This window comes from Bradyrhizobium sp. USDA 4354 (assembly GCF_054060315.1).
In genome coordinates this window covers 1,357,561-1,413,467 of record NZ_JBSSDC010000001.1, presented here as the reverse complement: position 1 = coordinate 1,413,467, position 55,907 = coordinate 1,357,561, and the positions used below count along the sequence as shown (strand labels likewise).

At 64.4% G+C, this 55,907-nt stretch carries 50 protein-coding genes, 1 tRNA gene and 2 pseudogenes (1 of these 53 running past the window's edge); 25 read left to right on the top strand and 28 right to left on the bottom strand.

Translation table 11 applies throughout. From position 1 onward, the window contains the following. Positions 1 to 176 precede the first annotated feature (176 nt). The 4 genes from ACVIIV_RS06640 (at position 177) to ACVIIV_RS06625 (ending at position 3,522) form a co-directional block, all read left to right on the top strand. Positions 177 to 494, top strand: a complete 318-nt coding sequence (locus ACVIIV_RS06640) for a hypothetical protein (RefSeq protein WP_456743486.1) — start codon at positions 177 to 179, stop codon at positions 492 to 494. A 164-nt stretch (positions 495 to 658) separates the two neighbouring features. Next, entirely contained in the window at positions 659 to 1,315 is a 657-nt protein-coding gene (gene msrA, locus ACVIIV_RS06635) for a peptide-methionine (S)-S-oxide reductase MsrA (RefSeq protein ID WP_456743485.1), read from the top strand. A gap of 268 nt (positions 1,316 to 1,583) precedes the next feature. After that, on the top strand, positions 1,584 to 2,681 hold the full coding sequence (locus ACVIIV_RS06630) for an ISAs1 family transposase (RefSeq protein WP_456742655.1): 1,098 nt from the start codon (positions 1,584 to 1,586) through the stop codon (positions 2,679 to 2,681). 97 nt (positions 2,682 to 2,778) lie between these two features. Continuing rightward, complete coding sequence (locus ACVIIV_RS06625; RefSeq protein WP_456743484.1) at positions 2,779 to 3,522, top strand: polysaccharide biosynthesis/export family protein; 744 nt, start codon at positions 2,779 to 2,781, stop codon at positions 3,520 to 3,522. A 150-nt stretch (positions 3,523 to 3,672) separates the two neighbouring features. On the opposite strand, the gene ACVIIV_RS06620 is transcribed toward ACVIIV_RS06625, so the two are convergent. From ACVIIV_RS06620 to ACVIIV_RS06605, 4 genes are all read right to left on the bottom strand, one after another. After that, positions 3,673 to 4,155 carry a hypothetical protein gene (locus tag ACVIIV_RS06620; RefSeq protein WP_456743483.1) on the bottom strand — a complete coding sequence of 161 codons (483 nt, stop codon included), beginning with the start codon at positions 4,153 to 4,155 and terminating at the stop codon, positions 3,673 to 3,675. A 233-nt stretch (positions 4,156 to 4,388) separates the two neighbouring features. Next, on the bottom strand, positions 4,389 to 5,060 hold the full coding sequence (locus tag ACVIIV_RS06615) for a dienelactone hydrolase family protein (protein ID WP_456743482.1): 672 nt from the start codon (positions 5,058 to 5,060) through the stop codon (positions 4,389 to 4,391). Positions 5,061 to 5,446: 386 nt separating this feature from the next. Then, positions 5,447 to 5,782: a hypothetical protein gene (locus tag ACVIIV_RS06610; RefSeq protein WP_456743481.1), complete on the bottom strand. Its 336-nt coding sequence runs from the start codon at positions 5,780 to 5,782 to the stop codon at positions 5,447 to 5,449. Positions 5,783 to 5,806: 24 nt separating this feature from the next. Next, positions 5,807 to 6,571, bottom strand: a complete 765-nt coding sequence (locus tag ACVIIV_RS06605) for an alpha/beta fold hydrolase (protein ID WP_456743480.1) — start codon at positions 6,569 to 6,571, stop codon at positions 5,807 to 5,809. A gap of 289 nt (positions 6,572 to 6,860) precedes the next feature. Between ACVIIV_RS06605 and ACVIIV_RS06600 the strand changes: the two genes are divergently transcribed. The 4 genes from ACVIIV_RS06600 (at position 6,861) to ACVIIV_RS06585 (ending at position 12,692) form a co-directional block, all read left to right on the top strand. After that, positions 6,861 to 7,943: an ISAs1 family transposase gene (locus ACVIIV_RS06600; RefSeq protein ID WP_456743479.1), complete on the top strand. Its 1,083-nt coding sequence runs from the start codon at positions 6,861 to 6,863 to the stop codon at positions 7,941 to 7,943. A gap of 453 nt (positions 7,944 to 8,396) precedes the next feature. Beyond that, complete coding sequence (locus ACVIIV_RS06595; protein WP_456743478.1) at positions 8,397 to 8,888, top strand: (2Fe-2S)-binding protein; 492 nt, start codon at positions 8,397 to 8,399, stop codon at positions 8,886 to 8,888. Then, positions 8,885 to 11,179, top strand: coding sequence for a molybdopterin cofactor-binding domain-containing protein (locus ACVIIV_RS06590; RefSeq protein ID WP_456743477.1), 2,295 nt, complete (start codon positions 8,885 to 8,887; stop codon positions 11,177 to 11,179). The genes ACVIIV_RS06595 and ACVIIV_RS06590 overlap by 4 nt, the downstream gene beginning before the upstream one ends. A 418-nt stretch (positions 11,180 to 11,597) precedes the next feature. Then, positions 11,598 to 12,692 carry an HD-GYP domain-containing protein gene (locus tag ACVIIV_RS06585; protein WP_456743476.1) on the top strand — a complete coding sequence of 365 codons (1,095 nt, stop codon included), beginning with the start codon at positions 11,598 to 11,600 and terminating at the stop codon, positions 12,690 to 12,692. A gap of 125 nt (positions 12,693 to 12,817) precedes the next feature. Here ACVIIV_RS06585 and ACVIIV_RS06580 read toward each other — a convergent pair. Continuing rightward, a pseudogene (locus tag ACVIIV_RS06580) lies at positions 12,818 to 14,400 on the bottom strand (AMP-binding protein). A gap of 216 nt (positions 14,401 to 14,616) precedes the next feature. Further along, positions 14,617 to 15,027: a VOC family protein gene (locus ACVIIV_RS06575; protein WP_456743475.1), complete on the bottom strand. Its 411-nt coding sequence runs from the start codon at positions 15,025 to 15,027 to the stop codon at positions 14,617 to 14,619. A gap of 124 nt (positions 15,028 to 15,151) precedes the next feature. On the opposite strand from ACVIIV_RS06575, the gene ACVIIV_RS06570 reads away from it, so the two are divergent. The 5 genes and pseudogenes from ACVIIV_RS06570 to ACVIIV_RS06550 all read left to right on the top strand — a co-directional run bounded on the left by ACVIIV_RS06570 (position 15,152) and on the right by ACVIIV_RS06550 (position 18,203). Beyond that, positions 15,152 to 16,126: a Bug family tripartite tricarboxylate transporter substrate binding protein gene (locus ACVIIV_RS06570; RefSeq protein ID WP_456743474.1), complete on the top strand. Its 975-nt coding sequence runs from the start codon at positions 15,152 to 15,154 to the stop codon at positions 16,124 to 16,126. A 148-nt stretch (positions 16,127 to 16,274) separates the two neighbouring features. Then, a complete protein-coding gene (locus ACVIIV_RS06565) occupies positions 16,275 to 16,553 on the top strand; it encodes a DUF3551 domain-containing protein (protein ID WP_456743473.1) in 279 nt (92 codons plus the stop codon). Between the two features lie 99 nt (positions 16,554 to 16,652). Next, positions 16,653 to 17,105, top strand: a complete 453-nt coding sequence (locus ACVIIV_RS06560; protein ID WP_456743472.1) for an ArsR/SmtB family transcription factor — start codon at positions 16,653 to 16,655, stop codon at positions 17,103 to 17,105. 8 nt (positions 17,106 to 17,113) lie between these two features. Then, positions 17,114 to 17,449: pseudogene (locus ACVIIV_RS06555) on the top strand (SRPBCC family protein); the annotation flags it as partial. A gap of 16 nt (positions 17,450 to 17,465) precedes the next feature. Further along, positions 17,466 to 18,203, top strand: coding sequence for a DUF899 domain-containing protein (locus ACVIIV_RS06550; protein WP_456743471.1), 738 nt, complete (start codon positions 17,466 to 17,468; stop codon positions 18,201 to 18,203). Positions 18,204 to 18,379: 176 nt separating this feature from the next. On the opposite strand, the gene ACVIIV_RS06545 is transcribed toward ACVIIV_RS06550, so the two are convergent. Next, positions 18,380 to 19,624, bottom strand: coding sequence for a S1C family serine protease (locus ACVIIV_RS06545; protein WP_456743470.1), 1,245 nt, complete (start codon positions 19,622 to 19,624; stop codon positions 18,380 to 18,382). Positions 19,625 to 19,828: 204 nt separating this feature from the next. On the opposite strand from ACVIIV_RS06545, the gene ACVIIV_RS06540 reads away from it, so the two are divergent. From ACVIIV_RS06540 to ACVIIV_RS06525, 4 genes are all read left to right on the top strand, one after another. Beyond that, on the top strand, positions 19,829 to 20,446 hold the full coding sequence (locus ACVIIV_RS06540; RefSeq protein ID WP_456743469.1) for a hypothetical protein: 618 nt from the start codon (positions 19,829 to 19,831) through the stop codon (positions 20,444 to 20,446). Continuing rightward, on the top strand, positions 20,433 to 20,807 hold the full coding sequence (locus tag ACVIIV_RS06535; protein WP_456743468.1) for a transcriptional regulator: 375 nt from the start codon (positions 20,433 to 20,435) through the stop codon (positions 20,805 to 20,807). The genes ACVIIV_RS06540 and ACVIIV_RS06535 overlap by 14 nt, the downstream gene beginning before the upstream one ends. Before the next feature lie 30 nt (positions 20,808 to 20,837). Further along, positions 20,838 to 21,578, top strand: a complete 741-nt coding sequence (locus ACVIIV_RS06530) for a di-trans,poly-cis-decaprenylcistransferase (protein WP_456743467.1) — start codon at positions 20,838 to 20,840, stop codon at positions 21,576 to 21,578. A gap of 98 nt (positions 21,579 to 21,676) precedes the next feature. Beyond that, positions 21,677 to 22,162, top strand: a complete 486-nt coding sequence (locus ACVIIV_RS06525; protein WP_456743466.1) for a Crp/Fnr family transcriptional regulator — start codon at positions 21,677 to 21,679, stop codon at positions 22,160 to 22,162. On the opposite strand, the gene ACVIIV_RS06520 is transcribed toward ACVIIV_RS06525, so the two are convergent. After that, positions 22,101 to 22,928 carry a metallophosphoesterase family protein gene (locus ACVIIV_RS06520; protein WP_456743465.1) on the bottom strand — a complete coding sequence of 276 codons (828 nt, stop codon included), beginning with the start codon at positions 22,926 to 22,928 and terminating at the stop codon, positions 22,101 to 22,103. The two genes, ACVIIV_RS06525 and ACVIIV_RS06520, sit on opposite strands and share 62 nt — an antisense overlap. 158 nt (positions 22,929 to 23,086) lie before the next feature. Between ACVIIV_RS06520 and ACVIIV_RS06515 the strand changes: the two genes are divergently transcribed. Both ACVIIV_RS06515 and ACVIIV_RS06510 read left to right on the top strand, forming a co-directional pair. Further along, complete coding sequence (locus ACVIIV_RS06515; RefSeq protein WP_456743464.1) at positions 23,087 to 23,770, top strand: DNA-3-methyladenine glycosylase I; 684 nt, start codon at positions 23,087 to 23,089, stop codon at positions 23,768 to 23,770. A gap of 212 nt (positions 23,771 to 23,982) precedes the next feature. After that, a complete protein-coding gene (locus ACVIIV_RS06510; RefSeq protein ID WP_027572492.1) occupies positions 23,983 to 24,276 on the top strand; it encodes a hypothetical protein in 294 nt (97 codons plus the stop codon). 116 nt (positions 24,277 to 24,392) lie between these two features. Here ACVIIV_RS06510 and ACVIIV_RS06505 read toward each other — a convergent pair whose 3' ends face one another. After that, the gene (locus ACVIIV_RS06505) at positions 24,393 to 25,805 is read right to left on the bottom strand and encodes a sensor histidine kinase (protein WP_456743463.1); all 1,413 of its coding nucleotides are present in this window, start codon (positions 25,803 to 25,805) and stop codon (positions 24,393 to 24,395) included. Positions 25,806 to 25,909: 104 nt separating this feature from the next. Beyond that, on the bottom strand, positions 25,910 to 27,010 hold the full coding sequence (gene dinB, locus ACVIIV_RS06500) for a DNA polymerase IV (protein ID WP_456743462.1): 1,101 nt from the start codon (positions 27,008 to 27,010) through the stop codon (positions 25,910 to 25,912). 215 nt (positions 27,011 to 27,225) lie between these two features. Between dinB and ACVIIV_RS06495 the strand changes: the two genes are divergently transcribed. Next, on the top strand, positions 27,226 to 27,435 hold the full coding sequence (locus ACVIIV_RS06495; protein ID WP_456743461.1) for a hypothetical protein: 210 nt from the start codon (positions 27,226 to 27,228) through the stop codon (positions 27,433 to 27,435). 74 nt (positions 27,436 to 27,509) lie between these two features. Here ACVIIV_RS06495 and ACVIIV_RS06490 read toward each other — a convergent pair whose 3' ends face one another. From ACVIIV_RS06490 to ACVIIV_RS06430, 13 genes are all read right to left on the bottom strand, one after another. Next, on the bottom strand, positions 27,510 to 28,292 hold the full coding sequence (locus ACVIIV_RS06490; RefSeq protein ID WP_456743460.1) for an alpha/beta fold hydrolase: 783 nt from the start codon (positions 28,290 to 28,292) through the stop codon (positions 27,510 to 27,512). A 225-nt stretch (positions 28,293 to 28,517) separates the two neighbouring features. Further along, positions 28,518 to 28,594: transfer RNA gene (locus ACVIIV_RS06485), tRNA-Arg, on the bottom strand. Positions 28,595 to 28,893: 299 nt separating this feature from the next. Then, positions 28,894 to 29,064: a diguanylate cyclase domain-containing protein gene (locus ACVIIV_RS06480; RefSeq protein ID WP_456743459.1), complete on the bottom strand. Its 171-nt coding sequence runs from the start codon at positions 29,062 to 29,064 to the stop codon at positions 28,894 to 28,896. Then, a complete protein-coding gene (locus tag ACVIIV_RS06475; protein ID WP_456743458.1) occupies positions 29,064 to 32,174 on the bottom strand; it encodes an EAL domain-containing protein in 3,111 nt (1,036 codons plus the stop codon). The genes ACVIIV_RS06480 and ACVIIV_RS06475 overlap by 1 nt, the downstream gene beginning before the upstream one ends. A 174-nt stretch (positions 32,175 to 32,348) precedes the next feature. Further along, the gene (locus tag ACVIIV_RS06470) at positions 32,349 to 33,434 is read right to left on the bottom strand and encodes a branched-chain amino acid ABC transporter permease (RefSeq protein WP_456743457.1); all 1,086 of its coding nucleotides are present in this window, start codon (positions 33,432 to 33,434) and stop codon (positions 32,349 to 32,351) included. Beyond that, positions 33,431 to 34,441, bottom strand: coding sequence for a branched-chain amino acid ABC transporter permease (locus ACVIIV_RS06465; protein WP_456743456.1), 1,011 nt, complete (start codon positions 34,439 to 34,441; stop codon positions 33,431 to 33,433). Before ACVIIV_RS06465 ends, ACVIIV_RS06470 begins: the two co-directional genes overlap by 4 nt. After that, positions 34,438 to 35,160: an ABC transporter ATP-binding protein gene (locus tag ACVIIV_RS06460; protein WP_456743455.1), complete on the bottom strand. Its 723-nt coding sequence runs from the start codon at positions 35,158 to 35,160 to the stop codon at positions 34,438 to 34,440. The genes ACVIIV_RS06465 and ACVIIV_RS06460 overlap by 4 nt, the downstream gene beginning before the upstream one ends. Beyond that, positions 35,157 to 35,921: an ABC transporter ATP-binding protein gene (locus ACVIIV_RS06455; RefSeq protein ID WP_456743454.1), complete on the bottom strand. Its 765-nt coding sequence runs from the start codon at positions 35,919 to 35,921 to the stop codon at positions 35,157 to 35,159. Before ACVIIV_RS06455 ends, ACVIIV_RS06460 begins: the two co-directional genes overlap by 4 nt. A gap of 171 nt (positions 35,922 to 36,092) precedes the next feature. Beyond that, entirely contained in the window at positions 36,093 to 37,277 is a 1,185-nt protein-coding gene (locus ACVIIV_RS06450) for a substrate-binding domain-containing protein (RefSeq protein ID WP_456743453.1), read from the bottom strand. 107 nt (positions 37,278 to 37,384) lie between these two features. After that, positions 37,385 to 39,409, bottom strand: a complete 2,025-nt coding sequence (locus ACVIIV_RS06445; protein ID WP_456743452.1) for an acyl CoA:acetate/3-ketoacid CoA transferase — start codon at positions 39,407 to 39,409, stop codon at positions 37,385 to 37,387. A gap of 244 nt (positions 39,410 to 39,653) precedes the next feature. Continuing rightward, on the bottom strand, positions 39,654 to 41,096 hold the full coding sequence (locus ACVIIV_RS06440) for a sigma-54 interaction domain-containing protein (protein WP_456743451.1): 1,443 nt from the start codon (positions 41,094 to 41,096) through the stop codon (positions 39,654 to 39,656). Positions 41,097 to 41,357: 261 nt separating this feature from the next. Continuing rightward, a complete protein-coding gene (locus tag ACVIIV_RS06435; protein ID WP_456748675.1) occupies positions 41,358 to 43,091 on the bottom strand; it encodes a putative bifunctional diguanylate cyclase/phosphodiesterase in 1,734 nt (577 codons plus the stop codon). 316 nt (positions 43,092 to 43,407) lie between these two features. After that, positions 43,408 to 44,373 (bottom strand): sensor histidine kinase, encoded by a 966-nt coding sequence (locus ACVIIV_RS06430; RefSeq protein ID WP_456743450.1) that lies wholly within the window; start codon positions 44,371 to 44,373, stop codon positions 43,408 to 43,410. A 179-nt stretch (positions 44,374 to 44,552) separates the two neighbouring features. Here ACVIIV_RS06430 and ACVIIV_RS06425 point away from each other — a divergent pair, with 179 nt between their 5' ends. After that, positions 44,553 to 45,392, top strand: a complete 840-nt coding sequence (locus tag ACVIIV_RS06425) for an SDR family NAD(P)-dependent oxidoreductase (RefSeq protein WP_456743449.1) — start codon at positions 44,553 to 44,555, stop codon at positions 45,390 to 45,392. A gap of 272 nt (positions 45,393 to 45,664) precedes the next feature. On the opposite strand, the gene ACVIIV_RS06420 is transcribed toward ACVIIV_RS06425, so the two are convergent. Both ACVIIV_RS06420 and ACVIIV_RS06415 read right to left on the bottom strand, forming a co-directional pair. Then, positions 45,665 to 47,041, bottom strand: a complete 1,377-nt coding sequence (locus ACVIIV_RS06420; RefSeq protein WP_456743448.1) for a cytochrome P450 — start codon at positions 47,039 to 47,041, stop codon at positions 45,665 to 45,667. A 283-nt stretch (positions 47,042 to 47,324) separates the two neighbouring features. Beyond that, on the bottom strand, positions 47,325 to 48,560 hold the full coding sequence (locus ACVIIV_RS06415; protein ID WP_456743447.1) for an LLM class flavin-dependent oxidoreductase: 1,236 nt from the start codon (positions 48,558 to 48,560) through the stop codon (positions 47,325 to 47,327). A gap of 616 nt (positions 48,561 to 49,176) precedes the next feature. Here ACVIIV_RS06415 and ACVIIV_RS06410 point away from each other — a divergent pair. Both ACVIIV_RS06410 and ACVIIV_RS06405 read left to right on the top strand, forming a co-directional pair. Then, a complete protein-coding gene (locus ACVIIV_RS06410; protein ID WP_456743446.1) occupies positions 49,177 to 50,343 on the top strand; it encodes an extracellular catalytic domain type 1 short-chain-length polyhydroxyalkanoate depolymerase in 1,167 nt (388 codons plus the stop codon). Between the two features lie 333 nt (positions 50,344 to 50,676). After that, positions 50,677 to 51,627 carry an IS110 family transposase gene (locus ACVIIV_RS06405; RefSeq protein WP_456742750.1) on the top strand — a complete coding sequence of 317 codons (951 nt, stop codon included), beginning with the start codon at positions 50,677 to 50,679 and terminating at the stop codon, positions 51,625 to 51,627. 195 nt (positions 51,628 to 51,822) lie between these two features. Here ACVIIV_RS06405 and ACVIIV_RS06400 read toward each other — a convergent pair whose 3' ends face one another. Continuing rightward, the gene (locus ACVIIV_RS06400; RefSeq protein ID WP_456743445.1) at positions 51,823 to 52,125 is read right to left on the bottom strand and encodes a hypothetical protein; all 303 of its coding nucleotides are present in this window, start codon (positions 52,123 to 52,125) and stop codon (positions 51,823 to 51,825) included. 140 nt (positions 52,126 to 52,265) lie between these two features. On the opposite strand from ACVIIV_RS06400, the gene ACVIIV_RS06395 reads away from it, so the two are divergent. Continuing rightward, a complete protein-coding gene (locus tag ACVIIV_RS06395; protein WP_456743444.1) occupies positions 52,266 to 52,640 on the top strand; it encodes a winged helix-turn-helix transcriptional regulator in 375 nt (124 codons plus the stop codon). 2 nt (positions 52,641 to 52,642) lie between these two features. On the opposite strand, the gene ACVIIV_RS06390 is transcribed toward ACVIIV_RS06395, so the two are convergent. After that, positions 52,643 to 53,311, bottom strand: a complete 669-nt coding sequence (locus tag ACVIIV_RS06390; protein ID WP_456743443.1) for an MBL fold metallo-hydrolase — start codon at positions 53,309 to 53,311, stop codon at positions 52,643 to 52,645. Between the two features lie 170 nt (positions 53,312 to 53,481). On the opposite strand from ACVIIV_RS06390, the gene ACVIIV_RS06385 reads away from it, so the two are divergent. After that, the gene (locus ACVIIV_RS06385) at positions 53,482 to 55,080 is read left to right on the top strand and encodes an alpha-amylase family glycosyl hydrolase (protein WP_456743442.1); all 1,599 of its coding nucleotides are present in this window, start codon (positions 53,482 to 53,484) and stop codon (positions 55,078 to 55,080) included. Between the two features lie 174 nt (positions 55,081 to 55,254). Here the strand turns inward: ACVIIV_RS06385 and ACVIIV_RS06380 are convergent, their stop codons facing one another. Then, positions 55,255 to 55,907, bottom strand: partial view of an alpha-amylase family protein gene (locus tag ACVIIV_RS06380; RefSeq protein ID WP_456743441.1) — the final stretch only. Its footprint extends 1,048 nt past the window's final position; only the last 653 of its 1,701 coding nucleotides appear in the window; the start codon falls outside the window, past its right edge — the gene reads right to left on this strand; the stop codon is at positions 55,255 to 55,257.

Sequence of the window (55,907 nt, the reverse complement as noted above, 5' to 3'; positions counted from 1 at the left end):
GCCCTTATAGAGAGGCTCTTTAGCACCGTCAACGCTTTCGGAGCTGGAAATCCGGCCCTTGGCGTCCTGGATGGTCGCCGTAACGCCCTGAAGAGGTTGAATTTCTGCCGTCGCCCGGCTATTGGCTGGCAACGTTCCAAGAGGCCGTCCGACCGGATGGCCATCGTAGGTGAGGCATGATCCGCGGCTTTTTCCGACTGATTGGGCTGTTGCTGCTCGCCGGCGGGTTCATCTTCATGGTCTATGACGGGGCCCGCTGGGTGGCCGACCAGACCCTCAAATTCACCCGGTTCGGCCAGTTCTGGAACGATATCAATCAGGCCAGCCAGTCGGCCTTCCGCAGCTGGGTCGAGGACAAGGCGCCCTGGCTCTGGACCTCGGTGATCCGCCTGGTGCTGGAGCAGCCGGTCTTCGCCGTCCTCGGCATTCTCGGCATCCTGCTGATGATCCTGTTCCGCCCGCGCAAGCCCCTGATCGGCTATTCCCGGGATTGATCTTCAATTCCCGCCGGGACTGAGCCTGGGGCTGGCAGCCGCGTAACACGGCTGCCTCTGGCCGCGTAGATGCCTATAGTCCCACCTCATCGCGAGCACGCCGCCAGAGCTGCCTGGTTTCCCACCTGGCTCAGGCGACCGACAGCTCGCTTCGGAGATCCGTCATGCTGTTCATGCGCAAGACCACCGCATTGCCGAGCGCAACTGAGGCGCTGCCCGGCCGTGCGCAGGCCATTCCGACCGCGACCACCCATTTCGTCAACGGCGCGAAGCTGAAGCCGCCTTATCCGGCCGGCCTCGAGCAGGCGGTGTTCGGGCTCGGCTGCTTCTGGGGCGCCGAGCGCAAGTTCTGGGAGCTCGGCGACGGCGTCCACGCGACCGCCGTCGGCTACGCCGGCGGTCACACGCCGAACCCGACCTATGAGGAAGTCTGCTCGGGCCGCACCGCCCACACCGAAGTCGTGCTGGTCGTGTTCGATCCGAACAAGGTCTCTTACGAGAAGCTCCTGAAGACGTTCTGGGAGAGCCACAACCCGACGCAGGGCATGCGCCAGGGCAACGACGTCGGCACGCAATATCGAAGCGCGATCTACAGCTTTTCCGATGCGCAGAAGAAGGCGGCCGAGGAGTCGAAGGCGCTCTATCAGAAGGCGCTTTCCGCAAAAGGCCTCGGTGCCATCACCACCGAGATCGCGCCCGCCGGCGAATTCTATTTCGCCGAGGACTACCATCAGCAATATCTGGCGAAGAATCCCACCGGCTATTGCGGCTTAGGGGGCACCGGCGTGTCCTGCCCGATCGGGGTTGGTGTCGGCGCGTGAGTCAGCCGCGAACGAGGTGTCGCTTACCCTCCCCTGGAGGGGGAGGGTCGGCTCACATTGAGCGAAGCGAAATGTGAGACGGGGTGGGGCGATCTCTCCACTCGGGCAGTGCTCCTCGCGGAGCGACTGTCACCCCACCCCGCTCGCGCTTCGCGCGATCGACCCTCCCCCTCCAGGGCAGGGGAATCGCATGTGGGATTCTGTAAGTCATTGCGAAGCGGCGAGAAATTGATTCTGAAGGTAGCTCCTGATTCGGATGGAGCGGCCGATGAACCGATTTGCGGAGTGCTTCGAGGAATTGCCGGACCCGCGCGCGGACAATGCGCTGCACGATCTGACGGAGATTTTGTTCATTGCGTTGATGGCGACGCTGTGTGGGGCAACGAGTTGCACCGACATGGCGCTGTTTGCGCGGATGAAGGCCTATCTTTGGGAGGGTGTGCTGGTGCTCGAGCATGGTCTGCCGAGCCACGACACGTTCAGCCGCGTGTTCCGCATGCTCGATCCGGCAGCGTTCGAGAAAGCCTTCCAGCGCTTCATGAAGGCCTTTGCGGAAGGCGCGAAGATCAAACAACCGAGGGGAGTGATCGCGCTCGACGGCAAAGCGCTGCGGCGCGGCTACGAGCGCGGCAAGAGCCATATGCCGCCCGTCATGGTGACCGCTTGGGCGGCGCAGACCCGCATGGCGCTGGCCAACGTGCAGGCGCCGAACAACAACGAAGCTGCCGGCGCGTTGCAGTTGATCGAACTTCTGCAGCTCAAAGGCTGCGTGGTGACGACCGATGCGCTGCATTGCCATCGCGGCATGGCCAAAGCGATTGTGGCACGGCGCGGCGATTACGTGCTGGCGGTGAAGGAGAACCAGCCGGCGCTGTTGGCCGACGCCAAGGCTGCCATCGGTGCCGCAACGCGCAAGGGAACCAGAGCGACCACCACCACCGATGCCGATCACGGGCGCAAGGAAAGGCGCACTGCCGTTGTCGCACCGGTCAAGGACATGGCGCAAAAGCACGACTTTCCCGGGATCAAGGCCGTGGCCAGGATCACCAGCAAGCGCGGCAAAGACAAGGCCATCGAGCGCTTCTTCCTGATGAGCCAAGCCTACAGCTCCAAGGATGTTCTGCGTATCGTCCGTACTCACTGGACCATCGAAAACGGCCTGCATTGGCCGCTCGACGTCGTCCTCGACGAGGATCTGGCCCGCAACCGCAAGGACAACGCCCCGGCCAACCTTGCCGTACTCCGGCGTCTTGCCCTCAATGTCGCCAGAGCCCATCCCGATACAACCACCTCCTTGCGCCTCAAGCTTAAGCGCGCCGGATGGAACGATGCCTTTCTCTTCGAGCTTCTTGGCCACATGCGATAGCCCTACCCTCCAGGGGAGGGTGAAGCCCTCCGCTCAACGCTTTATTAACCATAACCGGTGCATCACTGCAGCTGTCTCGTTTCGAGGGATGGGTCCGGTGCCGGTTGCACGCGCGTTTCGATGGTCGAACTTGGCGTCCTTGGCAGCGTCCGCCGCGCTTGCCCTTGGCGGCTGCATGCAGACGACCGGTCCCGTCGCAGTCATGCAGCCCCGTCCCGATCTCGACTCCATGGCCTATGGCCAGCCCTATAGCGCGCCGCAGCCGGTTGTCGTCGCCGACGGCGGCGGCGCCATCGGCGCCCTGCGCAATTCCTTTGCCTCGTCGCCCGCACCGATGCCGGTCGGCTACGCCGCGCCGATGGCGGCGCCGGTGCGCAACGGCGCCTCCTACCATCTCGACGCCGGCGACAAGCTTCGCGTCGTGGTCTACGGCCAGGAAGGTCTCACCAACAGCTATTCGATCGACGCCGGCGGCTCCATCACCATGCCGCTGATCGGCGCAGTGCCGGCGCGCGGCCGCACCACGGCGGGTCTTGCCGGCGAGATCGGCGCGCGCCTGCGCAACGGCTACATCCGCGAGCCCTCGGTGGCGGTCGAGATCGAGGCCTATCGCCCGTTCTTCATCCTCGGCGAGGTCCTCGCGCCCGGCCAATATCCCTACGTGCCGAACATGACGGTCGAGAGCGCGGTTGCCATCGCCGGCGGCTTCTCGCCGCGCGCCAAGCGCGACCTGGTCACCGTCACGCACACCGAAAATGGCGGTGCCATGCGCGCCGTCGTCCCGCTCGGCACCCCCCTGGCACCGGGCGACACCGTGTTCGTCGGCGAGCGCTGGTTTTGACGAAGTACAACGTGCTTCGTCATTCCGGGGCGATGCGCCAGCATCGAACTCTGGTGCGCAATTGCGCACCTGAGAATCTCGAGCTTCCGGGTTCGCGCTTTGCGCGCCCCGGAATGACGGATGATAGAAGGGCGCGCGCTCCCCAGAAGCTCACCTTCGAAAATCCAGTCGCCCGTTCGGAAAGCGCCCGTCGATCCTGTCAGCATCGACCACACGTCCGACCCAAGGCCGTGTGATGGCCGGCGTGGTCAGGTTGATGTATTTTCCGACCAGGCGATCCGCGCCGTCGCGTGCCGCGTCGATCAGTCCGTGCCGGCGGCCGTTGTCCCAGTCGAAGCGTAGATAGATCCGGCCTCCTGCGACGCGGATCTCCGCGCGCCCCTGCTTCCACTTGTCCGGCGTATCGCCGGCGATGGTGGGATCGGCGCCGCCATTCCAGCGGCTTGCCCAGATTCCTTCGATCGGATCGGATGGTGCTGCGATGGATGCCCATGCCGCCGCGTTGACGTCGGCCGCATCGCCGGAAAGCGATGCTGTCGCGGCATAGTCCAACACTTCGGAATCGTCGGGCGAGGGGACATCCATGGTTCCGAACGGATTGCGGAGGACGAGGTGCGTGATGGCCTGCTGCATGGCGATCTCCCGGCGTGAGTTGGCTTGACCGGCCAGCTCTATCGCCGGGCGGCACGATGCAGCCACCCGATTTCCGCTTCCCCCTCGTCATCCGCCGTAGCTCGAAGAGCGAAAACTATGGTGCGCAATTGCGCACCTGAGAATCCATTTCTCCACCATCGCTGACGCCCGATGGATTCCGGGTTCGACGCTGACGCGTCGCCCCGGAATGACGGCGGGGAGAGTCGCACGCTCTATCTCAAATGTTTCGCGAAAAATGCCATGCTGCGCGGCCAGGCAATGTCGGCGCTGGCCTTGTCGTAGCTGGCGCGCTCGTCGCAATGGAAGCCGTGCTGGGCGCCCGGATAGATGAACACCTCCACATCCGGCCGCTTCGACTTGATGGTCTCGACGTCGGTCAGCGGGATGCCGGCATCCTTCTCGCCGAAATGCAGCTGCGTCGGCACTTTCGGCGTCTCGTCGGCAAAGCGCACGACCGCGCCGCCGTAATAGCCGACCGCGGCCTTCAACCCAGACAGCCGCGTCGCCGCGACGAAAGCGATGCTGCCGCCGAGACAGAATCCGATGACGCCCACAGGGCCCGCACTCTTCACCGCATCGATCGCAGCCTGCGTGTCGCGCAGCATCGCGGCCCAGTCCGGATTGGCCACGAACTTGCGCGCCTCCGCGATCTCGTCGGGCGAATAGCCCGACTGGAAGTTCGGCGACGTCCGGTCGAAGATCGACGGCGCGATCGCAACGTAGCCTTCCCCCGCGAGACGGTCGCAGACCGAGCGGATGTGATGATTGACCCCAAAAATTTCCTGGATCACCACCACCGCGCCCTTCGGCGTGGCTGAGGGATCGGCGCGATAGGCGCCGAGCTGGAAATTGTCGGAGGCCGTCAGCTTGATGTCCTGTCCCACGCGGGTTGTCCTTCTTGGTTGTCGATCCGATTTTTGGCTCTTTCCCCTCATCCTGAGGAGCGCGCCCTTCGCGCGCGTCTCGAAGGATGCAAGGCCGAGCTGCGAGAGGAGGGCCTGCATCCTTCGAGACGCTTGCTGCGCAAGCTCCTCTCTATGAACACCTCAGTATGTCGGGTTGATGGTGCCCCGGACGCAGCGCAGCGTCCCTTCGACGATGCGCTGCAGAGCCGGGGCCCATCTCTCCGCATGTGCCGTGCCGCCCTGGGTCCCGGCTCTGCGCTGCAACGCTCAGGCGCGTTGCAGCTTGTCCGGGACACAAACACGTGTTCATGGGCCCTTGTGCAGCGCCGTTTTCGGAGCTGGGGACTCAGGATGAGGGCAGTACCTCACTCCCACATCCAGTTCTCGCCGTAATCCTCCTTCCATCCTGCCAGCCGTCCGTGGCGGAATTGCAGGAACAGGCGGTGGCGATAGGGGATCAGGCCGCTGCCGCCGATGTTGCGAAGGGCGAGATAGATCTCGTTGCCGGGACGGCCCCGCACATATTGCAGCGGCTGACCGAGGGCGCGCGAGGTCTGTTCGGCATCCATGCCGAAGGCGAGCGGCGTGTTGTTCGACAAGGTCGTGACGAAAGGCTGGCGCGGCGGCACGGCGCCGAACGGCTCGGCCTGTGCAGATATCGACAGCAACATCGTGCCCGCAGCCAGCATCATCAGCTTCATCGCCCGCGTCCTTGCTAGATCGACCTATGCCGGCAAGTTCTTCAGGAAAGGCGCGACCGCGTCAACAAAAGCCTGGGGCTGGTCGATGTTGACGGCGTGTCCGGCGGCGGGGATCACGACCTTTTGTGCGCCGGGGATCTTTGCCGCCATGTAGTCGGACGCCGCCAGGAACGGCGTGTCGTCGGCGCCGACCACGATCAGGCTGGGCACCTTGATGTCGGGCAATAGCTCCATCACGCGCGCATCGCGCTGGGTCAGCATGCCGCGCGCGGCAAGCGCCAGCCCGCGGGCGTTACGATGGCTCGCGGTGGCGCGCTCGCGCGTCGCCGCTTTCAGCACATCGAGGCCTTCGCGGTCGAGCCTGTCGGCGGTCGCAAGCGCCCGCGCGTTCCAGGCTTCGCGCGCATCGTCCTTCCTAAAGCCCGGTCCGGTGTCGATGATCAGCAGCGCGCGAGCCCGCTCCGGGTGCGCGCGATAGAACGCGAGCGACATGTAGCCGCCGAGCGAGAGACCGCCGATGATGGCGCGCTTCGCGCCGACCGCATCGAGGATCGCCGCCATGTCGCCGACCGTCAGCGCCTCACTGTACGCGTTCGGATCGTCGGGATAATCGGACTGACCGTGGCCGCGCATGTCCCACAAGATGAGCTTATGATCCTTCGCGAGCGCATCGACCTGCCCATGCCACATCGCCGAGGTCGAGGAATAGCCGTGGGTGAGCAGCAATGGCAGCCCCTCGCCATGGACTTCGTAGTAGATTCCGACGCCGTCCCGGTCGATCTTCGGCATTGTTTCCGCCCTCTTCTTCTATTCTAACCGCGACCTCAGTGCTTCACCCTTCCCTGGAGGGGGAGGGTCGGCTCACGTTGAGCGCAGCGAAATGTGAGACGGGGTGGGGTGACGGTCTCTCCATCTCGAACGGTGTTTCTCGTGGAGAGATCACCCCACCCCGCTCGCGCTCCGCGCGATCGACCGTCCCCCTCCAGGGTAGGGGAATCGCATATGGCGTTGGCGGGGTGTTGCCAAGCGGCTGGAACTGGATTCTTTGGGTGTCTCTCGATTCCCGAGGGAGCCCTAAATGCGCAAGCTCAAGCGCCTGTTTCGACCGCTCAAGGATCCGCGCGCCAGCAACAGCCGACACGATCTGGTGGATATCCTTGTCATTGCATTGGCGGCTACGCTGGCTGGCGCCAAGACCTGCACCGAGTTCGAGTTCTTCGGCCAAGGCCGCGAGGAACTGTTGCGGCGATTCCTGGAGCTTAGGCACGGTATTCCGAGCCACGATACGTTCAGCAACGTCTTCCGTGCGCTGGACCCGAAAGGTCTGGAAGCGGTTTTGCGCAAGTTCAGCAAGAGCTTCGGCATCGAGGGCGTGGTCAGCATCGACGGCAAGACTCTGCGCGGAGCCTTCGCGCGTGGCCGGCAGGCCACGCCGCTGCATATGGTCAACGTCTGGGCGGCCGGCACGCGTATGGCGTTGGCTCAGCGGAAGGCCCCCAATCGCAACGAGGTTGCTGGAGCTCTCGAAGTCCTCGCGCTGCTCGATCTGGACGGAGCTCTTGTCACCGCCGACGCCTTGCATTGCCGGCCCGATACCGCGCAAGCCATCCGCGACCGGAAGGGGCACTACGTGTTGGCCATCAAGAGCAATCGTGGCCGGCTCTTCAAGGCCGCCAAGACGCTGGTCGACACAGCCCGAAAGGCTGCGCGAGCGAGTCAACGAAGGGCCACCGCCCACGGCCGCATCGAACGCCGGCAGGCCATCATCGCGCCGGCGCCACAGTTGGCGAAGCAATACGACTTCCCTGCTATCGCCGCCGTCGGCCGCATCGACAGTTGGCGCGCCAACTCGGGCAAGACCGCCAAGCATACGGTCCGATATTTCCTGGCCTCGCGCCTGCTGTCGGCCAAAAAGCTGCTCGAGGCCGTGCGCGCCCACTGGAGCATCGAGAACAACCTGCACTGGGTTCTCGACGTTCTGTTCGACGAGGACGCCTGCCGCAGCCGCAAGGATCACGCTGCGGAAAATCTCGCTCTTATTCGCAAGCTGGCCATCAATGCCCTGCAGGCAACGCCCGGTCCCGCGCGCATCAGCCACAAAATGCTCCAGGCCAGATGGAATAACGACTTCCTTCTCTCCACTCTCGCCCATATGCGATAGCCCTACCTGGAGGGGGAGGGTCGGCTCACGTTGAGCGCAGCGAAATGTGAGACGGGGTGGGGTGACGGTCTCTCCATCTCGAACGGTGTTTCTCGTGGAGAGATCACCCCACCCCGCTCGCGCTCCGCGCGATCGACCCTCCCCCTCCAGGGGAGGGTAAGGCTCGCCGTTGGTTGCATTCTACTTTGCCAAGTTACCTGGAAGAAACTGCCTGAATGCGATGGCACGCATGTCGGATGCACGCGCTGTTGTGTCCAGTAGCTGCATCGGTGTCGTGGCGCGGCGCACAACGAGCGGGTGCGGCGGCGGTTTTTTCGACCGATTCCAAATTGCATTTGCTTCCGCGTCTGAACGTGATCATTCTCGCGGGCAAGGCTGACGCCAGCCCGGTGGGCGTCAGCCGCACAAGTTGCCGCCGTAAGCGGCTTCATGCACCGGCAGGGGAAGACGCCTATGCCAACACTCACCATCAACGGGCGGAGTCTGTCCGTGGATGCGGCGAACGACACGCCGCTCCTCTGGGCGATCCGCGAGCAATTGCAGATGACGGGCACCAAGTTCGGCTGCGGTGCCGGGCTGTGCGGGGCCTGCACCGTGCACGTCAACGGCGAAGCCGTGCGCTCGTGCCAGACCATGCTCAGTGACGTCGCCGGCAAGAAGATCACCACCATCGAAGGCCTCTCCGCCAAGGGCGATCATCCCTTGCAGAAGGCATGGATCGCCGAGCAGGTGCCGCAATGCGGCTACTGCCAGTCCGGGCAGATCATGCAGGCGGCCTCGCTGCTCGCGAAGAATCCGAATCCAACCAAGGAGGAAGTGGTCGCGCATATGGACGGCAATCTCTGCCGCTGCATGACCTATTCGCGGATCCAGAAGGCGATCATGCGCGCCGCATCCGAGATGCGCACCGCGTCAGCCACCTCCGGCGAACGGAGGCCCACATGAACAAGCACGTGAAGAATGTCGCCGCTGAGGCGACCGATCTCAGCCGCCGCTCTTTCCTCGTCGGCACCGCCGCAACCGGGCTCGTGCTCGGCTATGCCGGCGTGCCCGGCATCGATGCTGCGGCGGCCGCGGCGCCCGCCAATTTCGAGCCGAGCGTCTGGTATGCGATCTCGCCGGACGGCCTCGTCACCGTGACCTGCGGCAAGGCCGACATGGGCCAGCACATCGCCTCCACCATGGCGCAGATCGTCTGCGAGGAGCTGGGCGCGAAGTGGAGCGACATGCGCGTGTCGCTCGCCTCCAACGATCCCAAGTTCAACGACCCCGTGCTGGGCGCGCAGATCACCGGCGGCAGCTGGTCGACCATGATGAACTTTGACGCCATGAGCCGGGCGGGCGCAGCCGGCAGGATCGCGCTGACGGAGGCGGCGGCCGCCGCCATGGGGCTGCCGCCTTATTTCAAGGATCAGCTCGTGGTGCGCGACTCCGTGGTCTCGCATCCGAAGTCGAAGAAGCAGATGAGCTTTGCCGAGATCGTCCGAAGCGGCAAGGCGACGAAGACCTTCACGCCGGACGAGCTGAAGGCGATCAAGCTGAAGACACCGGACCAATACACCATGATCGGCGTCTCGGTGCCGCAGCTCGACATCCCCTCCAAGACCAACGGCACGGCCAAGTACGGCATCGATGTGATGCTGCCGGGCATGGCCTACGGCAAGGTGGTGACCCCGCCGGTGCGCTTCGGCGCCACGGTGAAATCGGTCGACGACAGCGAAGCCAAGAGGGTGCCTGGCTTCCTGAAGGCCGTCATCCTCGACGACAAGACCGGATCCACGTCCGGCTGGGTCGTCGCGGTGGCCAACACCTACGCCAATGCACGCAAGGCGGCGGATGCGCTGAAGATCGCCTATGACGCGGGTCCGAACGCCAAGCTGTCGAGCCAGTCGCTGCTCGATGAAGCCAAGCGGCTTCAGGGCTTGGAGGATTCCGGCCAGTTCTTCGTCAAGGACGGTGATCCCCATGCTGCCTTCGGTTCGGCGGCCAAGGTGGTGGAGGCGGAATACACCACCAGCATCAACATCCACGCACCGCTGGAGCCGATGAACGCCACCGCGGAGTTCAAGGGCGACATCCTGCACATCTATTCCGGCAACCAGTTCGCGACGCGCTCCGGCGCCATCGCGGCAGGCGCGGCCGGGATCGATCCGAAGTTCGTGGTCATGCACCAGCATTGGCTGGGCGGCGGCTTCGGCCGACGTCTCGATGCCGACATGATGATTCCCGCCGTGCAGGCGGCGAAGGCAGTCGGCAAGCCGGTGAAGGTGATCTATTCGCGCGAGAACGACATGACGATGGATTTCTCGCGTCCGCTCACCTATCAGAAGGTCAAGGCCGGCGTGGACGGCGATGGCAAGCTCATTGCGATCAGCCACGACGTGGTCTCGGCCTGGCCGACCGCGCGCTGGGGAATCCCCGATTTCCTGACACCCTCGGTCGACAAGAAAGGCCCGCTTGACAGCTTCACGGTAAACGGCGCCGACTTCTTCTACACCGTGCCCAATCACTACGTGCGCGCGATCAAGAACGAGCTCGCGCACAACGCCACGCCGTCGGGCCAGCTCCGTTCGGTGGCGCCGGGCTGGACCTTCTGGGCAGTCGAAAGCATGATCGACGAGATCGCGGCGGCCACGGGCAAGGATCCCGCCCAGTTCCGCATCTCGCTGCTCGACGGCGCCGGCAAGAATGACGGCGGCGCGCAACGCTTGCGCAACACCCTGCTCGCCGCAATGGGGCTGTCCGGCTACGGCACCAGGCAATTGCCGAAAGGCGAGGGCATGGGGGTCGCCTGCGTCTCCTCGCAGGAGCGGGCGTCCGCGAGCTGGACAGCGTGCGTGGCTCACGTTGCCGTCGCGCCGTCGGGGTCGGTGACCGTGAAGAAGCTCACGGTCGCAACCGACGTCGGCACGCAGGTGCATCCCGACAACATCCGCGCCCAGGTCGAGGGTGCGGCGCTGTGGGGCCTGTCGCTGGCGATGTACGAGAGGGCGACGCTGAAGGACGGTGGCATCGAGCAGACCAATTTCGACAGCTACACACCCTTGCGCATGAGCCAGACGCCCGAGGTCGCGGTTGCCGTGATCGCCAATGGCGAGAAGGCCACCGGCGTCGGCGAGCCCGCGGTGACGGTGGTGGCACCAGCCATCGGCAACGCCATCTTCAATGCCAGCGGCGCCCGCGTTCGCGCCCTGCCGATCACGGCGGAGGCGGTGAAGGCGGGCATGAAGGCGTGAGGCTGATTGCAGAATGAGATGATCCGCCGGAGGGCAGCCTCCGGCGGATTTGTTTGGGGAGCAATCTCCACCCCCTCACTGTCATGCCCCGGCTTGACCTGGCTTGACCGGGGCATCCAGTACGCCGCGGCTTCTGGGCCCTAGCCGCACCGTCTCGGAGTACTGGGTCGCCCGGTCAAGCCGGGCGACGACAACGGAGGGCGTGGGAAAAGCGTCCAAAAATTCCTCTTATCCATCAATGCCCATCCTACTGTGCATGGGGTTGTTTTCGCGGTTTTGGTTTGGAACCGTCACGGAACCCAAATCCCTAAAATTGCACCCAATTCCCCAAGGTTCCATTGAGCACGCCTCTTAAGGCCCGGAGAACCTGATCCGGCTTAGGCTGACGCCAAACCAGTCCCATGCTCTTGGGGAAGCCATGAACGCGCCAGCCAAATCCGCCACCAAACGCCGGCTTCTGCTCGCCTCCGATCGCAGCGACGGGAGCAGCGAGCTCGCCAGCATCCTGAAAGCGGTCGGCGACGTCTCGACGGTGACGACAGAGGCGATCCCCGCCCAGCCGGCGCGCGATCTCTCCGGCCTCGTGGTCGACATCAACCTGCGCTCGCCCGATAGCGTGCAGCGGGTGCGCAACAAGCTGCGCGGCGATGCCTATCGTTCGATGCCGCGGCTGTTCGTGCTCGCGGACGCCCTGCATCACGGCACCATGCAGGCCTGGGCGTTAGGGGCCACCGACACCATTTCACGGCCGCTCCAGGCGGACGCCATCCTGCAGCGCATCCGCGCCGCCTTCCCGGACACCGCCGCCTATGACGCGACCGATCGCGGCAAGACGCTCAACCGCGGCGTCGAGGCGGCGCATGCGGTGCTGGCCAAGATGTTCGAGAAGCTGCCGCTCGGCGTGCCCCTGACCTTCGATGACGTCATCGCCGCCGAGAGCAAGATTCTGAAGGCGATCAAGCATTCCTCGCTGCGTGAATGGCTCACCACCGTCGGCTGCCATCATGTCGGCAGCTATCGCCACTGCCTGTTCGTCACGGGCTTCGCCGTCGCCTTCGCCCAGCATCTCGGCATGCGCGAGGACGACCAGCGCCGCCTGACCCGCGCCGCGCTGCTGCACGACGTCGGCAAGGCCTTCGTTCCGGCCTGGTTGCTCGACAAGCCGGGCAAGCTCACCGACGACGAGATGGCCGAGGTTCGCCAGCATCCGCGCCGCGGCTATGACGCGCTCGCCGCCCAAGGCGGCTTCCCGCCGGAGATGCTCGACGTCGTGCTGCATCATCATGAATTCCTCGACGGCTCCGGTTATCCGAACGGCCTGTCGTCGAATCAGATCAGCGACATCGTGCGCCTGACGACGATCGTCGACATCTACGCCGCCCTGGTGGAGAAGCGCGCCTACCGCATGCCCTTCACCCACTCCCGCGCCTTCACCATGATGGAAGGCATGGGCGGCAAGCTCGACCAGCAATTGCTGCAGGCGTTCCGCCCGGTGGCGCTGGGGTCGTTCTAGCTCGCTATCGTAGGGTGGGTTAACGCAGCGTAACCCACCACTTCTGTCTCTGCAGATACCAAAGAGGTGGGTTACGCCGAGTGGATGCGCTTTGCGCATCCACGGGGCTAACCCACCCTACAACCTCACCCCACCAGCTTTCTCAGCTCCGCCTTCGCCACCTTCTCCAGTGTCGAGCGCGGCATGTCGTCGACGAGCCTGATCTCGCGCGGCAGCTTGAAGTCGGCGAGGCCCTTGGCGGCAGGCTTCCATCACGCGATCATGCAGATCGGGCGCGGCACCCGCGACGCCGCCCTGCGGGATGATGAAAACGACCGGCACCTCATCCAGCATCGGATGCTTCTTCGCCACCAACGCGGCCTCGCGCACGCCGGGAACAAGCGCGATCACCTGCTCGATCTCGGAGGCCGCAACGTTCTCGCCGCCGACCTTCAGCATGTCCTTGGCGCGGTCGCCGAACTTGATGAAGCCGTTCTGAAGCCGCTCGACGCGGTCGCCGGTGAGAAAGAAGCCGTGCTCGTCGAAGCTCTCGCGCGTCGCTTTCTCGTTGTGCAGGTACTCGGCGAACAGCGACAGGCCCGGAATGCCCTTGATCGCGAGGTTGCCGGTGTCCCCGACCTCGGTCGGCCCTCCGTCGTCGTCGGTGATGCGGATCTGATATTCGGGCGCGGCACGCCCGATCGACATCGGGATGTTGGGCTGGTCGACCTCGCCGACGATGCCGTGAGTGATGGTCTCGGTCATGCCCCACCAGCCGATCATCTTGACGCCGAAGGCGGCAAACGCCGGCGGCTCGTTGATCGCGGTGCCCCACAGGCGGAATTTATGGTCTGTCGGGATCTCCTGCTCGAGCAGCGCTTTCATGCAGAACGGAATCGTCGAGGTCCAGGTCGAGCCATGCTCGCGCGCGACACCCCAGAACCGGCTCGCGGAGAAGCGCGGCTGGATCACGCAAGTCGCCCCAACCCACAGCGTCGCCAGCATGGAATAGGCCAGCGCGTTGGTGTGGAACAGCGGCAAGTACGCCTGGTGCACGTCGCCTGCGTGAAGGTCCTCATGCGCGGCGTTGATCTTGGCGCCCCACAGCGCGTTGGCATGGGTCCACAGCACCGCTTTCGGCCGCGATGTCGTGCCGGACGTGTACTGCACGCTGCATGGCGCCAGCGGATCGGTCGCGCGCCTGGGACGGTCGGCGCTGTCGGCGGACAGGGATTCAAAACTGTCGCCGCGCGAGACCAGATTGCGCAGGCGCCGTGCAGGCGTCATGCGAGGTCACCGCCATCCAGCGGATGTTGCGGCAGTTCTGCGCGACGACCTCTGCATAGGCCGGCTGTGTGATCGCGGCGACCGCGCCGCAATGATCGGCGAAATACTCGATTTCGGCCGGCGCCGAGCGTGTGTTGGTGGTGACCGCGATGGCCCCTAACTCGGCACAGGCAAACCAGGCGAGCATCGCCTCGATGCAATTGTCCAGGTGAATGAGCACATATTCGCCGGGCTTGACGCCGCGCTTGGCGAGCCCCGCCGCGAGCGCGCCGACCCGCTCGTGAAACTCGCCGTAGCTCCAGCGCCGCGCCGGCGCGTCGAACGGCGCCCAGATCAGGAACGGATGATCACGCCGAACTTCGGCGCGCAGCTTGAGCAGCCAGGGCACGTCGAGGCCGTCGAACGGGCCCACGATTCCGGCTTCTGTCTTTTGAATGGGCATGTGTTCTCCCCGTGCAGCCCTGTATCTTGATGGCGGCCGCATTGTGATTATTGCGTCTTCCTGCCACCGGATGGCGCGGGGCGCAAATCGGGGCACACTATCTCCCCCGTCATTGCGAGGAGCCCTTGCGACGAAGCAATCCAGGGTCCCTCCGCGGAGACAGCCTGGATTGCCTCGCTGCGCTTGCAATGACGGTGGCGTTGGCGCGAGCGTGCCTCAATCTTCGTACGACGAGATCTCGATCAAGCTGCCATCGGGATCCCGGCAATAGACCGAGCGCAGCGTACCGCGGGCGCCCTGCCTCGGGCCCGGGCCTTCCTCGATCGCAACGCCATGTGCCTGCAAATGCGCCACCACCTCGTCCGGTGTGGCCGAGGTGAGAAAGCAAAGATCCTCGCTGCCGGCCGTCGGGTGGTCCGCGGTGAACCACTCCACCCTGTCTGCATCGCGTTGCCGCACGTTGATCTTCTGGTTACCGAATTCAAGGAAAGTCCGCGGCGCTTTGCCGCCGCCCGGATCGATCACCTTGACTTCCATGCCGAGAATCTTGCGGTACCACTCCGCCGTCGCTGCGACGTCGCTGACATTGATCACGAGATGATCCAGGGCATGAACCTTGACCGGCATGTCTCATCCTTTCGTCGCGATGCGCCCCACGCACTTTCCGCCTGCGGAAAGCTTTGTTACAACCGCGCCGCCGCGACTTTCAAGCTATCCGACTTTCAAGAACAACACTGGGAGAACCCTTGAGATGATCACTCGCCGTACCGCGCTGGGCCTGCTCGCCGCCAGTCCGCTTGCAGCCAGCCCGCTGTCGAAGGCCCTTGCCGCCGATTATCCGGCCCGCCCGGTGAAATGGGTGGTCGGCTATCCGCCGGGCGGAGCCACCGACATCCTGGCACGGCTGATTGGCCAACGGCTCTCGGAAAGGCTCGGCCAGCAATTCGTGATTGAGAACAAGCCGGGCGCCGGCAACAATATCGCCACCGAATCGGTCATCAAGGCCGAGCCGGACGGCTACACGCTGCAAATGGTCAATCCGGCCAACTACATCAACGCCTCGCTCTATAAGAACCTCAAGTTCAACTTCGTGCAGGACATCGCGCCGATCGCCTCGTTCCAGCGCGTGCCGAACGTGATGACCGTCAACAAGGACGTGCCGGCGAAGAACGTCGCCGAGTTCATCGAATATGTGAAGGCCAATCCCGGCAAGGTGAACATGGCCTCGTCCGGCAACGGCACCTCGGTGCATCTGTCCGGCGAGATGTTCATGGCCATGACCGGCTGCAAGATGCAGCACGTGCCTTATCGCGGCGCAGCGCCCGCGATCACCGACATGCTCGCGGGCCAGGTGCAGGTGATCTTCGACAACATGCCTTCGATCATCCAGCACATCCGCTCCGGCTCGCTTCGCGCCATCGGCGTCACCACCACGGAACGCTCGCCGCAGCTGCCTGACGTGCAGCCGATCGCAGACACCGTGAAGGGCTATGAGGCGAGCGCGCTGTTCGGCATCGGCGCGCCGAAGAACACGCCGAAGGAAATCATCGCCAAGCTCAACGCCGAGGTCAACGCGGTGATCAAGGAGCCCGACATGGCCAAGCGTCTGGTCGAGCTCGGCGGCGAGCCTCGCGTGCAGACGCCCGAGGCGTTCGGCGAGGAGATCAAGGCCGAGACCGAGAAGTGGAAGAAGGTCGTCGAATTCGCCGGCCTGAAGGTCGAGTAGCGATCTTGTGATGCCAAGGAATGAAGCCCTGCCGTTCGGCAGGGCTTTTTTCTTGCGCGCGCGAGGCCATTGATCTGGAATAAAAGCGTGCGACGAAACCTGATGATATGTGGGGCCGTATCTCGCACCACCAAGAGGAGTTGGAATCATGCGCATGATGCAATTGGCGCTGCCGGCGCTGGCCACCATGGTTCTCGTCGGTTTCGTCACCATCACGCCGGCGGCGGCGCGCGATTATCCCTGGTGCGCGCAGGGCGGCGAGTACGACTATCCCGGCGAATGCGCCTACAGCACCTATGAGCAATGCCAGGCCAGCGTGTCCGGGCGGCTGCTGTATTGCGATCGCAATCCTCGCTTCGCCTATGGCCAGCAACAAATCCCACAGCCGCGGCCGCACCGGCGCGCGCGGCCTGTCGCTCCCTACTGATCGCGCTTCCTGGGATCGTAGCCCGATCACGCAGTCGTGCGGATCCGCGTCCGCACGTTCCGGCTTGACGCGTTTCCGTTCGCTGCTATACTAAACCATATGGTTAAGTATCAGAACGAGATGCTGGACCGGACCTTTGCGGCGCTCTCCGACCCGACGCGGCGTGCATTGCTGGCGCGCCTCGGCGAGCAGGAAAGCCTGTCGGTGAGCGAGCTTGCCGCACCGTTTCCGGTCTCGCTGCCGGCGATCATGAAACATCTCGACGTGCTCACGGATGCAGGCCTGATCGTGCGGGAGAAGACCGGGCGCACGGTGGCCTGCCGGCTCACCGCGCAGCCGATGGAGCAGGCGATGAACTGGCTCAATCGCTATGCGCAGTTCTGGTCCCACAATCTCGATCGCCTCGCCGCCTTCGTGGAGCAAGAGACATGGCCAACGCAGCCGCCAACGCCGCCGAACGCCCAGCAGAGCGTCCAAGCCTCACGCTCACGCGCCGGCTCCGCGCGCCGCCGGCAAAGGTCTACGCCGCCTGGACGCAAGCCGCGCAGCTAGCGCAATGGTTCGGCCCGCCGAACATGAAGCCGGCGACGCTTCAAGCCGAGCTCGACGTGCGCGTCGGCGGCAGCTTTCGCATCAGCTTCACCCGCGACGACGGCGAGTATTTCGAGGCTGGCGGCACCTATCGCGAGGTGGTGCCGAACGAGCTGCTCGTCTTCACCTGGGCCTGGCACTCGACGCCGGAGCGTGAATCGCTGGTGACGATCTCGCTGAAGCCGGACGGTGCCGGCACCTTGATGATCTTCCATCACGCCCAGTTCTTCGACGAGACCGCACGCGACAACCACCAGCGCGGCTGGAGCTCGTTCTTCGACAAGCTCGATGCTTTCATCGCCTGACGCCAAGGAGAACGCCATGCAGCACCATCAGATCGTGTCGCGCGAGCAATGGATCATCGCGCGCAAGGCCCATCTGGCGCGTGAGAAGGAACTCACGGCAGCTCGCGAGCGCCTCGCCGAGGAGCGCCGCGCCTTGCCTTGGGTCAAGGTCGACAAGGCCTACGAATTTGACGGGCCGAACGGCAGAGTGTCGCTCGGCGATCTGTTCAAGGGCCGCCCGCAGCTCGTCGTCCAGCACGTGATGTTCGCGCCCGATTGGGACGCGGCCTGCAAGAGCTGCTCGTTCTGGGCCGACGGTTTCGAGCGCATGGTGCCGCATCTGGCCGCGCGCGACACGTCCATGGCCGCGGTCTCGCTGGCGTCAAGCGCAAAGCTCGAGGCCTTCAAGAAGCGGATGGGGTGGACCTTCGACTGGGTCTCATCAGGCGACAACGATTTCAACCGCGATTACGGCGTGACGTTCTCGCCGGAAGAGATCGAGACCGGAAAGCCGATGTACAATTTCGGCACCACGCCAATCTACGGCCCCGAGCTGCCCGGCATCAGCGTGTTCTACCGCGGCGAGGCCGGCCAGATCTTCCACACCTATTCCTGCTTCGCCCGCGGCCTCGACATGATGAACGCCGCCTATCAATATCTCGACCTCACCCCGCTCGGCCGTCACGAGGAGGGTCTGCCCTATCCGATGGATTGGGTCCGCCTGCGCGACCAGTACGAGCCGCAGGCGGCGAAGGCGGCGTGCTGCCACGGGTGAGGGGAAGGCTGTTGCCGCGAACTCTACTCTGTCACCGTCACCCTGAGGTGCCGGAGCGAAGCGGAGGCCTCGAAGTGCGGCGGCCCGGCTGCATCCGGGGCCGATTCATTCTTCGAGGCTCACACTGCGTTGCAGTATGAGTGCCTCAGGATGACGGAGTTGGTCGCGTCGCCTTCCTACCGCTTCGCGTCCGCCTGCTCCGTCGCATTGCACGAGATCAGCATCGTATACGGCCGGGCGTTGGCGGCGATGTCGGTGGTCTTGAGCTCGCTCTTCGGTTCGGTGGTCTGGTAGGGCACCACGGAATTGTCGAGGAAGTCGCGCAGCACGCCGGTCTTGATGGCGAAATTGATGTTCTCGGGAATGTTGCCGGTCGCTACGGCGATGCGCAAGGCCGGGATCTTTGCAGTGACCACGCCCACGACCTGACCTGTGTTATCGAACAGCGGTCCGCCGCTATTGCCGGGCTGTACGGGTGCACTGATCTGCAGAAAACGCGAGTCGTTGCGGATGCCGCTGAGCGAGCTCACGATGCCGGTCGTCACGCTGAAGTCGGAGGTCAGCATTCCGTGATAGGGAAAGCCGATCGCGATCACGGAATCGCCGGAGCGGATTGAACGGTCACGAATCCGGGCAAAGTCCTTGAATGTTGTCGTCGACGGCGCCTGAAGCAACGCGAGATCGTTATTGGCATCGCTCGACACGAGGCGCAGCGCCATTGCGGCCTCGCCGGCGAGGTTACCCTTGATGTCGCCGACGCAGCCGTCGATCACATGGTGATTGGTGACGATGTGTCCGCTCGTGCTCACCACGAAGCCGGTGCCGCTCTTGGCCCGGGCCGGTTTGCCGCCGGCCGGCGGTGCCGCCTGCTTCTCCGCCGTCGCTGCCGGCTTGGCCGCAACCTTTGTAAAATCGCCCGCCTTGTCGAGTCCGTCGGCTTTCACCTTGCTCACACAATTGGCCAATGCCGAGATGACCGGCCCGGTCGATGTCAGATCGAAATTCAATACGGCCCGGCCGGCTGTTGCCACCATAAGGCTCGCCTTCTGAAACGTACGCACGACATTGAGCGGCATGATGGCCGTGAGCATGTTGGACTGATACGCCGTAGCGTACAGCCTGGCTTGCTCCTGCCCGTCAAAGGTCACGTCGATCGCGGCGCTCTCGCCCTTGTTGAAACGGTAGCTGGGACTCGCGAAGGCGAGCGACCAGGTGCCGGCGGCATTTTGGCTCACGACGAGGATGACTCCGTTCGCATAGGGCGTCGTCGCGGCGCAATGGGAGAAGGCGCCCGTCTGATCATTGCTGAAGGCGCCGCCGATCCAGTTGCCGACATTGACGGTGCCGAACGGCCCGGCCGCGTTCGCCCCGACCACACTCACCTGCAACACGAACGCAACGACCAACGACCTCAACAACATACCAGCCCCCGGAAAACGCGTTTGGATCCATATTATCCGCGAGGGCAGGTGAGGCGCAACCGTCAGTTGTCCGCTCCAGTCGTCCGGTTGCCGGCAACAATTCGGGCTTGCATTTACTTTGCGGCGCCATATACTTTGCAATACAAAGTAACGGGGCCTGCCGCCCCGGAAATGCCCGGGTGGAACGAGGTTTTGGCGTTGCCAATGCGCGATCTCGACAAGGCGCTGGCCGACATCGTGGCGATCCGCAGCCAGATCGCGGCGGGCACCGCCTTTCGCGGCTACGGCCCGGCGACGATGGCGGCGACCGGCGCCGTCGCGCTCATCACCGCGGTTCTGCAATTCTGGCTGCTGGGCGATCCCACCAGCGAACCGCTCGGCTTCTTCATCGGCTGGTTCATTGCCGCCGCTCTCTCAGGGCTGATCATCGGGATCGAAATGCGTGCGCGCTCGCAACGCCATCATTCCGGTCTTGCCGATGCCATGATCCACCAGGCGGTCGAGCAGTTTCTGCCCGCCGGCGTTGCCGGCGTGCTGCTCGCGGTGGTGATGTGGAAGTTCGCGAGCGAGACGCTGTGGCTGCTGCCGGGCCTGTGGCAGATCCTGGTGTCGCTCGGCATCTTCGCCTCGGTTCGCTCGCTGCCGCGCTCCGTCGCACTCGCCGGCGCCTGGTATTTCGTGTCCGGCTTCGCGGTCGTCGTGCTCGCGAGCCGAACCCACACCCTGTCGCCATGGACCATGGGATTGCCCTTCGTGATCGGACAATCGGTGATGGCGGCCATTCTGCATTTCGCGTCCGGAGACAACAATGTCGAAGACTGACAGCGCGCCCTTCTCTTATGAAGGACTCGACCGCGTGATCCACGAGAAGGCGAGGCTCGGGCTTCTGACCTCGCTGATGGCGCATCCCAAGGGGCTGGCCTTCGGCGATCTCAAGCAGCTCTGCGGCCTCACCGACGGCAATCTCAGCCGGCACCTTGGCGTGCTCCAGGAGGCCGGCCTCGTCGAGGTGACCAAGGGCTACGAGGGTAACCGCCCGCACACCACCTGCCGCCTGACCAAGGCCGGCCGCCGCCGTTTCCTCGACTATCTCGCCGTGCTCGAGCGGCTGGTGCGCGATGCGGCGAAAGCCGCCGGCCGCGAGGCGCCGCCGCTCGGCCGCCTCGGTATCGTCTCGACCTGATCTTCCCCTTTTTTGACCGGAGACTTTGCAATGCAAAGTGAAATCACGTCCTGCAACGAGAAGCTTCATGTCGGCATCATCATGGACGGCAACGGCAGATGGGCGACGCGGCGCGGCCTGTCGCGCCTGCGCGGCCACGAGGCCGGCGTCGAGACCATCCGCCGTATCGTCGAGGCCGCGCCCAAGCAGGGCATCGGCACGCTGACGCTCTACGCCTTCTCCACCGACAATTGGCGGCGGCCAAAGGCTGAGGTCGCCGCACTGATGACCTTGCTACGCTTCTATCTCGCGAGCGAGGTGCAGAGCCTGGTCAAGAACGGCGTGCGCCTCTCCGTCATCGGCCGGCGCGATCGCCTGCCCGACGGCATCGCCACCGCGATCACCCGCGCCGAAGAGGCCACCGCTGCCGGCAATGCGCTGCATTTGCGCATCGCCGTCGATTATTCCGCGCGCGATGCCATCCTCAATGCCGCGGCGAAGGCGGCCGCGCTGACCAGCCTCACCCGCGAAGCCTTCTCGCAGCTCGTTACCGGCGAGGCTGGGCTTCGCGACGTCGATCTCATCATCCGCACGTCCGGCGAGAAGCGGCTGTCGGACTTCCTGCTCTGGGAGGGCGCCTATGCCGAGCTGCACTTCACCGAGCGGATGTGGCCCGAATTCGACGCGGCCGATCTCGCTGACGCGCTCGCCGCCTTCCATGGCCGCGAACGCCGTTTCGGCGGCCTTCAGGCGATCATGCCCGATGAGGTGCCGTCACTCTCCCGTGTGTGATCTCGCGACAGCCGCGGCCGCGTTGATTTGCCGCGTGGCACGGATCGTGCTCTAGTCTCCCGCGATGGAGTGTCCGCAGCGATGGGAGCTTTCGCAAGATGCGCGCGGTCCTGGACTATTGCACCGGTGGAACCGAGCGGCAGCTTGCCGCCGGCACGATCATCGTCGCCGAGGGTGGCACCACCGGCCATCTTTACGTGCTGATGCAAGGCAAGCTCGAGGTGCTCAAGGGCGAGATGGTGGTCGCTACCGTCACCGAGCCCGGCGCGGTGTTGGGTGAAATGTCCGTCCTGCTGGGCCAGCCGCACACCGCGACCGTGCGGGCCTGCTCCGACGCGGTCGTCTACGAATTCGAGGATGCCGCCTCGTTCCTCGAGAAGGAGCCGGGCGTGGCCCTGCTGATCGCAAAAATGCTGGCGCAGCGGCTCAATGTCGCCAACACCTACCTCGCCGATCTCAAGCGGCAATATGCCGGCCATGGCACGCATCTGGCCATGGTCGGCGAGGTGCTCCAGAGCATGATCAATCTGCCGCCGCTTGAGGTCTCGCCAGGCTCGGATCGGCAATCCGATCCAAGAATGTGAGCCAGTCGGGCGGCGCCTCGATCGGAGCGGCGGGGCGCTTCAGCGGTGCATTCAGGTCGATCCACTGGGCCTCGCCGGCCGCAAGCCAGAACGCCTTGTCGGCGTCGAGGTCCAGCACGATGGAGGTCGGCGGACGGCCGGGTTGGAGGCCGGTGTTGAAGACCCAGGTCTGGCCCAGCCGGTCGAACCACGATCCATTGGTGATGAAGGGCGACTGATGCACATGGCCCGAGATCACCATCGACGGCTGGTACTGCGTGATCCATTGCACCAGCTCGACATCGCCGAAGAAGCGCTTGCCGCCCCAGCTTGTCGGTGAATCCGCCGGCGGCGCGTGATGCGCCCAGATCCAGCGCTGCGGCCGGCTGGCCGCGGCATCGCGCAACTGCTCGACGAGGCGTTGCTTGACCAGCGGACCGTCCCACCACGGGCACACCGTGAACAGGGTATCACCGATGCTGAGGCTGTCGCCGTCGCAGGCAATGCCGACGTCGCGCACCTCCGAGATCCAGCGCGAAATCTTTTCACCCTCCGCGTTGCGATCGTCGAGATCGTGATTGCCGGAGCAGAGGATCACGCGGGTCGTCGCGGCGAGCAGTGCGAGGTACTTCTTCACCACCACGATCTGGGCGCGAAAATCCACCATCGAGCCGATGTCGAGCGCATCGCCGGCGAAGATCACGAGGTCGAATTGCGGCGCCGCGCTGACCAGCCAGTCGAGCTGAGGCAGCGAATAGTGCAGGTCGGCCACGACCAGGCAGCGCATTGGAGAACCGTCCGCGAGAGATCGACAATGTCTGGGAATTCCAGACGTCATGAAGCAAGAAGCGGACCAGCATGGTCGCTCCTTCGCGTCATCACCGCCGGGCTGGACCGGTTCATTTAATTCTGATGTCGTGCCGCACCCTCAATGCGGATGACCGTATGACCCCCTTCAAGACCATTCGCGCCCGCGCCGAGAAGCGCAAGGGCGGGCCCAAGGTGCTGGAGAAACTGATGCCGGCCAAGCCGGACCTCAAGCGGCTGGCCAAGCTCGGCGACGACCGTATCCTCGCCGAGATGACCAAGCGGGTGTTCTGCGCCGGCTTCGCCTGGAGCGTGATCGATTCGAAATGGGACGGCTTCGAGGACGCCTTTCTGCATTTCCAGCCGGCCAAGCTCACCTTCCAGCCCGAAGATTATTGGGAGGGCCTGCTGCGCGACGCACGCATCGTGCGCAATGGCGCCAAGATCATGTCGGTGCGCGACAACGCCGCCTTCGTCCAGGAGATCGCGAAGGAGCATGGCAGCTTCGGCAAGTTTCTGGCGAAATGGCCGTCCTCCGACGAGATCGGCCTGCTCGATCTCCTCAACAAGCGCGGCAGCCGGTTAGGAGGCAACACCGGCCAGATGCTGCTGCGCTTCGTCGGCTGGGACGGTTTCGTGACGTCCAAGGATGTGGTGGCTTGCCTGCGCGGTGCAGGTCTCGACATTGCCGAAGAGGTCAAGTCGAAGGGCGATCTCGCCAAGGTGCAGGCGCAGTTCAACGCCTGGGCCGAGGAGACCGGCCTGCCCTACACCTATCTGTCGCGGATCTGCGCGCTGTCGGTCGGCGAGAACGGCGAATAGCGCGTGAGCGCGGCGCACCGCCAGATCGTGTGCATCCTGCGGCGATCTTGTGCCGCGAGCGCGGCGGACGGCGCGCGTGATCACGAAATATAATTTTTGCGGGAACATTTGTCCGCAGCGCCTGTTCGGACATTGAGCCAGGCGGACAAGGGCGCAGGGAACGCATGCTCCGGCCTGGGTCAAGGAAACCGGATACAGAAACGGAGCAGCTCATGAAGCTCACATCTGAACAGGTGAAGCAGACCGTCAACCAGCTCGGCGCTCAGGTGCTGCCCGACGAACATCCGGCGATGCCGCAGCTCAACAGCATGTTCGGCGAGCATACCTTCTTCGTCGACGAGATGGGCCTCAAGGTCCTCGAGCCCACGGGATCGCTTGGTACCGATCGCCAGAGCGGCGAGGTCGTCAGCCTCGCCGATTGGGGCGATTCCGACCTGACGCGCCTGATGGCGCATGAGCCCGAACCGACCGGCGTGATCGTGGTGTTCGAGCATATGAAGCATTGAGCGGCCCCGAGCGGGGCGCTTTCATCGGTGGCGGATGTGAAAATCCGTCACCGTCAGTCGCGCACAGCGCGCGCGCTGTTTGCGCGTTCCGAGGCGGCTCCAACTTGGCCGCTGGATCATGCCTGGAGCGGGATCTCGATGGCGATCTGAGTCCCCGGACCCGTCGTGCTCTCGAGCCGCAGGCGCCCGTTCAGAGATGAGGCTACGAGATTAAAGGCGATGTGGAGCCCCAGGCCGGCATGGCCGCTCTCCCGACTTGTGGTGACGAACGGATCGAAGACATGCGCCTGTAATTCGTCAGGGATGCCGACGCCTTCGTCGGCGCAGACAAGGCGGACTGATCTCGGGTCCGGTTGGCTGACCGTGATCACAAACCGGCCGCCTTTTTTGTCGGGGTAAGCGTGCCCGGCGGTATTGAGGGCGAGATTGCTGATCACCTGAGCAAGCGCTCCGGGATAGCTGTTGAGCTTGATTCCCGCCGGACATTGGACCTCGACCGTCAGCGCATGATGCGACAGCAATGGCCCGAGCTTGGACATCAACTCCGACAGCCAATCCCTGAGCTCGAAACTGCGCCGGTCCTCATCGGCTTGATGAACCGCGACCTGCCTGAAGCTGTGCACCATCTCGGATGCGCGGTGCAGATTGTCGAAGGTCAGCTCGAGCCCCTGCTTGAGCCGGGCAATACCCTTGGTCAAATCGGACCGCCGGACCGATGCTCCCCCCAAGGCGTCAGCCATCGTTTGCAGGTCAGCCTGCATGGCTGTCGAGGTCGTCAAGGCGAGGCCGAGCGGGGTGCTGACCTCGTGAGCGACGCCTGCCACCAATTGCCCGAGCGAGGCGAGCTTTTCCGCCTGCACGAGGTGCTCCTGGGTCGCGCGCAGATCGCGCAGCGATCTCTCCGAGCGTTCTTTCTCCCGTTGCAGCGCTTCGGATGTCCGGAACTGCTTTCGCGCCCGGTACTCGCGCGCAGCCACGGCGTAGAGCGACAAGGCGTAGGCATTGCCGACGAGAGAATGGTTGATGAAGCTCAAGCCCGTGGGCATCGTCGGCGCGAACGACTCGGCGACCAGCAGCGCCACCCACGAGAGCAGGCAGAAGATCGCCAGCGAGCCGATCCGCAAGGGCAGCATGGTCGAGACGAACAGGATGATCATCATCATGCCGGGCGCGGCAAAGGTGAAGCCCGACGGCAGCACGAGATAGATGCTCGGCAGGATACAGCCGGGAATGATGCAATAGACGAGGAAGATCGTCTCCGCCCATGGCTTCATCCAGCGCCGTGACAGCAGCGCCGTCAGCGGGAGCAGGATGAACACGGCGGTGCCACCACGGATTGCGAGCGTGGTCGGCACGATTTCGGGGTAGAGCACCCAATCCCAGAGCGTGTAGCCGGCATAGGTGGCAGCGCCGAGCAGCATCGCGATCTGCGTCCATCCGAGACTGCCCCGGACATATTGGTCGACAAACCGGCGTTCCTCGATGCGGTCTTCGAAGCGCAGTCCGAGGCGTATCAATAAGGCAAGCATTCCATCTCAATCGCGAAAAACCGTGTCTTGGTGTCTCTACGACAGGTTTGCCGCTGCGTCGCGGATAAAGATGCAGCGTCCGCCGAAGCGGTCTCCAGCCCCGTTCAGATGCCCAACGTCAGCTGCGGCTCCGCATCGTCCCCGACCTGGAGCGACGACAGCGAGATCCCCAGCAGCCTGACGCGCTTGGGCAGCGGCATCTCGGCTTCGAGCAGGCCGCAGGCCAGCCGCTCCAGATCGTCCCGGCCCGCAACGGCCGCCGCGACGGACCTGCTGCGCGTGATGATCTCGAAGTCGGCGAACTTGATCTTCAGGGTAACGGTGCGGCCCCGGTTGCCGGTCGCCTCGCAATGACGCCAGACCTTGTCGACGAGAGGCTGGAGCTCGGCGACCAGCGCGTCGAACTCGGTGAGGTCGGTCGAGAACGTGTTTTCCGCGCCGACGGATTTGCGGATCCGGTTGGCCCGCACCGGCCGCTCGTCGACACCGCGCGAGATCCAGTAATAGTACGCGCCCGACTTGCCGAAAGTCGCATTCATGAACTCCAGTGTCTGATTACGGATGTCGAGACCGGTGAATAGGCCGAGCGCATTCATCTTCGCAGCTGTCGCCGGACCGATGCCGTGGAACTTGCTGACGGGCAGCGTCTCGACGAAAGCCGGGCCCATCTCCGGCGAGATCACGAACTGTCCATTGGGCTTGCGATGATCGGAAGCGAGCTTGGCCAGAAACTTGTTGTAGGAGATGCCCGCCGACGCGTTGAGGCCGGTTTCGGCCTTGATCTTCTCGCGGATCTTCAGCGCGATGTCCCGCGCCAGCGGGATGCCTTGCAGGTTTTCCGTGACGTCGAGATAGGCCTCGTCGAGCGACAACGGTTCGATAACGGGCGTGTGCTCGGCAAAGATGTCGCGGATCTGGCGGGAGATCGCCTTGTAGACCTCGAAGCGCGGCTTGACGAAGATCAGATCGGGGCATTGCCGTTTCGCCGTCACGGACGGCATCGCCGAGCGAACGCCGAACTTGCGGGCCTCGTAGCTCGCCGCTGCGACGACGCCGCGTTCCGCGGAGCCACCGACCGCGACCGGCTTGCCGCGCAGCTCCGGATTGTCGCGCTGCTCCACCGACGCATAGAAGGCATCCATGTCGATATGGATGATCTTGCGCACGGCCGCGGCTGCACCAGGCATCGTGTCGGATTCGCTCATGGCAAGATGATACAATTGCGCGAAAAGAAGCGCGAGGTGATGGACGTTTCAGTTGTCGTTGTGCGTCGCCTGAGTCGCCTTTGCCGGCGTGCTCAATGCGGCCATCTGGCGTTTGAATCGAGGCGTTCGGCCTCGACGGGTTCAAAGATCAATCTCAGCCTTGTGAGTGGCAAGCCTTGGGATGTGGTCCCATATGAGCCCGCGGAGGACAGCCCATGCAATACAGCTCCGAGCTCATTCACACGATGCGTCAGGCACTGGAAGCCGTGATGGCGAGCGTGCCGGCCCATCAGTCGGTCTTCGGTCTGAAAGCAGCCGTGGCCGAATGCATCCTGAAGGCCGCCGCACACGGCCAGACGTCGTATGACGGACTGGTGACGACCGCGTCCGACCAGATCCAGGCGATTGTCGCGATGCTGACGTGAGTGCCGGCACGATCTCGTCTGATCTTGCTCCGCCCTGCCAATGTGTTGTCCTCGCCGCCAAGCTCATGCGAAGTTTATTCGCGTCTTCGCACGTAAAGCGAGATGAATCGATCGATCATGGCGTTGATCTGCTCCGGCACCTCGAGCGACAAGAAATGCCCGGAGCCAACAGCCTTGGCCGTAACCAGTTGCGGGCATAGTGCCGCAAAGCGGTCTAGATCCGCGAGCCGATGAGCCGCTTCGATATACAGCACCGGGACGCGGCATGCTTGGGCGCACTGACCCGCCCGATGCACATCCCATGGAAACAGACTCTTAAACGTCGACACCAGCACGTGCTGTGGCGTCGCCAGGAAGGTCTGTTCGACATGGGCGTGGCATCTGTCGGTCGGCAGACAGGAGTCCGCCACGATTTTTCGTACCTCGTCCGCAAAGTTCGGCCCCTGCAGGCCCTCCAGGTAGCTGGTGAACACCGCTCCCGCCGAGGCAGGGAAGAGCACCCCGGAATCGAGCAGCACCAGCCCCGCGGGAAAATCCGGGTAACGGGCCGCAATTTCGAGTGCCATGTTGCCGCCCATGCTTTGACCCACGATGACCGGCTTCGCTATCTCTTGCCGGGCACACAGCCAGACGAGATCCTCGGCGAAGCCTTCGATCGAGTATTCCTGGTGCGGCTTGTCGCTCTCACCGTGTCCTCGCAGTTCGGCATTCAATGCGCGACCTTGCCGACCGAAGTACTCCATCTGTGGCGCAAAGTGGGTGCGATCCCCGCCAAGGCCATGGACGAACAGGAATTGAGGCGATCCCTTCCCAGCGATGTCGAACGACAGTTGGATGCCTTCGCGCGCGAGCTTCATTGGTCATCTCCGTATCCACCGGTATTCCAGGCTTCTCGGGCAATGATGCGGGTAAGGGCGCCGCGCATGGCCAATCTTCGAGCGCGTCCTAGAGCATGATCCGGAAAAGTGTGCAGAGATTTTCCGAAAAGACTATGTCCAAACACCACCTAAAGCGCGATGACGACTCATCCCAATCGTATCGCGCTTCTAGGAGAACCGCACGGCCTCGCGCAAATCCTAAGCTGGCGCACCCGACACGATTCGAACGTGTGACCTTTGCCTTCGGAGGGCAACGCTCTATCCAGCTGAGCTACGGGTGCTAGTCGAGGTTCATTTAGCCGATTGGCGCGGGGCGGGCAACCGCTTCTCGCCGGACCGCGCTCAGGCCGATTTGCGCCTGACCGGGGCCGGAACCGCCTTTCCGCCGAGGGCGGCGAATTCGGCAAGCACCCGTTCGGCGCAGATGACGCGGTTGCGGGCCGAGGCGTTTGGCGACATAGAGCGCCTCGTCGGCCGCGCCGAGCAGCCGGTCCGGGCCGCCGTGGGTACTACCTGGAATTTGGCTGGCGACGCCGACGAGGGTGACGTGGCCGCCGGCGCGCGCGGCGCCGTGGGCGATCTACAAGGCCATGACGGCGCAGCGGATCTCCTCGGCCACAGTGCAGGCGGTGTCGCAATCCATGTCCGGCAGGATCAGCGCGAACTCCTTGCCGTCATAGCGACTGGCGAGGTCGAGCGGGCGCACCGCGTAGGAATCCGCGAGATCGACGGTCTTGCGGGACTTCGCCATCAGGCCACCGCCGCGACGGGCGCGGCATCGCCGGGGCCGAACAGTCTTCGCACCTCGCTGGCCGGCTTCGGCGCGCTGAACAGGTAGCCCTGCATCTGCGTGCAGCCGAGCGCGCGCAGCATGTCGCGCTGCGCCTCGGTCTCGACGCCCTCAGCGACCGTGGTCATGTTGCTGGCGGCCGCGATGTTCACCACCGCCTGCACGATGACAGGCGCGCCGCTCGCCTCTGCGATGTCGGCGACGAAGCAGCGGTCGATCTTGATCTTGTCGAACGGGAAGCGCTTCAGATAGCTCAGCGAGGAGTAGCCGGTGCCGAAATCGTCGAGCGCGATGCGCACCCCGATCGAGCGGAGCTGATGCAGGATCGAGAGCGCCGCCTCGTCGTCGCGGATCAGCACGGCCTCGGTGATCTCGAGCTCGAGCCGGCGCGGGTCCAGCCCGGAGGCGGCGAGTGCGCCCGCAATCCGCAGCGCCAGCGTGTCGCTTTTGAGCTGCACCGGCGAGACGTTGACCGCGACACGCACATGCACCGGCCAGGCCGCGGCCTCGTTGCAGGCCATGCGCAGCACCCAATCGCCGAGCTCGGTGATCAGGCCGGTATCCTCGGCGACCGGAATGAACTCCGCCGGCGACACCATGCCGCGCTCGGGATGCCGCCAGCGCAGCAGCGCCTCGCAGCCCGACACTTCGTTGGTGCGCAAGTCGACCAGCGGCTGATAGTGAATCTCGAAGCCGCCATTCACCAGGGCCTGCCGCAAATCCAGCTCCATGCTCAGGCGTGCCTTGGCGCTCGCATCCATCTCCGGCTCGAAGAAGCGGTGGGTGCGGCGTCCCTCGGCCTTGGCGCCGTACATCGCGAGGTCGGCGTGCTTGATCAGCTGGTCGAGATCGGCGCCGTCCTGCGGCGCCAGCGCAATTCCGATGCTGGCGTCGGTGGAGAGCTGATGGCCGAGGCAATGATAGGGTTGCCGAATCGCCTGGTAGATCCGCGTCACGAAGGAGAGCACGTCCGCGGACGATCCGATCCCGGTCTGGATCACCGCGAACTCGTCGCCGCCGAGCCGCGCGATCAGGTCGCCCTGCTTGAGGCAGCCGCGGAGGCGACCCGCGATCGCCTTCAACAGCTCGTCGCCGACATGGTGGCCGAGCGAATCGTTGATGCCCTTGAATTCGTCGACGTCGATGTAGAGCAGCGCGAATTGGCAGCCATCGGCGGCCTTCGCCAGCTCGCGTTCGATCTGCTCGCGGAACAGGGTCCGGTTCGGCAGGTCGGTCAGCGCATCATAATGCGCCATATGCGCGATCTTCTCGTCGGCGTGACGCCGCTCGGTGACGTCATCGACGACATGGATGAGATAACGCGGCTCGCCGGCTTCATCGTGGATGCCGATCCTGGTCGAGGTGATGTAGCGCAGCCCCATGCCCGGCATCTGCCAGGCGTGCTCGTCCTTGAACGATCCCTTGGCCGATTTCAGAGCGCAGCTGTCGTCTTCGGTGATGCGGGCAGCGGGCGCCTCGGGGAAGATGTCGAAAGCGGTCTTGCCGACGACATCCTGACGAGACTGGCCGAACAGCTGTTCGGCGACGACGTTGAGCAGCAGATATTCCCGCGTACGCGCGTCCTTCACGGTGATCTGCGAAGGGATATGGTCGATGATCTCGCGCAGGAAGGTGTAGTTGCGATCGCGCTCCTGTTCCAGGTGGCGGCGCTCGGTGATGTCTTCGATCGTGGCGACCCATCCGCCCTGCGCGAGCGGCGTGTTGATGACCTGGAAGGCACGGCCGTTGGCCAACTGATGGATCCTCGTCGAGACCGTGCCTTCGGCGACGATCCTCATGACGTCGGCGCAAAACGCCTCGACATCGCCGTCGAAGGCGCCACGCTCCTTGCGATGATGCATCGCCTCGCGGATGTGGCAGCCTGGCTTGATGACGTCGTGGGACAGGCCGAACATGTCGGCGTAGCGGCGGTTGCAGATGACGATGTAGCCGCTCGCGTCGTACAGGATCAGCCCCTGCGACATGTTGTTGAGGGCGGTGTCGAGCCGCTGCCGCTCCGATTCGATTCGCGCCTGGGCCTCGCGGTTCTGCCGGTGGATCTGGCGGATAATCAGATAGAGGATCAGCGCGATCACGGCGGCCGAAAGCGCGGCCGTGGTGACCATGAAGCCGGTCTGCTGTCGCCAGTCTGCAAGCGCTGCTGCCGTGGTGTTGGTGGCGACGATGACCAGCGGGAAGTGCTTCAGCGACGCAGCCGAGCCGAGCCGCTCCTCGCCGTCGACCGGACTCCTGACGCGGAGCGTGTGCTGGCCGCCCTTGGTCAGCACCTTCCGCATCAGCGGCGCATCCTTGAAGCTCCTGCCGATCAGCTCCTCGGCGTGCGGGTAGCGTGCCAGCATCTTGCCTTCGCGGTCGAACAGCGAGATCGCCGTGCCCTCGGCAAGTGCGACGGATGCGAAATAGTTCTGGTAGCTGTCCGGATCGATCCGGCGGACCATCGCGCCCAAGAAGGTACCGTCGGCGCCGCGCAGCCGTCGTGCGACGACCGTGGTCCATTTGCCGATGATGAAGCTGCGGACTGATTCCAGGATGACCGGCTCGGCCATCGGATCGGATTTGAGCGTCTGAAAATAGGCGCGCGAGGAAATATTGATCTTCGGCAGCGGCTGGGCCCGCGACCAGTTGATCAGTTCGCCGTCGGCATCATAGATCACGATGTCACCCAGATAGGACACGGAGCTGATCTTGCTGCGGAGCATCTGGTTCGTCGCAGGTCCGGACATGCGTTCGCGGAACATTGCAGGCGAGGTGATGTCAGGCAGGTTCATCTGCCCGATCACATCGGCGGCGACGAGGTCGGAATCTTCGAATTGCTGGTCGAAGTGCCGCGCGATCAGCTGCACCGTGTTTTCAAGCTCGCGTTCGCGGTTGGCGAGGGTCCGCTCGCGAAACTCGCCGACGGCCATGGCCGTGACGATGAAGATTCCGGCGACCAGCAGCACGCCGCACAGGGTCAGCCACAGGACAGGACCACGCCGCGCCAAGACCTCCCAGCCGTTCCTCGCGGCTAGAGACATTCCGGCTGCTACCCTGGCAAAGACCTGGCGCATTCCCCCTCCCTGGAGGGACAGGAATACACCGCACAAATGGCGCAAACCTTAGGAAAACCAGTTAGCTAAGCATTAATCCGGTTTCGTAATCGCGACCGTATGGAGCGAAGCGGGAATCTCGTTGCGGTTGTGCGGTGTGCACAGCAATCGCCGCGCTGCAGCATTAATGGCGGCTTAATGCGAGCTGCCCGCACTCTTGCCGCCGCCGACCTTGCGCAGCCGCCCGACCACGCCGGTCGGGAAGAAGTAGACGCTGGCGATGAACAGCAGCCCGAGCCACAGCAGCCAGCGGTCGGGGTGCAGCAGCCCCGGCAGCAGCGGCAGGCCGGCTTCGGACGCTGCGTTCGAGGCGACGCCCATCAGCGACTGCAGATAGTTCTGCGCCAGGATGAAGATGGTGGCGCCGATGATCGCGCCGTAGATCGTGCCCATGCCGCCGATCACCACCATCAGCAGGATGTCCAGCATGATGGAGAAACTCAGCGAGGTGTCGGGGCCTGCATAGCGGAGCCACAGTGCATTCAGGATGCCGGCGCTGGCGGCGACCAGTGCCGCGAGGCAGTTGGCGTAGGTCAAATGGAAGACGGTGCGGAAGCCGAGCGCCTCGGCGCGGAAGCGGTTCTCGCGGATCGCCTGCAGCACGCGGCCGAACGGCGAGTTCACCACCCGCAGCAGCGCGAGGATCATCAGTGCCGAGATCGCGAACACCAGATAGAACGTGAGAATGCGGCCGTTGACCTCGAAGCCGAACAGGTTCTTGGAGATCAGCACTGTGCCCGGCCGCAGCAGTTCGGGTAGCTGGAAGCTGCGCCCGTCCTCGCCGCCGGTCAGCCAGGACAGCTGCGACGCCAACACCTGGAAGGCCGAGGCGACCGCGAGCGTGATCATGGCAAAGAAGATCGCGGCGACCCGCAGCGAGAACAGGCCGATGGCGAGCGCGAGCAACGCCGCCAGCGGCAGGCCCGTGACGATGCCGGTGGCGACCGCGGCCCAGTTCGGTCCCATGCCGTACAGCGCAATGGCAATGGCATAGCTGCCGATGCCGTAGAACATGGTGTGGGCGAACGAGACCGAGCCGGTGTAGCCGAGCAGCAAATCGTAGGACGCGACCAGAGCGGCGAAGACGCAGATCTTGGCCGCGACGTTCAGCGCCTTGGCACCCGGGAACAGGAACGGCGTCGCCGCCAGCGCCAGGATGATGACGACGAGGAGGAGCGTGAGCACGCGGCTGCGCGGCGGATCGCCGGAGAGGATCATCATCGGCTGGTCACCGCATAGAGGCCGCGCGGCCGCCACATCAGAATGGCGACCATCAGCAGGATGTTGGAGACGAGGGCGAGTTTCGGCACCAGGAAGCCGCCGTAATTGGCGACCATCGCGACCAGGATCGCGCCGATGAAGCAGCCGCCGATCGACCCCAGCCCGCCGATGATGACGACGATGAAGATCAGCACGGTGAGGTCGTCGCTCATGGAGGCGTGGACCTGTTCGCGATAGAGTGCCCACATCACTCCGCCGAGGCCGGCGAGCGCCGATCCCGTCATGAACACGCCGAGAAACAGGCGGCGGATGCGATAGCCGAGCGCCTCCACCATCTCGCGGTTCTCGACGCCGGCGCGGATCAGGAGACCGAGCTTGCTGCGGTTGAGCACGAGCTGGATTGCGATGAAGATGCCAAGGCCGATCAGCATCGCCAGCACGCGGTACTTGGCGATCGCGACGTCGCCGAGGATGAAGGAGCCGCGCAGCGACGCCGGCAGCGGCATCGGGATGATCTGCGGCCCCCACAGCGCATAAAGCGTCTGCTCGGCGACGATCAGGCCGCCCGTCGTCATCAGGATCTGCTTCAGGTGCTGGCCATAAACCGGAAGGATCAGCACGCGCTCGACGACCAGGCCGAGCGCGCCCGACACCGCCATCGAGAGCAGCGCGGCCGGGGCCAGCACCGCGAGGTTCATCCAGAGCGAGTCCGCCTGGATGGAGGCCGCGAACGGCGCCAGCACCAGGGTGGCGACATAGGCGCCGACGGCGATGAAGGCGCCGTGGCCGAAGTTGAGCACGTCCATCAGGCCGAACACGAGAGTGAGGCCGGAGGCCATGATGAAGATCATCATGCCCATGGCAAGGCTCGCCGCGGTCAAGGTCAGCCAGGACGAGGTCGATCCGATCAACGGGATCATCAGAAGGGCGAGGGCGACCGGCAGCAGGATCGGCGCGAGATCGCGCTTGGGTTTCGGCAGCGGATCGGTTGCAGCAAGGTCTGTCACTGATGCGCCTCCAGGCTCAGGCCGAGCAGCCGCTCCTGCAGCGGCACATCGGCGGCGAGCGCCGCCATCTCGCCGCGGTGGACGATGGTGCCGTTGTCCATGACCAGCACGCTGTCGCCGAGCTCGCGGGCGGCAAAGAAGTTCTGTTCGACCAGCAGGATCGTCGCGCCCTTGCGCTTGATCTCCTTCAGGCACTCGATCAGCGCCATCACGATGGCGGGCGCGAGGCCCTTGGTCGGCTCGTCGATCAGAAGCAGCTTGCGCGGCTCGATGATCGCGCGCGCGATGGATAACATTTGTTTCTGCCCGCCCGAGAGACTTCCCGCGCGCGACAGCCAGAACCGGCGGAGCGCCGGGAAGAAGCCAAAGATCCAGTCCAGCTGGGTCTCATCGAGCGGCCCGTCGCGCGCGGCGAGGACGAGATTTTCCTTCACCGTGAGGTCGGAGAACACCGCCATGCTCTCCGGCACGTAACCGACGCCGAGCCGGGCGATGTCGGGCGTCGCAAGGCTCTCGATGCGCATCCCGGCGAGGGTGATCTCGCCCTTCGAGGCCTGCCACAGGCCCATGATGGTGCGCAGCGTCGTGGTCTTGCCCGCGCCATTGCGGCCGAGCAGCATCGTGACCTGTCCTTGCGGGACGGCGAGATCGATGCCCTGGAGGATGTGATAGCGCCCGATATGGGTGTGCACGCCGGAGAGTTTGAGCAGGTCAGTCATGCTGCGCTCTTTGGTGCAACGCCGAGATAGGCCTCCTGCACGATCGGCGAGGCGATCACCTCCGCCGGCGGGCCATCGGCAACGAGCTGGCCGTTATGCAGCACGATGATGCGGTCGGCGAGCGAGCGCACCACGTCCATCTTGTGCTCGACGAGCAGGATGATCTTGCTCCTGTCCTGCTTCAGCTGCGCGATCAGGTTGAGGACGATAGGCACCTCGTCGATGCTCATGCCGGCGGTCGGCTCGTCGAACATGAAGACTTTCGGCTCCAGCGCGATCATCAGCGCCACTTCCAGCTTGCGCTGGTCGCCATGGGACAGCGCGGTCGCGGCGACCCCGCGGCGGCTGCCGAGCGCAACCTGGTCGAGGATGCTGTCTGCGCGTGCGATCAGGTCGCGGCGCACCATCCAGGGCCGCAGCATGTCGTAATGGGTGCCGTTCGCCGCTTGCACCGCAAGGCGGACGTTCTCTTCCACGGTGAGGTTCGGGAACAGGTTGGTGAGCTGGAAGGCTCGCCCGAGGCCTGCGCGCGTGCGCAGCGGTGCCGAGTCCTGGGTGATGTCGGTGCCGTCGAACAGGATGCTGCCGTGTGAAGCGCGCAGCTGGCCCGAGATCAAATTGAAATAGGTGGTCTTGCCGGCGCCGTTCGGCCCGACGATGGCGGTGAGCTCGCCCGGGCGAAACGTGCAGGAGACATTGTTGACCGCGATATGGCCGCCGAAGCGAATGGTGAGATCGCGGGTTTCGAGGGTGAGAGGCATTGAGGGTCTGGCAATTGATGAAAACGAGATATGTCCGCGGGGCACGCTGCGCCCCCTCCCCCGCTTGCGGGGGAGGGTTGGGGAGAGGGTGTTTTCTGCGAACGAGAACCCCGAGAGGATAGAGCCCTCTCCCGGCCTCTCCCGCAAGCGGGAGAGGTGAAGCAAGAAAGCTCACCGCTTGTTGCGGACGGGAACGTTCATGTCCTCGATCTTCAGCTCGCGCACCGGCTCGAGCACGGCCCAGGCGACGTTCGGGTCGACCTTGACCTTGAAGTGATACATGCTCTGCAGCGCCTGATGGTCTTCTTTCCGGAACACCATCTTGCCCTTCGGCGTGTCGAACTCCAGGCCCTCCATCGCCGTGATCAGCTTCTCGGTGTCGGTCGACTTCGCCTTGGTGACGGCGGCGACGACGGACATCGCGGCGGCGAAACCGCCCGCGGTGAAGAAGTCCGGCGGCGCGTTGAAGCGCTTCTGGTGCTCGGCAACCAGCCAGTCGTTCACCGGGTTCTTCGGGATCTCATAGAAATAGTAGGTCGCGCCTTCCATGCCGGGCAGGCCCTTATAGGCCGCGAGCGCCGGCAGGATGTTGCCGCCGGTGGAGAGCTCGATGCCGTAGCGCTTCGGATCCATGTCCTGGAGCTTGGCCAGCGGATTGCCGGCGCCGGCCCAGATCACCCAGATCACCTTGCGGCCCGGCTTGTCCTTCAGCGCGTCGAACAGGCGCTGGCCGACCGCGGTGAAGTCGGTGGTCGAGGTCGGGGCATATTCTTCGGCAGCGAGCGTCGCGCCGGTCTTGGCCAGCGCCTCCTTGAAGGCGGCGACGCCGTCGCGGCCGAAGGCATAGTCCTGCGCCAGCGTCGCGACGGTGACGCCCTGCTTGCCGATCGCGACCGCGTTGGAGATCGCGTCCTGCGACGAGTTGCGCGCGGTGCGGAAGATGTAGCGATTCCACTTCTCGCCGGTAATCTGGTCCGCGACCGCGGGCTCGACGATCAGGATCTTCTTGTTCTCCTCGGCGACGGGGAGAATCGCGAGCGCCGCGGCCGACGACGTCGTGCCGATCGCGATGTCGGCCTTGTCGTCCTGATAGGCTTCCGCGAGCGCGGCTTTGGCGAGGTCCGGCTTGCCCTGGTCGTCCTTGGTGATGACGACGATCTTGCGGCCGTCGAGCGTCATGGTGCCCTTGGTGGCGTATTCAAAACCCATCTTCAGGCCGGTCTCGGTCTGCTTGGCGTAAGCCTCGAGCGGACCGGTCTTGCCGTAGATCAGCGCGATCTTGAGATCGTCCGCCCTTGCGGAGGTGCCCGCGCCGAGCGCGAGAATGGTTGTTGTTATGATGAGTGATCGACGCACGATGGTCCCTCCTGATTTAAAGTTTCTCGACAACAGCGATTTGCACAAGCTTGCGAACATTGCAATTGAACCTTCCGGCGGAGCGGTCTGGCCTCTGCGAGCATGCATCATTTTTGGGCCCGCCTCGCTGCGCCGGCCTCGACCTGGCGCCAGTCCGACTGCGCTTCCTCCGGGCTCTCGAAAATATGCGGCGCGACGCCGCGCTTCTCCAGGGCTTCACCAAGCTTGATGCGCAGGAAGCCCGACGTGGTGTAGCGCGACACGCCGGAATAGAAGCGGTCGACGAGGCTGCGGACCATGGCGGAGTAATCGTCCATCAGCTCCGGCAGGATGGAAAAATTGTCATAATTGACGATGGCGTAGACTCGGCGTCCGAGCGGGGCCAGGCGGGCCTCGACGATATCAGCGATGGTGTCGATCTCGGCCTTGCTGCGTAGCGGATAGCGTTCCAAATTGACGAAGAACAGGTTTTGCTGCTCGTCCAGCGTGAAGCGCTGGTCGAGCGGGATGGTGAGCAGGCGCTCGCGCAGCTCCATCAGGCCGTCGCCGAAGATGCGCGCGTCCATCAGCGCCGGGGCGCGCGGGATCAGCGGCTTGAAATCCATCAGGCGCAGGATGTCGTGCTCGATATCGATGCCGGGCGCGACTTCGGTGAGCTCGAGCCCGTCCGCCCTGAGCTCGAATACGCAGCGCTCGGTGACGTACAGCGTGCGCTGCTTGCGCGCGGCGGCAAACGGGCCGCTGAAGGTGACGTGCTCGACGCTATCGATGAACTTGCGCGACCTGGCTTCGTCGAGGATGACGAGCTTCCCGTCGCGCACCGCGACGCGCTGCTTGCCTGCACCGAACGTGCCGACGAACACGACTTCCTTGGCATTCTGGCTGATGTTGATGAAGCCGCCGGCGCCCGCAAGCTTCGGTCCGAACTTGCTGACATTGAGGTTGCCGGCGCGGTCGACCTGGGCAAGGCCGAGGAAGGCGGCATCGAGACCGCCGCCGTCGTAGAAGTCGAACTGGTAGGGCTGGTCGATCACCGCCTGGGTGTTGATTGCCGCGCCGAAATCGATGCCACTCGCGGGAATGCCGCCGATCACGCCCGGTTCCGCCGTCAGCGTGATGAGATCGATGATCCGCTCTTCATTGGCGACCGAGGCGATCCCCTCCGGCATGCCGATGCCGAGATTGACGACGCTGTTGGCCTTCAGCTCCAGGGCCGCGCGCCGCGCGATGATCTTGCGTTCGCTGATCGGCATCACGGGCAGCGAGGCGGCGCGGACGCGGATTTCGCTCGCGAAAGCCGGATTGTATTGCGTGCCAAAAGTCTGCCAGTGATTCTCCGGCCTTGCTACGACGACGCAGTCGACGAGGATGCCGGGAATCTTGACCTGGCGCGGATTGAGGCTGCCGGCCTCGGCCACGCGCTCGACCTGGGCGATGACGATGCCGCCGGAATTATGCGCCGCCATGGCGATGGCGAGTGCTTCCAGCGTCAGCGCCTCCTTCTCCATGGTGAGGTTGCCGTCGGGATCGCCCGTGGTGGCGCGGATCATCCCGACCTGAATCGGAAACGTCTTGTAGAGCAGGCAGTCCTCGCCGCGCAGCGTGATCAGCTCCACCATGTCCTCGGTGGTGCGCGCATTCAGCTTGCCGCCGCCATTGCGGGGATCGACGAAGGTCCCCATGCCGACCCGGGTGATGTGGCCCGGCCGGTGCGCGGCGATGTCGCGGAACAGATGCGTGATCACGCCCTGCGGCAGGTTATAGGCCTCGATCTGGTTCGCGATCGCGAGCTGCTGCAATTTCGGCGCAAGGCCCCAATGCCCGCCGATCACGCGCCGGACCAGCCCTTCATGCGCGAAATGATTGAGGCCGCGCTGCTTGCCGTCGCCTTGCCCGGCGGCATAGACCAGCGTCAGATTGCGCGGCTTGCCCTGCGTGTAGGGTGCATCGCCCTCGTGGGACAGATAGAGCTCCTCCAGCGCGATAGCGATCTCCTCGGCAAAGCCGATGCCGACGAAGCCGCCGGTCGCCACCGTGTCGCCGTCGCGAATCAGCATGACCGCTTCAGCCGCCGAGACGACCTTGCCCTTCTCGGAATTGCGCAAATAGGGCAGAGCTGGATGGTGGCTCACGGCGTTCCTCCCGCTCCCTGTACCGTATGCCTTGTTGTGCTTGATCTTATCGCGAAGAGCAGCCCCGGAACAGGTTGGTCCTCGCGATGAAAAACGGCAAAGCAGGAGAGCAAGGTCCGCGCCAGATCCCGCAAGTTCGCGCAAACCGGCTGAAATTTGCGGCAATTTCGGCAATCGGCCCCGGGAAGAGCAGCCAGGTGCGGTGTCCGGAATCCGAGACTCCGGACAGTCCCTGTCTCGAAACTCAGACGGCCGCCGATCCCGAGGCGAGGCCGAACTTGGCGAGCTTCTTGTAGAAGGTCGCGCGGGAGATCCGCAGCATCCTGGCGGCCTCGGTGATCTGGCCGTTGCTGGCGGCGAGTGCCTGCTCGAGCGTGTGCTTCTCGAACTCGGCCTCGGCCTCGGCATAGGGCACCACCGTTCCGGCCGGGCGCTCCGGCGGTGCAAGCCTGACCTCGGTGCCGACGGGGAGGATGCGGGCGACATCCTCGCCGGTCAGCCGCCCGGAATCGCTGAGGATCAGCGCGCGCTCGAGGATGTTGCGGAGCTCGCGGACATTGCCCGGCCAGTCGTAACGGGCGAGCGCGGCGAGCGCGCTCGGCGTGATCTTCGCCTTCACGTAGTCGCCCGACGCGCTGATGTCGTCGAGCAGCCGGGCGCAGATGTCAGGGAGATCGTCGAGGCAATGACGTAGCGGCGGCAGATCGACCGAGAGCACGTTGAGACGGTAGTAGAGATCGGCGCGAAACGCGCCATCGCTGACGCGTTTGCGCAGGTCGACATTGGTCGCGGCGATGACGCGGACGTCGACCCTGGTGATCTTGTCCGAGCCGAGCGGCTCGATCTCGCGCTCCTGGAGCACCCGCAGGAGTTTTGCCTGGAGCTGCAGCGGCATCTCGCCGATCTCGTCGAGGAACAGCGTGCCGCCGTCGGCAATGCGGAATTTGCCCTCGCGCCCCCTGCGGTCGGCGCCGGTATAGGCGCCCGGCGCAGTGCCGAAGAACTCCGACTCGATCAGCGTGTCCGGGATGGCGGCGACGTTGACGCTGACGAACGGCTTCTCCACACGCGAGGAGGCATTGTGGATGGCCTGCGCCAGCATCTCCTTGCCCGTTCCGGTCTCGCCGGTGAGCAGCACCGTGACGCTCTGCCGCGCGGCACGGCTTGCGAGCTCCTTGGCCCGCGCGATTCCCGGCGTCGTGCCGACGAAATCGGCGAAGGTGAAACGCGCCGCACGGGCGTTGGACAATTGCCGCCGCGCCAGCCGCAGATCGCTCTCGAGCTGGGCGACGCGGGCGAGGAGGGGCTTCAGGCTCTCGAGATGATCATAGAGCACGAATCCGATCGCGCCGATCACCGTCCCGTTCTCGTCCTCGATCGGCATGCGGGTGACGACGAGCTGCTCGCCGCCGAGCTCCATGATGTCGAGCAGGATCGGCTCGCCGGTCTCGGCCACCTTCCGCATCAGGCTGTTCGGGATGACCTCCTCGATCGACCGGCCGATCGCCTCGGTGGCATGGTTGAGACCGAGTGCGGCAAGATATTTCTCGTTGACGTAGACGACGCGCCCGCCGCGATCGATCGCAATCGCGCCCTCGCAGAGCTTTTCCAGCCGCTCGAACAGCGTCTCCATCGCGCGTGCGCGCAGATAGGCGGGATCGCTGATGGAGGAGGAAGCGGCAGACATGAGATACCTCGGGGAGGTCCGCCTGTGTATTACCAAAAGACCAGCAATTTCAAAGGGAGAATTAGCCGTTTGCGGCGCGCCCCATACTCAGCCGTCGTCCCGGACAAGCGAAGCGCGGATCCGGGACCCATAACCACAGGGAGATGTGATTACGGGGACTAGGAGTGACCATCTCAGCGCCAAACCACATCCTGTGGTTACGGGTCCCGGGTTCGCTTCGCGCCCCGGGACGACAGCGGTATGTGTTGCGCCGCTTGCGCCCTACCTTCGATATCCACTCGCCCGCGAATAGCCCTGGCGGTTTTGCTGCATCGGGCGGCTCGCCACGCTGACCCGCGCCTCGCTGGAGACGGGCGTTGCGAGCTTCAGCTCCTCCAGGAAGATCGGCCGCGAGAAGTAATAGCCCTGCGCGTAGCGGATCTTGGTTGCCGCCTGGAGATAGGCGAGCTCCTCGTAGGATTCGAGGCCTTCGGCGATCACCGTCATGCCGAGCGCCTCGCTCAAGGATTCGATCGCGCGCAAAATCCCCTGGCTGCGCGGCCGCTTATGGATATCGGTGATGAAGGAGCGGTCGATCTTGATCTCGTCGGCGGTGATGTCGGCGAGCGCCGAAAGCGAGGAATAGCCGGTGCCGAAATCGTCGATGGAGATGCCGACACCGAGCTTGCGGAACATCGGCAGGATCTCGGCCTGGAAATGATTCTTGGCGACGAAGGCGTCTTCCGTCACCTCGATCATGAAGCGCTGGGGAAAGCCGGTGTCGTCCAGCGCCTGCGCAAAGCTGCGCATGAACTCGGGATTGCCGGCCTGCTTGGCGGCGACGTTGATGCTGATGGTCGCTTCCGCGCCGAACGTGTCGTTGATCAGGTCGATCGACTTGACGATCTCGGCGAGCACGAGATGGGTCAGCTCGTCGATGAGGCCGAGCTCGCCGGCGAGGTTGATGAACGAGCCCGGCGCCTGGATCACGCCTTCGTCGTCGCGCAGGCGTACCAATGCCTCGATGCCCTTCACGGCCTGTGTGCGGATGTCGACCTTGGACTGGAAGGCGCAGCAGAAGCGCTTTTCCAGGATGGCGAGCCGCAGCGACTGCTCGACCTTCATCCGTGCCTGCGCCTCGCGCTCCATGCTGGTATCAAAGAAGGCGGCCAGTCCCTTGCCGTTGTTCTTGATGCGGTACATCGCGGTGTCGGCGTTCTGCCGCAGCGTCTCGAAGCTGCGTCCGTGGTCGGGATAGAGGCTGATGCCGACCGAGGTCGAGGCGAAGACTTCCGAATGATCGATGAAGAACGGCGCGGTCAGCCGCTCCAGCGTCGACTGCATGAATTCGGCGACTTCCTCCTGGCTCTTGATCGGGGAGAGCAGCAGCAGGAATTCGTCGCCGGAGATGCGCGACAGCATGTCGGAATCGCGCAGGTCGCGCCCGAGCCGCCTCGACAGCTCGACCAGCAGCGCGTCGCCGACGGCGTGGCCGTAATAGTCGTTGATGTGCTTGAAATTGTCGACGTCGAGAAAGGCCAGCGCAAAGCGCTCGTCGCGATCGCGCGCGAGCAGGCTGTTGGCGCGATGCTCGATCACGCGGCGCGAGGGCAGCCCGGTCAGCTCGTCGAAATAGGCCGAGCGGAACAGCTGGTCCTCGAAATTCTTCTGCTCGGTGATGTCGGAGGACGCCGAGATCAGGAGCTCGCGTCCGGCGAGGCGAACGGGACGATGGGTCGTGAGCAGCACCTGGCGCGCCGCGCCCTCGTGAAGCGCTTCCTCGGTAACGACGGCCTGGCCGGCGCTCAGCGCCTTCCGGCAGGCTTCGCGGCGCGGCGCCAGATCGGGTGAGGGACGGCTGCCGTCCATGCCGAGCTGGGCGGCGGCGGCATCGTTGACCAGCAGAAGCTCGCCATGAGCGTCCTGCACGGTGAGGCCTGCAGGCAGCATTCTAACGATTTCCTTGAGAAAACCGAGCTCGGCTTCAGTCGCGCCGGAATATTCATTGTCGTTCATAGAAGTCATGAATCTTGTTGTTTCAGCGCGCCTTTGCAATGGGCGCGATGTTGCGCGGTTCCCTCTTAAGTTTGGTTAAGGGGTACGGAGAAATACGGGGGTGTTTTGCGGCGATGCAACGCGCGCCGAAAATTGTCATTAACAGAGCGTCAACGGCGCATGGGAAAGTGCCGCGAGGTCGTGCCGAAGGCACGGGTGAGGGTTCTATCCTCTGGGGGTCTCTTTGCGGAGACACCCTCTCCCCAGCCCTCCCCCGCAAGCGGGGGAGGGAGCACACCTCCCACGTTGCGACGTTTGAGCCTTGACGGATCTTGCGCTAGCCGCCCTTGGGAATTCGACACTGCATGATGCAATGCAGCCCGGTTTTCAGATACGAGATCTCGGTTCGGCCGTCGAAGGCCGACAGTGCCGATTTCAGCAGCTTGGTGCCGAAGCCGGGCTCGGACACCTTGTCCACGCTCGGCCCCTCGGTTTCGTCCCAGGTGATGGTCAGGCGATCGTCGTTGATGGCCCAAGACACCTGCAATAGACCGCGCGGTGCGGAGAATGCACCGTACTTGCCTGCATTGGTGGCAAGCTCGTGAAACATCAATGACAGCGTGACCGCGAGCTTCGGCGGCAGGAACAGCCGCTCACCATTAAGGGTGAAGCGGACGTGACCGTAAGGCCCGAGCTCAGAGATCAGGAGGTCGCGGATGTCGCACCCGGCCTTGTCGATCCGCGAGATCAGATCGTCGGTTGCGGCCAGCGAGCGCAGCCGGGGATCGACCCGGGCCCAGACCTGGGGCTGCTCGTGCAGCACCTGGTGCAGCACGGCGTGCACCGTCGACAGCTTGTTCTTCAGCCGGTGCTGGAGCTCTTCGACCAGCAGCTTGCGATAATCTTCTTCTTCGATCAGCCGTCTGGAGATCCGGCGCTGCTCCGCCAGCATGGTGCGATAGTGCTCGACACCCCAGATGGTGATCGCGCAGACGGCCCAGTAAAGCGCCAGCAGCGCAAATCGCGCGCGATCGGCAAAAGCATCGCCGAAATTCAGGACGACACCGAGCACGCCGCCGACCAGCGCCGTGACAATGCCGATCCTAAATCCGCCCAGGGCAGCGGCAAAGAACACAGCCGGGAAATACGGCGTGAAGTAGATGTCGGGGCGAATCTGAGCGAGACCCCAGCGGACCAGGGTCGCGCCCAACAGGCAGATCACCGCAAACGAGATGCTCAGACCCAGCGAGGGCGGCGCCGCGCCCTGCCAGCTCTTGCGGAACTCGTCGATCAGCTTCCCCATGCGCAGCCCGGTAGCGATAGGCGTTCGAAACTCGAGCGACCCATGGAGATGTTACGCATGCCGCCCGCATAAGCATAGCTTGCCTTGTCGGAAGCGGGCGCGGATAGTGGCCGCTGCGGCGACGGCGGCCGCCGACATTCGCCATTTGGCATCAAATCGCTCGAAAACAGGAACATTCCATGGGCAGGCTGGACGGCAAGGTTGCGGTGATTACGGGGGCGACGAGCGGGATCGGATTGCGCACTGCGGAAGTCTTCGTTGCCGAAGGTGCCAAAATTGTGATCGCGGGTCGGCGCGTAGCGGAAGGCGAGGCGCTGGCGAAGCAGCTCGGGGCCAATTGCATCTTCCGCCAGACCGACGTCACGGTCGAAGCGCAGATGCAGGCGCTGATCGCGCTCGCAGTCGAGAAATTCGGCAGGATCGATTGCCTGTTCAACAATGCCGGCGGGCCGGCGCAGACCGGCGGCATCGAGGGGCTCGAGGTCGAGCGGTTCGATGCGGCCATGGCGACGCTGGTGCGCAGCGTCATGCTCGGCATGAAGCACGCCGCGCCCTACATGAAGAAGCAGGGGGCGGGCAGCATCATCAACAATGGCAGCATCGCCGGCCGCCTCGCCGGCTTCTCGTCGTCCATGGTCTATAGCGCGGCCAAGGCCGCGGTGATCCATCTCACCAAATGCGTGGCGATGGAGCTCGGCGAATCCAACGTCCGCGTCAACTCGATCTCGCCCGGCGCGATCGCAACCGGCATCTTCGGCAAGGCGCTGGGGCTCTCGACCGATGCAGCGGAGAAGACGCCGGCAGTGATGCGCGAGGTCTACAAGACCGCGCAGCCGATTCCGCGCGCCGGCCTCCCCGATGACATCGCCCATGCCGCGGTGTTCCTGGCCAGCGACGAATCCAGCTTCGTCAACGGCCACGACCTCGTCGTTGACGGCGCCATGACCGGCGGCCGCAACTGGAGTCAGCAGCAGCAGGGCTATGTGGCGCTGCGCAAGGCGTTCGATCAGGGGGCGTAGGGGCTCCGGGCGCGGAATCGTAGGGTGGGCAAAGGCGCGCTCTTCGCGCGCCGTGCCCACCTTGCCTCTTGCGCAAGGAACGGTGGGCACGGCGCTTCGCGCCTTTGCCCACCCTACGAGATCTCGTGCCCCGGACGCAGCGCAGCGCCCCCGGCGATGCGAAGCATCGTCCGGTGCGATGCGCTGCAGAGCCGGGGCCCATCTCTCCAAGCTGAACGTGTCGCAAGATTCTGGGTCCGGGCTCGCGCTTCGCGCGTCCGGGACACGAGGGGCTAAACCGCCTTCACCCGCACCCGCAACCCGTCCCGCGGCTTCGGGATCGGCCACATCTGCCAGTCCGGCTTGTAGCCGGGCTCCAGCGACACCTCGATATTCTCCAGGAAATGCCGCGCGAAACATTTCGCCTGCATATAGGCGAAGTGCAGGCCGAGGCACATATGCGCGCCGCCGCCGAACGGCACGAAGGCGAAGCGGTGGCGGTTGCGCTGGGCGTCCTCGGTGAAGCGCAGCGGATCGAAGCGATCCGGCTCCGGCCAGATCTCCTTCATGTGGTGCGTATAGAGCGGATTGATCCCGACCGCGGTGCCGGCGGGGATCGCAAAGCCCTTGAAGCTGAAGTCGCGCATCGCGCGGCGCGGCATCGAGGGCACGGGCGGCTTGATCCGCAGCGCCTCCTTGAAGGCCATCTCCGTCAGCGGCATCCTTTCGAGATCGTCGAAGCTGCTCGGTGCCCCCGGGGCAAGTCCGAGCGCGAGCACCTCCGCGCGCAGCCTGTCCTGCCAGTCCGGATTGGCGGCGAGCTCGCCGATGAAGGACGTCAGCGACGAGGTCAGCGTGTCGTGCGCCGCCATCATCAGGAAGCTCATATGGTCGATGATGTCCTGCTCCGAGAGCAGCGCGCCGTCCTCATGGGTGGCGCGGCAGAGCTGTGAGAACAGATCGTCGCCGCCATGATTGCCGCGGCGGAGCGGAATCTGCTCCCGGAAATAGGCGACGATGCGCTTGCGTCCCGTCACCCCTCGCGCCATCTGGGTGCCGGGCAGGGGGCGGCGGACCGGCGAGACGGAGGCGGCGACCATGTCGACGAAGGCGCGGTTGATCTCGTCGACCTCCGGCCCGATATCGGCGCCGAGGAACGAGGCCGCAGCGAGATCGAGCGTGAGCTGCTTCATCGCCGGATAGAGCTGCATCTCCCCCGGCTTTGCCTTCCACTGCGCGACGCGCGCGGAAATGCCGTGGTCGAGATCGCTGAGATAGGATTTCATCGGCCCGGACTTGAACGCGACCGACAGAGCCTTGCGATGCAGCCGGTGCTCGTCGAAATCGAGCAGCATCAGCCCGCGCGGAAACAGCAGGCCGAGCACCTTGTTCCAGCCATGCGTCGAGGAGAACAGCTTCTGCTGGTCGAACAGCACGAGCTCGTTGGCCTCGGGCCCGAGCAGCACGACATTGGTCTCGCCGAAAAAGTGCGTGCGGTAGACCAGGCCGTATTTGGCGCCGTTCGCTTCGATATGCCCCTTGGGATCGGCGAGCACCTGAAAGGTCTTGCCAATGATCGGCCAGCCTTCGTCGCCGGGGATGTGGGTCAGCTCGTTGCGCCTGGGAGGGGTGAACTGAAGCGCAGGCGCGGCCACATTCTGCATCGACATCAGGATTGCTCCGGTTGGCACCGGGCCAACATAGCACATCCGCGCACGATGACGCTGCGGCCGTCTTGCGCACGAAATCGTCACACCCACCGCCGTCGTCCCGGCCTAGTGCGCAATTGCGCACGGGCGCCGGGACCATAACCCCAGGGAGAAGTTGTGGTACGAGATAGTAGTTAGCAATCTTCGCCAAACACTATCCTGTGGCTATGGGTCCCGGATTGCGCGCGCTTTGGGCGCGCTTGTCCGGGACGACGAGTGGAGGTCGGGACTTGCCTACGATCACCTACCGCTTCGCCGCTTCCTTCTGCAGATCCGGAGCGTTGACGGCGGGAATGGCGACGCGGCCGGGGCCGGTCACCTTCAGCGCCTCGGCGGCCTTCTCGTTCTCCATGATCTTGGCCATCACGGCCTGGCCCGCGCGCTCGAAGATCGCGCGGTTCTCGATCACGAATTTCTGCGACTTGCGCAGACCGTCGATATAGCCGTTGATCTCGGGCACGACGTAGCGCGCCACCATGTCCCAGCTGCGGCGGGTGGCTTCCGGATTGGCCCAGTCGTGCACGAAGCCGATGATGGCGCCCACGCCGCCGGAGACCTGCATCACGTTCTTGATGGTTTTGACGAGATCGTCGGGCGTGCCGATGGTGGAGGCGGCACCCTCGACGAAGGCGGTCTTGTCCACGGCCTCGTCAGGCGAGGAGAACGCCGTGAGGCCCGGCCGCTGCAGCGTGCCGACATTATACTCGTTGTGCCAGCGCATCAGCCCGGCGCCGGCCTCGCGGCGCGCTTGTTCACGCGTTTCGGCGATGTGCCAGGTCAGGAGCACGCGCCAGTCGGCGCGGTTCACCTTGGTGCCGTGCTTCTTCGCGGCATCCTCGGCGAACTGCCATTGCTGCTGCAGCGACATCAGCCCCTGCGTCGTCATCGATCCCAGCGAGATGATGCCGATGCCGTATTTGCCGGCGAGCGTCATGCCGGAGGGCGAGATCTGCGAGGCCACCACGAATGGCATCTCCTCCTGCAAGGGGAGGATCTGCAGCGCGGCGTCGTTCATGGTGAACCAGTCGCTCTTGGCGGTGACGCGCTCGCCGTTGAAGAGGCGGCGGATGATGCCGATTGCCTCGTCCTGCCGGTCGCGCTGCGTCATCGGGTCGATGCCGAGCGTATGCGCATCGGAGGCCAGCGCGCCGGGGCCGGAGCCGAAGATGGCGCGGCCGCCGGTCATGTGGTCGAGCTGCACCATGCGCTGTGCGACGTTGTAGGGATGGTGATAGGGCAGCGACACCACGCCGGTGCCGAGCTTGATCCGCTTGGTGCGCTCGCCGGCGGCGGCCAGGAACATCTCGGGCGATGCGATCATCTCCCAGCCCGATGAATGATGCTCGCCGCACCAGAACTCGTCATAGCCGAGCGCATCCAGCTGCTCGACCAGGTCGAGATCGCGCCGGAACTGCAGCATCGGATGCTCCCCGATCGGGTGATGCGGGGCAAGGAAGGCTCCGAATTTCAGGCGCGCCATGGCGTTCTCTCCGGCTTTCATTTTCTGTTTGTTGAGGCGATCAGGCTACGTGTCTGATGCCACAAACGCAATCGCGCGATGTCCCGCATGCCGGAATGCAGGCATGCGTATGTCTTCTCCCTCTCCCGCTTGCGCAGATGAGGTCGGGGTGAGTGGGAGTCTCCGCAGGAGCGTGGGAGTTGAGTTCGACATGCATGGCACTAAGAACATCTTCGCCGGCGTGCTCGGCTTCACCTGACGTCGCTGTGGTGTGGTCTCGCACAGTCCGTAAAACCTGTCGCCGCAGGCTCGGCCTCCGGCATCTACGGCACGACAGCGCAGATCGGAAATGCGGCCGGAGTGGCCGGAATCGGCGCGGTGTTCTTTGCAATCAGCGCGCGCAGGATTCCTCGCCTCGCTCGTGCTGTTTGTGACATTCATCATGATCTGCGCCGCATTTCTGGCATGGATGCGCCGTGTATCGGCACGAAGTTGAGGCGCTGCCGTCAATACGTGCGGATTCCTGCGGGATTTCCCGCGATTCTCGTGGGATTGGCAGCGCACGGTCTTTTTATTTTGCAACGCAGCAACTATCTGGTTGGGCTGGACGTTGAATGTCCCCCATCAGGAAGTTGCCGTGTCGTTAGCCCGAAATATCGATCTGTTGAGACGTCTGCCCAAGCTGGACGGTCTGCGCTTTGCCGAGCTCGGCCGCAGCGCGGATTCATCCAGCCCACTGCAAGAGGTCACGGGCTTCGGTGACAATCCGGGGGCCCTGCGCATGTTCGCGTTTGTGCCGGCGCAGCTGCAGAAGCCGCACGCGCTCGTCGTCGTGCTGCATGGCTGCGGGCAGACCGCGGCCGCTTACGATCTCGGCGCGGGCTGGTCGACGCTCGCGAAGCATTACGGCTTCGCGCTGTTGATGCCCGAGCAGCAGCGCATCAACAACGGCAACACCTGCTTCAACTGGTTCAATCCGGAGGACACCGCGCGGGACAGCGGCGAGCCGCGTTCGATCCGCGAGATGATCGCGCATATGATCGAGGCGCACCGCATCGATTCCAGGCGCGTCTTCATCACCGGCCTGTCGGCTGGCGGCGGCATGACGTCGGTGATGCTCGCGACCTATCCGGAGGTCTTCGCGGCCGGTGCGGTCATCGCCGGATTGCCTTATGGCATCGCCTCGAATTTGCGCGAGGCGCTCGACGGCATGTTCCATTCCCCAGCGCGCCCCGCGCGCGAGCTCGGCGATCTCGTGCGCAGCGCCTCTGATCATCGCGGGCCCTGGCCGAAGGTCTCGGTGTGGCACGGCAGCGCCGATCGCACCGTCAATCCCGACAATGCCAACGAGATCGTCAAGCAGTGGCTCGATCTGCATGGTCTGCCGGAGATGCCGATGGCGGAGACCAATGTCGACGGCTATCCGCGCCAGGCCTGGTGGAACAAGGACGGCGAGACGCTGGTCGAATCCTACGCCATCACCGACATGGCGCACGGCACGCCGCTCGGTCTTGCCGACAACGATCAGCGCTACGGCATGGAAGGCGCATTCCTGATCGAGGCCGGCATTTCCTCGTCCTACCACATCGCAAAGTTCTTCGGCCTCACCGGCTGGATTGCCGACGCGGCAAAGGCGGAAGCCAAGCCCGCAACGAAGCCCGCGCTGACGCCCGCGCCGCATCTCGCCCGCTCGATCCGCACCGCGGTCGCAGAGCCCGCCGAGCCGAAGCGTGAGAAGTCTCACGGCTTCGATCTCGGTCAGATCATCACGCGCGCGCTCACGGCGGCCGGGTTGATGAAATAGCTCCATCCCCAGTCGTCCCGGACAAGCGCGCCCCAAGCGCGCGCCGATCCGGGACCCATAGCCACAGGCGGATGTGGTTGCGGGGACTCGGAGTTATCAGGCCGCCCCAAACTCCTCCCTGTGGGTATTGGTCCCGGATTGCATGTTGTTGGCGTCTTCCTGATGGAAGATCGGACGCCGGCGGGACCTCGCGGTCCCGGAAGATCTTGACGATCGTGCAGATCTGGAGGCCCGCCGGCGCTGCTGGGTCCGGGCACGAACGGTAGAGAGGGCTAATCGCCCGTTTGCAATCCAGTGCTCGCTCCGGACCCGACTATGATGAGGGAGGTCGGTATGAGCGGCAAGCGTATCATTGGAATTGATGTCGGCAAATCCTGGTTGGATGTGGCAGCGGAAGGCTGCGAGCGCGTGCGGCGGTATGGCAATGATGCGGCCGCAATTGCAGCCCTGGTTGAGCAGCTCGATCCCGCTGAGGACCTCGTGGCGTTCGAGCGCACCGGTGGCTGGGAGCGGAACCTGGAAGCGGCGCTGGCGGACAGGATGATTCCGTGGGCCGTCGTTCACTCGCAGCGGGTCAAGGCTTTCCGCCAAGTGCGAGGGATCAAGGCCAAGACAGACCGGATTGATGCGCGGTTGCTGCGAGACTATGGGCGCGACCGCTTGAATGCCGGCGAGCTGCGCCTGGGCCGCCGGGAAGATGTAACGCTGGATTGCCTGATGGCGCGCCAGCGGCAGCTCAAGGCGATGCGGCATGCGGAGGCCTGCCGCCTGGCAACCGCGCCATTGGACGCGGTCCGCAGCTCCATCGAGCGCATGATTGCTCATCTGGACGAAGCTCTCGCAGCGATTGCTGTCGAGCTTGCCCGGCACGAGGACGAACACCCGCAGCTGGCATTCAAGGAAGAGGTTCTGTGTAACCAGATCGGCGTTGCTGAACAGACCGCACGCGGTCTGTTGGCGCTGCTGCCGGAACTCGGCAGGTTTGGCTGCAAGAAGATTACGGCGCTCGGCGGATTGGCTCCCCGCGTTCATGAGAGCGGAAGCATCCGCAAGCGCCGCGGGCTGGCGCCGGGGCGCACGTCAATCAAGGTTGTCCTGTTCAACCCAGCGCGCACGGCAATGCGGTTCGACCCGCAGATCAAGGAGTTCTGTAGCCGGCTGCGGGCACGGGGTAAGCCCGGCAAGGTGATTATGGTCGCTGTGATGCGCAAACTGCTGGTGCGGCTGAACGCCCAGCTGCGGGATGCCATGGCCAAGGCTCCCGCTGCAGCCGCGGCACGCTGAGGCGTCGATCACGGCAGCCACTCGCGGCATCGGGCGCAGATCGTCAAGGCTGGCCGGAGGCCACCGCCGAAGGCGGGGCGCAGCCGCCTTGACGATCGAGCACGATGCCGCATCCTCCGCGTTCGATCGATCCCTTGACACGCAAGACGGTAGATCTGCGCTTGCGCTTGTCCGGGACGACAGCGGAGTGCGTGGCTACCCCGTCTGATCAATCACCTCGATCGGCGTCACCGTCACCTCGCCGCCGGCAACCTTCCGCGTCATTTCCTGATAAGCCCTGAAGAAGTCGCGCGATTGCAGCGCCTTTTGCGCGGCATCGTCGCTGGCGCTCGCGAGATGGAAGTAGCTGCGGTCGTCGCGGGCCTTCAGGACGCGGTATCCGATCCGTCCCTTCAGCTCCGGATCGCCGTCGATCGCCTTGATGAAGCGGCCGATCTCCCGGTGCCATTCCTCCGTCGTGCCGTTCTTGAACTGGTATCTGATCATGAAGTGCTTCATGTGACGCTCCTTACTTCGTCTTGTGCGTCATCATCTGCGGCTTGCGCGCGATCCCGCAAGTATGGACAAAATTGATAGTATGGACTTTTTCGCCGCCGCTCCTATGCTTCCGCGCGCTGGCTGCGCATGGAGGAGACGACATGGCGAAGGCAAGAGCGGCCCCGGCGCGCGCCTGTCCGGTCGCAGCGTTTCAGAAGATGATCAGCGGCAAGTACAAGCTCCGCATCGTCTGGGACCTCAAGGACGGCCCGCGCCGCTATGGCGAGATCAGAAGCGGCCTGCTGCGCGGCACAGAGGGCAGCGCCGAGATCACTCCGCGCGTGCTCAGCCGCGAATTGAAGGCGCTGACGATGAGCGGCCTGATCGACCGCAAGGATTTTGGCGAGGTGCCGCCGAAGGTCGAATACCGCCTGACCCGCAAGGGCAAGAGCTTCGTACCTGTCGTTGCTGCCATTCGCGAATGGGGCGAGCGCAATCTCAGTGAAGCGACGGCGCTCGTGGACGCCGCCGAATAAACCTACATCTCGCCCGTAATGAACGGATTGGTCATCCGCTCCTGGCCGATGCTCGAGCCGGCGCCGTGGCCACAGATGAAGCCGACATCGTCGCCGAGCGGCAACAACTTCGTCTTGATCGAGTTGATCAGCGTGGCGTGACTGCCGCCGGGCAAATCGGTGCGGCCGACCGAGCCCGCGAACAGCACGTCGCCGACATGGGCAAAACGCAAGTCCTTGTTGAAGAACACCACGCTGCCGGGCGAATGACCCGGGCAGTGCAGGATGTCGAACGACAGGCCGCCGATCGACACGCTGTCGCCCTCGTCGAGCCAGCGGTCAGGCGCGAAATCGCGTCCTCTGGTCATGCCGAAGCGCGCGCCGCTTGCGACGACGTTGTCGAGCAGGAACTTGTCCGCGACATGCGGGCCCTCGATCGGCACCTTCAGCGCATCGCGCAGCTCGGCCGCGCCGCCGACATGATCGATGTGGCCGTGGGTCAGCCAGATCTTCTCCACGGTGACGCCGGTCTGCTTGACCGCATCCAGGATCTTCGGCACGTCGCCGCCGGGATCGATCACCACGGCCTTCTTGGAAGGCTCGTCCCAGATGATGGTGCAGTTCTGCTCGAACAGCGTCACGGGAACGATGATCGCGCCCGCCTTGGCTTTGGTGTCGTCTTGCTCGCTCATGAGCTCACAATGCTGATTTTTGCCAGGTCGCCAAGCAAAAGATTCGGGCCAACCGGAACGAGCCCGGGAACACCCGTCACACGGCCGTCCCAATTGGCCTGCCAATTTGAACCGGGGCGTTGCTGTCGCGTTCTCCCGCGCAAGGCGCAGATTTTGGGTGGTCTTTCGGCATGGCTCACGGCAACGAGAATTGGTGGCGCGACGGCATCTTCTATCAGATCTATCCGCGCTCGTTTCAGGACTCGGATGGCGACGGCGTCGGCGACCTCGCCGGCATCTTGCGGCGGCTGCCTTACATCAAATCGCTCGGCGTCGATGCGATCTGGCTATCGCCGATCTTTCCCTCGCCGATGGCGGATTTCGGCTACGACATCTCGGATTATGTCGGCATCGAGCCGCTGTTCGGCACGATGGCGGAGTTCGATGCGCTGCTCGCGGCCGCCCACGACCATGGCCTGAAGCTGATCCTCGACCTCGTGCCCAACCACACCTCCGACCAGCATCCCTGGTTCGTCGAGAGCCGGTCCTCGCGCGACAATCCCAAGCGCGACTGGTACATCTGGCGCGATCCGGCACCCGGCGGCGGCATGCCCAACAACTGGCTGTCCGAGTTCGGCGGCAGCGCGTGGCAGCTCGACGAAACCACGGGTCAATATTACTATCACGCCTTCCTCGCCCAGCAGCCGGATCTCAACTGGCGCAATCCTGACGTCCGCGCCGCGATCTACGACGTGATGCGGTTCTGGCTCGACAAGGGCGTCGACGGTTTTCGCGTCGACGTGATCTGGCACCTGATCAAGGACGCCGAATTCCGCGACAACCCGCCGAACCCGCATTATGTCGAGGCCCGGCCGCCGAACGAAAGGATCCTGACGCAATACTCGACCGACCAGCCGGAGGTGCATGAGGTGATCGCCGAAATGCGGCGTGTCACCGATTCCTATGGTGCTCGCGTCTTGATCGGCGAGATCTATCTGCCGCTGCACCGCCTCATGGCTTATTACGGCAACGACCTCACCGGCGCGCAGATGCCGTTCAATTTCGCGCTGCTCTCGACCTTCTGGAGCGCGCGCTCGATCGAGAAGATCATCGAGGATTACGAAAAGGCGCTGCCGCGCGGCGCCTGGCCGAACTGGGTGCTCGGCAATCATGATCGCCCGCGCGTGGCGAGCCGTATCGGGCCGGAGCAGGCCCGCGTCGCGGCCATGCTGTTGCTGACGCTGCGCGGCACGCCGACGCTTTACTACGGGGACGAGATCGGCATGCACCAGCTCGCGATCGCGCCGGAGGACGTGCGCGATCCCTTCGAGAAGAACGTGCCCGGCATCGGTGTCGGCCGCGACGGCTGCCGCACGCCGATGCAATGGGATTCGTCGAACTTCGCCGGTTTTTCGCAAGTGAGGCCGTGGCTGCCGCTGCCGGAGGACCATATTCGCGAGAATGTCGCCAATCTCGAGGCCGAGGCGCGCTCGATCCTCAATCTCTACAAGCGCCTGATCGCCGTGCGGAAGAGCTGTCCTCCGTTGGTTGCGGGCGATTATCATCCGATCGCCGCGCAGGGCGATCTCCTGATCTACCGCCGCGAGGCCGGCGGCAGCGCGGTGATCGTGGCGCTCAATCTCGGTGCTGATCCGATCGCGGTGACCACCAGCGCGATCCGTTTCGGCAGCAGGATATTGCTGTCGACGTTCCTAGACCGCGAAGGTGAGGGGATCGAGGGCGTGCTGGATCTACGCGGCAATGAAGGCGTGGTGCTGGCGTCGCCCTAGGCGTCGCTTTCGCCGGGAGAACGGCGGAGGAGGTGGCCACCGCTATCTCCTCGTCATTGCGAGCGCAGCGACGCAATCCAGTCTGTCTCCGCGGAAGCAGACTGGATTGCTTCGTCGCAAGAGCTCCTCGCAATGACGATCGTTGAAACGGCGGAGCAGACTCGAGATTTCCAGCTACCCCGGATGCTTCTTCCCGCTCGCGGCGTCGTCATCGATGTCGCTCCGCTTCAACAGATAATCCAGCCCGCCGACGCGGTACCAGCGGTAGCCATATGGCTCCAGCACGATGCGATGCTGGCCGCGCTTGTCGGCGTGGCTGTGGTCCTCCGCGAGCAGATTGATCAGGTGCGCGCCGGTCTCGCCTGATAGCCCCGTCGAGAATGCGACCTCGCGCGGCTTCTCGTCGAGATTGTGCACGAACAGCACCGAATTGTTGCGCCAGTCATAGCGCATGATGAACACCGCGGGATCGCGCACGGGAATGATCGCAAAATCGCCCCAGCCGACTTCCGGCACTTCTTTCCGCATGCGAACGATGCGCTCGGTCCAGTTCAGCATCGAGTTCGGATCGCGCCGCTGTTTTGCCACGTTGACGTGCGGAAAGCCGTAGGGCCCCTTGTCGATGACCGGGCATGTCGGCTTGTCGCTCTTGGTGAAGCCGCCATGCGGTTCGGTCGACCATTGCATCGGCGTGCGCGCGCAATTGCGCTCCGGCAATGTGAGATCGTCGCCCATCGCGATCTCGTCGCCGTAGCGGATCACCGGTGTCCCCGGCAGCGTGCACATCAGGCTGTAGGCGAGCTCGAGCCGCCTGCGGTCGCCGCCCA

Excerpts from the sequence above, each read along its gene's own strand:
- ACVIIV_RS06640 (WP_456743486.1), top strand. The coding sequence starts at position 177 with ATGATCCGCGGCTTTTTCCGACTGATTGGGCTGTTGCTGCTCGCCGGC.
- msrA (WP_456743485.1), top strand. The coding sequence starts at position 659 with ATGCTGTTCATGCGCAAGACCACCGCATTGCCGAGCGCAACTGAGGCG.
- ACVIIV_RS06630 (WP_456742655.1), top strand. The coding sequence starts at position 1,584 with ATGAACCGATTTGCGGAGTGCTTCGAGGAATTGCCGGACCCGCGCGCG.
- ACVIIV_RS06620 (WP_456743483.1), bottom strand. The coding sequence starts at position 4,155 with ATGCAGCAGGCCATCACGCACCTCGTCCTCCGCAATCCGTTCGGAACC.
- ACVIIV_RS06610 (WP_456743481.1), bottom strand. The coding sequence starts at position 5,782 with ATGAAGCTGATGATGCTGGCTGCGGGCACGATGTTGCTGTCGATATCT.
- ACVIIV_RS06605 (WP_456743480.1), bottom strand. The coding sequence starts at position 6,571 with ATGCCGAAGATCGACCGGGACGGCGTCGGAATCTACTACGAAGTCCAT.
- ACVIIV_RS06600 (WP_456743479.1), top strand. The coding sequence starts at position 6,861 with ATGCGCAAGCTCAAGCGCCTGTTTCGACCGCTCAAGGATCCGCGCGCC.
- ACVIIV_RS06595 (WP_456743478.1), top strand. The coding sequence starts at position 8,397 with ATGCCAACACTCACCATCAACGGGCGGAGTCTGTCCGTGGATGCGGCG.
- ACVIIV_RS06590 (WP_456743477.1), top strand. The coding sequence starts at position 8,885 with ATGAACAAGCACGTGAAGAATGTCGCCGCTGAGGCGACCGATCTCAGC.
- ACVIIV_RS06585 (WP_456743476.1), top strand. The coding sequence starts at position 11,598 with ATGAACGCGCCAGCCAAATCCGCCACCAAACGCCGGCTTCTGCTCGCC.
- ACVIIV_RS06575 (WP_456743475.1), bottom strand. The coding sequence starts at position 15,027 with ATGCCGGTCAAGGTTCATGCCCTGGATCATCTCGTGATCAATGTCAGC.
- ACVIIV_RS06570 (WP_456743474.1), top strand. The coding sequence starts at position 15,152 with ATGATCACTCGCCGTACCGCGCTGGGCCTGCTCGCCGCCAGTCCGCTT.
- ACVIIV_RS06565 (WP_456743473.1), top strand. The coding sequence starts at position 16,275 with ATGCGCATGATGCAATTGGCGCTGCCGGCGCTGGCCACCATGGTTCTC.
- ACVIIV_RS06560 (WP_456743472.1), top strand. The coding sequence starts at position 16,653 with ATGGTTAAGTATCAGAACGAGATGCTGGACCGGACCTTTGCGGCGCTC.
- ACVIIV_RS06550 (WP_456743471.1), top strand. The coding sequence starts at position 17,466 with ATGCAGCACCATCAGATCGTGTCGCGCGAGCAATGGATCATCGCGCGC.
- ACVIIV_RS06545 (WP_456743470.1), bottom strand. The coding sequence starts at position 19,624 with ATGTTGTTGAGGTCGTTGGTCGTTGCGTTCGTGTTGCAGGTGAGTGTG.
- ACVIIV_RS06540 (WP_456743469.1), top strand. The coding sequence starts at position 19,829 with ATGCGCGATCTCGACAAGGCGCTGGCCGACATCGTGGCGATCCGCAGC.
- ACVIIV_RS06535 (WP_456743468.1), top strand. The coding sequence starts at position 20,433 with ATGTCGAAGACTGACAGCGCGCCCTTCTCTTATGAAGGACTCGACCGC.
- ACVIIV_RS06530 (WP_456743467.1), top strand. The coding sequence starts at position 20,838 with ATGCAAAGTGAAATCACGTCCTGCAACGAGAAGCTTCATGTCGGCATC.
- ACVIIV_RS06525 (WP_456743466.1), top strand. The coding sequence starts at position 21,677 with ATGCGCGCGGTCCTGGACTATTGCACCGGTGGAACCGAGCGGCAGCTT.
- ACVIIV_RS06520 (WP_456743465.1), bottom strand. The coding sequence starts at position 22,928 with ATGCGCTGCCTGGTCGTGGCCGACCTGCACTATTCGCTGCCTCAGCTC.
- ACVIIV_RS06515 (WP_456743464.1), top strand. The coding sequence starts at position 23,087 with ATGACCCCCTTCAAGACCATTCGCGCCCGCGCCGAGAAGCGCAAGGGC.
- ACVIIV_RS06510 (WP_027572492.1), top strand. The coding sequence starts at position 23,983 with ATGAAGCTCACATCTGAACAGGTGAAGCAGACCGTCAACCAGCTCGGC.
- ACVIIV_RS06505 (WP_456743463.1), bottom strand. The coding sequence starts at position 25,805 with ATGCTTGCCTTATTGATACGCCTCGGACTGCGCTTCGAAGACCGCATC.
- dinB (WP_456743462.1), bottom strand. The coding sequence starts at position 27,010 with ATGAGCGAATCCGACACGATGCCTGGTGCAGCCGCGGCCGTGCGCAAG.
- ACVIIV_RS06495 (WP_456743461.1), top strand. The coding sequence starts at position 27,226 with ATGCAATACAGCTCCGAGCTCATTCACACGATGCGTCAGGCACTGGAA.
- ACVIIV_RS06490 (WP_456743460.1), bottom strand. The coding sequence starts at position 28,292 with ATGAAGCTCGCGCGCGAAGGCATCCAACTGTCGTTCGACATCGCTGGG.
- ACVIIV_RS06480 (WP_456743459.1), bottom strand. The coding sequence starts at position 29,064 with ATGGCGAAGTCCCGCAAGACCGTCGATCTCGCGGATTCCTACGCGGTG.
- ACVIIV_RS06475 (WP_456743458.1), bottom strand. The coding sequence starts at position 32,174 with ATGCGCCAGGTCTTTGCCAGGGTAGCAGCCGGAATGTCTCTAGCCGCG.
- ACVIIV_RS06470 (WP_456743457.1), bottom strand. The coding sequence starts at position 33,434 with ATGATGATCCTCTCCGGCGATCCGCCGCGCAGCCGCGTGCTCACGCTC.
- ACVIIV_RS06460 (WP_456743455.1), bottom strand. The coding sequence starts at position 35,160 with ATGACTGACCTGCTCAAACTCTCCGGCGTGCACACCCATATCGGGCGC.
- ACVIIV_RS06455 (WP_456743454.1), bottom strand. The coding sequence starts at position 35,921 with ATGCCTCTCACCCTCGAAACCCGCGATCTCACCATTCGCTTCGGCGGC.
- ACVIIV_RS06440 (WP_456743451.1), bottom strand. The coding sequence starts at position 41,096 with ATGTCTGCCGCTTCCTCCTCCATCAGCGATCCCGCCTATCTGCGCGCA.
- ACVIIV_RS06435 (WP_456748675.1), bottom strand. The coding sequence starts at position 43,091 with ATGAACGACAATGAATATTCCGGCGCGACTGAAGCCGAGCTCGGTTTT.
- ACVIIV_RS06430 (WP_456743450.1), bottom strand. The coding sequence starts at position 44,373 with ATGGGGAAGCTGATCGACGAGTTCCGCAAGAGCTGGCAGGGCGCGGCG.
- ACVIIV_RS06425 (WP_456743449.1), top strand. The coding sequence starts at position 44,553 with ATGGGCAGGCTGGACGGCAAGGTTGCGGTGATTACGGGGGCGACGAGC.
- ACVIIV_RS06420 (WP_456743448.1), bottom strand. The coding sequence starts at position 47,041 with ATGTCGATGCAGAATGTGGCCGCGCCTGCGCTTCAGTTCACCCCTCCC.
- ACVIIV_RS06415 (WP_456743447.1), bottom strand. The coding sequence starts at position 48,560 with ATGGCGCGCCTGAAATTCGGAGCCTTCCTTGCCCCGCATCACCCGATC.
- ACVIIV_RS06405 (WP_456742750.1), top strand. The coding sequence starts at position 50,677 with ATGAGCGGCAAGCGTATCATTGGAATTGATGTCGGCAAATCCTGGTTG.
- ACVIIV_RS06400 (WP_456743445.1), bottom strand. The coding sequence starts at position 52,125 with ATGAAGCACTTCATGATCAGATACCAGTTCAAGAACGGCACGACGGAG.
- ACVIIV_RS06395 (WP_456743444.1), top strand. The coding sequence starts at position 52,266 with ATGGCGAAGGCAAGAGCGGCCCCGGCGCGCGCCTGTCCGGTCGCAGCG.
- ACVIIV_RS06390 (WP_456743443.1), bottom strand. The coding sequence starts at position 53,311 with ATGAGCGAGCAAGACGACACCAAAGCCAAGGCGGGCGCGATCATCGTT.
- ACVIIV_RS06385 (WP_456743442.1), top strand. The coding sequence starts at position 53,482 with ATGGCTCACGGCAACGAGAATTGGTGGCGCGACGGCATCTTCTATCAG.